This window comes from Pseudomonas sp. PAGU 2196 (assembly GCF_022179005.1).
Classification (GTDB): domain Bacteria; phylum Pseudomonadota; class Gammaproteobacteria; order Pseudomonadales; family Pseudomonadaceae; genus Aquipseudomonas; species Aquipseudomonas kermanshahensis.
Map to the genome: position 1 here is coordinate 524087 of NZ_BNTL01000011.1, position 56633 is coordinate 580719.

The 56633-nt window shown below is 63.3% G+C and carries 51 protein-coding genes and 3 pseudogenes; 31 read left to right on the forward strand and 23 right to left on the reverse strand.

The genetic code is table 11. The features are described 5' to 3' along the window. Nucleotides 1-345 precede the first annotated feature (345 nt). The 15 genes from paaF (at nucleotide 346) to paaZ (ending at nucleotide 15778) form a co-directional block, all read left to right on the forward strand. Nucleotides 346-1119, forward strand: coding sequence for a 2,3-dehydroadipyl-CoA hydratase PaaF (gene paaF, locus MFF34_RS12640; protein WP_027593250.1), 774 nt, complete (start codon nucleotides 346-348; stop codon nucleotides 1117-1119). A 35-nt stretch (nucleotides 1120-1154) separates the two neighbouring features. Then, a complete protein-coding gene (paaG, locus tag MFF34_RS12645; protein WP_027593249.1) occupies nucleotides 1155-1946 on the forward strand; it encodes a 2-(1,2-epoxy-1,2-dihydrophenyl)acetyl-CoA isomerase PaaG in 792 nt (263 codons plus the stop codon). 2 nt (nucleotides 1947-1948) lie between these two features. Further along, nucleotides 1949-3466 carry a 3-hydroxyacyl-CoA dehydrogenase PaaH gene (gene paaH, locus MFF34_RS12650; protein WP_238214294.1) on the forward strand — a complete coding sequence of 506 codons (1518 nt, stop codon included), beginning with the start codon at nucleotides 1949-1951 and terminating at the stop codon, nucleotides 3464-3466. Next, nucleotides 3459-3899 (forward strand): hydroxyphenylacetyl-CoA thioesterase PaaI, encoded by a 441-nt coding sequence (gene paaI, locus MFF34_RS12655; RefSeq protein WP_027593247.1) that lies wholly within the window; start codon nucleotides 3459-3461, stop codon nucleotides 3897-3899. Before paaH ends, paaI begins: the two co-directional genes overlap by 8 nt. Continuing rightward, the gene (gene pcaF, locus MFF34_RS12660) at nucleotides 3892-5112 is read left to right on the forward strand and encodes a 3-oxoadipyl-CoA thiolase (RefSeq protein ID WP_238214296.1); all 1221 of its coding nucleotides are present in this window, start codon (nucleotides 3892-3894) and stop codon (nucleotides 5110-5112) included. Before paaI ends, pcaF begins: the two co-directional genes overlap by 8 nt. A gap of 111 nt (nucleotides 5113-5223) precedes the next feature. Then, on the forward strand, nucleotides 5224-6543 hold the full coding sequence (gene paaK / locus MFF34_RS12665) for a phenylacetate--CoA ligase PaaK (RefSeq protein ID WP_027593245.1): 1320 nt from the start codon (nucleotides 5224-5226) through the stop codon (nucleotides 6541-6543). Between the two features lie 228 nt (nucleotides 6544-6771). Next, entirely contained in the window at nucleotides 6772-7761 is a 990-nt protein-coding gene (gene paaA, locus MFF34_RS12670; protein WP_238214298.1) for a 1,2-phenylacetyl-CoA epoxidase subunit PaaA, read from the forward strand. 25 nt (nucleotides 7762-7786) lie between these two features. Beyond that, nucleotides 7787-8068 carry a 1,2-phenylacetyl-CoA epoxidase subunit PaaB gene (paaB, locus tag MFF34_RS12675; protein WP_004374528.1) on the forward strand — a complete coding sequence of 94 codons (282 nt, stop codon included), beginning with the start codon at nucleotides 7787-7789 and terminating at the stop codon, nucleotides 8066-8068. 8 nt (nucleotides 8069-8076) lie between these two features. Continuing rightward, a complete protein-coding gene (paaC, locus tag MFF34_RS12680) occupies nucleotides 8077-8835 on the forward strand; it encodes a 1,2-phenylacetyl-CoA epoxidase subunit PaaC (RefSeq protein WP_238214313.1) in 759 nt (252 codons plus the stop codon). Next, nucleotides 8822-9355: a 1,2-phenylacetyl-CoA epoxidase subunit PaaD gene (gene paaD, locus MFF34_RS12685; protein WP_186681526.1), complete on the forward strand. Its 534-nt coding sequence runs from the start codon at nucleotides 8822-8824 to the stop codon at nucleotides 9353-9355. Before paaC ends, paaD begins: the two co-directional genes overlap by 14 nt. A 15-nt stretch (nucleotides 9356-9370) precedes the next feature. After that, on the forward strand, nucleotides 9371-10447 hold the full coding sequence (gene paaE / locus MFF34_RS12690; RefSeq protein WP_027593241.1) for a 1,2-phenylacetyl-CoA epoxidase subunit PaaE: 1077 nt from the start codon (nucleotides 9371-9373) through the stop codon (nucleotides 10445-10447). Nucleotides 10448-10552: 105 nt separating this feature from the next. Beyond that, the gene (locus MFF34_RS12695; protein WP_027593240.1) at nucleotides 10553-10861 is read left to right on the forward strand and encodes a DUF485 domain-containing protein; all 309 of its coding nucleotides are present in this window, start codon (nucleotides 10553-10555) and stop codon (nucleotides 10859-10861) included. After that, on the forward strand, nucleotides 10858-12420 hold the full coding sequence (locus MFF34_RS12700; protein WP_099429343.1) for a cation acetate symporter: 1563 nt from the start codon (nucleotides 10858-10860) through the stop codon (nucleotides 12418-12420). Before MFF34_RS12695 ends, MFF34_RS12700 begins: the two co-directional genes overlap by 4 nt. Nucleotides 12421-12452: 32 nt before the next feature. Beyond that, nucleotides 12453-13685 (forward strand): OprD family porin, encoded by a 1233-nt coding sequence (locus tag MFF34_RS12705; RefSeq protein WP_099429344.1) that lies wholly within the window; start codon nucleotides 12453-12455, stop codon nucleotides 13683-13685. 38 nt (nucleotides 13686-13723) lie between these two features. Further along, on the forward strand, nucleotides 13724-15778 hold the full coding sequence (gene paaZ / locus MFF34_RS12710) for a phenylacetic acid degradation bifunctional protein PaaZ (protein WP_238214314.1): 2055 nt from the start codon (nucleotides 13724-13726) through the stop codon (nucleotides 15776-15778). 54 nt (nucleotides 15779-15832) lie between these two features. On the opposite strand, the gene MFF34_RS12715 is transcribed toward paaZ, so the two are convergent. From MFF34_RS12715 to MFF34_RS12725, 3 genes and pseudogenes are all read right to left on the reverse strand, one after another. Next, the gene (locus MFF34_RS12715) at nucleotides 15833-16102 is read right to left on the reverse strand and encodes a DUF6555 family protein (protein ID WP_027593236.1); all 270 of its coding nucleotides are present in this window, start codon (nucleotides 16100-16102) and stop codon (nucleotides 15833-15835) included. A gap of 90 nt (nucleotides 16103-16192) precedes the next feature. Next, nucleotides 16193-16348, reverse strand: a pseudogene (locus MFF34_RS12720) (general stress protein); the annotation flags it as partial. 193 nt (nucleotides 16349-16541) lie between these two features. Beyond that, nucleotides 16542-17093, reverse strand: coding sequence for an ATP-dependent Clp protease proteolytic subunit (locus tag MFF34_RS12725; protein WP_027593234.1), 552 nt, complete (start codon nucleotides 17091-17093; stop codon nucleotides 16542-16544). 215 nt (nucleotides 17094-17308) lie between these two features. Here MFF34_RS12725 and MFF34_RS12730 point away from each other — a divergent pair, with 215 nt between their 5' ends. The 4 genes from MFF34_RS12730 to MFF34_RS12745 are packed head-to-tail and all read left to right on the forward strand — an operon-like array spanning nucleotide 17309 to nucleotide 21154. Then, nucleotides 17309-18226, forward strand: coding sequence for a DUF72 domain-containing protein (locus MFF34_RS12730; RefSeq protein WP_238214315.1), 918 nt, complete (start codon nucleotides 17309-17311; stop codon nucleotides 18224-18226). Beyond that, on the forward strand, nucleotides 18223-19008 hold the full coding sequence (locus MFF34_RS12735; RefSeq protein ID WP_027593232.1) for an endonuclease/exonuclease/phosphatase family protein: 786 nt from the start codon (nucleotides 18223-18225) through the stop codon (nucleotides 19006-19008). The genes MFF34_RS12730 and MFF34_RS12735 overlap by 4 nt, the downstream gene beginning before the upstream one ends. After that, a complete protein-coding gene (gene clsB, locus MFF34_RS12740) occupies nucleotides 19005-20207 on the forward strand; it encodes a cardiolipin synthase ClsB (RefSeq protein ID WP_238214316.1) in 1203 nt (400 codons plus the stop codon). Before MFF34_RS12735 ends, clsB begins: the two co-directional genes overlap by 4 nt. Then, entirely contained in the window at nucleotides 20207-21154 is a 948-nt protein-coding gene (locus tag MFF34_RS12745) for a lysylphosphatidylglycerol synthase domain-containing protein (RefSeq protein ID WP_238214317.1), read from the forward strand. The genes clsB and MFF34_RS12745 overlap by 1 nt, the downstream gene beginning before the upstream one ends. 149 nt (nucleotides 21155-21303) lie before the next feature. Here MFF34_RS12745 and MFF34_RS12750 read toward each other — a convergent pair whose 3' ends face one another. Further along, the gene (locus tag MFF34_RS12750; protein WP_238214318.1) at nucleotides 21304-21765 is read right to left on the reverse strand and encodes a phosphotransferase system, HPr-related protein; all 462 of its coding nucleotides are present in this window, start codon (nucleotides 21763-21765) and stop codon (nucleotides 21304-21306) included. Nucleotides 21766-21829: 64 nt separating this feature from the next. Further along, nucleotides 21830-22531: a FadR/GntR family transcriptional regulator gene (locus MFF34_RS12755; RefSeq protein ID WP_238214319.1), complete on the reverse strand. Its 702-nt coding sequence runs from the start codon at nucleotides 22529-22531 to the stop codon at nucleotides 21830-21832. Between the two features lie 97 nt (nucleotides 22532-22628). On the opposite strand from MFF34_RS12755, the gene MFF34_RS12760 reads away from it, so the two are divergent. Beyond that, on the forward strand, nucleotides 22629-23372 hold the full coding sequence (locus MFF34_RS12760; protein ID WP_099429352.1) for a FadR/GntR family transcriptional regulator: 744 nt from the start codon (nucleotides 22629-22631) through the stop codon (nucleotides 23370-23372). Here MFF34_RS12760 and MFF34_RS12765 read toward each other — a convergent pair. From MFF34_RS12765 to MFF34_RS12800, 8 genes are all read right to left on the reverse strand, one after another. Beyond that, nucleotides 23360-25171, reverse strand: coding sequence for a glycosyl hydrolase family 28 protein (locus MFF34_RS12765; RefSeq protein ID WP_238214320.1), 1812 nt, complete (start codon nucleotides 25169-25171; stop codon nucleotides 23360-23362). The two genes, MFF34_RS12760 and MFF34_RS12765, sit on opposite strands and share 13 nt — an antisense overlap. Before the next feature lie 143 nt (nucleotides 25172-25314). Next, nucleotides 25315-26088 (reverse strand): ABC transporter ATP-binding protein, encoded by a 774-nt coding sequence (locus MFF34_RS12770; protein ID WP_027593225.1) that lies wholly within the window; start codon nucleotides 26086-26088, stop codon nucleotides 25315-25317. A 10-nt stretch (nucleotides 26089-26098) separates the two neighbouring features. After that, nucleotides 26099-26938, reverse strand: a complete 840-nt coding sequence (locus MFF34_RS12775; protein ID WP_099429354.1) for an ABC transporter ATP-binding protein — start codon at nucleotides 26936-26938, stop codon at nucleotides 26099-26101. An 11-nt stretch (nucleotides 26939-26949) separates the two neighbouring features. After that, the gene (locus MFF34_RS12780; protein WP_033694009.1) at nucleotides 26950-27867 is read right to left on the reverse strand and encodes an ABC transporter permease; all 918 of its coding nucleotides are present in this window, start codon (nucleotides 27865-27867) and stop codon (nucleotides 26950-26952) included. A gap of 62 nt (nucleotides 27868-27929) precedes the next feature. Next, nucleotides 27930-29540 carry an ABC transporter substrate-binding protein gene (locus MFF34_RS12785; protein ID WP_027593222.1) on the reverse strand — a complete coding sequence of 537 codons (1611 nt, stop codon included), beginning with the start codon at nucleotides 29538-29540 and terminating at the stop codon, nucleotides 27930-27932. A 54-nt stretch (nucleotides 29541-29594) separates the two neighbouring features. Beyond that, nucleotides 29595-30632: an ABC transporter permease gene (locus tag MFF34_RS12790; protein ID WP_027593221.1), complete on the reverse strand. Its 1038-nt coding sequence runs from the start codon at nucleotides 30630-30632 to the stop codon at nucleotides 29595-29597. Nucleotides 30633-30698: 66 nt separating this feature from the next. Next, a complete protein-coding gene (locus MFF34_RS12795) occupies nucleotides 30699-32309 on the reverse strand; it encodes an ABC transporter substrate-binding protein (RefSeq protein WP_238214321.1) in 1611 nt (536 codons plus the stop codon). A 69-nt stretch (nucleotides 32310-32378) separates the two neighbouring features. Beyond that, nucleotides 32379-33533 carry a mandelate racemase family protein gene (locus MFF34_RS12800; protein ID WP_238214325.1) on the reverse strand — a complete coding sequence of 385 codons (1155 nt, stop codon included), beginning with the start codon at nucleotides 33531-33533 and terminating at the stop codon, nucleotides 32379-32381. A gap of 360 nt (nucleotides 33534-33893) precedes the next feature. Between MFF34_RS12800 and MFF34_RS12805 the strand changes: the two genes are divergently transcribed. Continuing rightward, a complete protein-coding gene (locus tag MFF34_RS12805; protein ID WP_027593218.1) occupies nucleotides 33894-34619 on the forward strand; it encodes an oligogalacturonate-specific porin KdgM family protein in 726 nt (241 codons plus the stop codon). A gap of 84 nt (nucleotides 34620-34703) precedes the next feature. After that, entirely contained in the window at nucleotides 34704-35534 is an 831-nt protein-coding gene (locus MFF34_RS12810; protein ID WP_238214327.1) for an NAD(P)-dependent oxidoreductase, read from the forward strand. Between the two features lie 53 nt (nucleotides 35535-35587). Here the strand turns inward: MFF34_RS12810 and MFF34_RS12815 are convergent, their stop codons facing one another. Beyond that, nucleotides 35588-36505 carry a LysR family transcriptional regulator gene (locus MFF34_RS12815; RefSeq protein WP_027593216.1) on the reverse strand — a complete coding sequence of 306 codons (918 nt, stop codon included), beginning with the start codon at nucleotides 36503-36505 and terminating at the stop codon, nucleotides 35588-35590. A 107-nt stretch (nucleotides 36506-36612) separates the two neighbouring features. Between MFF34_RS12815 and araD1 the strand changes: the two genes are divergently transcribed. From araD1 to MFF34_RS12860, 9 genes and pseudogenes are all read left to right on the forward strand, one after another. Further along, nucleotides 36613-37611, forward strand: coding sequence for an AraD1 family protein (gene araD1 / locus MFF34_RS12820; protein ID WP_085272838.1), 999 nt, complete (start codon nucleotides 36613-36615; stop codon nucleotides 37609-37611). A 64-nt stretch (nucleotides 37612-37675) separates the two neighbouring features. After that, entirely contained in the window at nucleotides 37676-38992 is a 1317-nt protein-coding gene (locus tag MFF34_RS12825) for an MFS transporter (protein WP_374707395.1), read from the forward strand. A gap of 27 nt (nucleotides 38993-39019) precedes the next feature. Continuing rightward, on the forward strand, nucleotides 39020-40573 hold the full coding sequence (locus MFF34_RS12830; protein ID WP_238214331.1) for a UxaA family hydrolase: 1554 nt from the start codon (nucleotides 39020-39022) through the stop codon (nucleotides 40571-40573). A 44-nt stretch (nucleotides 40574-40617) separates the two neighbouring features. Beyond that, nucleotides 40618-42197 (forward strand): annotated as a pseudogene (locus MFF34_RS12835) (aldehyde dehydrogenase (NADP(+))). Nucleotides 42198-42310: 113 nt separating this feature from the next. Continuing rightward, nucleotides 42311-44803: a DNA ligase D gene (ligD, locus tag MFF34_RS12840; protein ID WP_238214333.1), complete on the forward strand. Its 2493-nt coding sequence runs from the start codon at nucleotides 42311-42313 to the stop codon at nucleotides 44801-44803. Continuing rightward, on the forward strand, nucleotides 44803-45846 hold the full coding sequence (locus tag MFF34_RS12845) for an acyl-CoA dehydrogenase family protein (RefSeq protein WP_238214335.1): 1044 nt from the start codon (nucleotides 44803-44805) through the stop codon (nucleotides 45844-45846). Before ligD ends, MFF34_RS12845 begins: the two co-directional genes overlap by 1 nt. Next, nucleotides 45843-46592 (forward strand): PIG-L deacetylase family protein, encoded by a 750-nt coding sequence (locus MFF34_RS12850; RefSeq protein ID WP_238214338.1) that lies wholly within the window; start codon nucleotides 45843-45845, stop codon nucleotides 46590-46592. Before MFF34_RS12845 ends, MFF34_RS12850 begins: the two co-directional genes overlap by 4 nt. A gap of 11 nt (nucleotides 46593-46603) precedes the next feature. Further along, nucleotides 46604-47203: a bifunctional 2-polyprenyl-6-hydroxyphenol methylase/3-demethylubiquinol 3-O-methyltransferase UbiG gene (locus MFF34_RS12855; protein WP_238214340.1), complete on the forward strand. Its 600-nt coding sequence runs from the start codon at nucleotides 46604-46606 to the stop codon at nucleotides 47201-47203. Then, nucleotides 47200-47862, forward strand: coding sequence for a glycosyltransferase family 2 protein (locus tag MFF34_RS12860; protein ID WP_238214342.1), 663 nt, complete (start codon nucleotides 47200-47202; stop codon nucleotides 47860-47862). The genes MFF34_RS12855 and MFF34_RS12860 overlap by 4 nt, the downstream gene beginning before the upstream one ends. 58 nt (nucleotides 47863-47920) lie before the next feature. On the opposite strand, the gene MFF34_RS12865 is transcribed toward MFF34_RS12860, so the two are convergent. The 9 genes and pseudogenes from MFF34_RS12865 to MFF34_RS12905 form a co-directional block, all read right to left on the reverse strand. Beyond that, on the reverse strand, nucleotides 47921-48763 hold the full coding sequence (locus tag MFF34_RS12865) for a Ku protein (protein WP_099429364.1): 843 nt from the start codon (nucleotides 48761-48763) through the stop codon (nucleotides 47921-47923). Between the two features lie 111 nt (nucleotides 48764-48874). Further along, nucleotides 48875-49456, reverse strand: coding sequence for a nucleosidase (locus MFF34_RS12870; RefSeq protein WP_027593205.1), 582 nt, complete (start codon nucleotides 49454-49456; stop codon nucleotides 48875-48877). 46 nt (nucleotides 49457-49502) lie between these two features. Next, nucleotides 49503-50654, reverse strand: a complete 1152-nt coding sequence (locus MFF34_RS12875) for a carboxylate-amine ligase (protein ID WP_238214345.1) — start codon at nucleotides 50652-50654, stop codon at nucleotides 49503-49505. 6 nt (nucleotides 50655-50660) lie between these two features. After that, nucleotides 50661-51614: a class I SAM-dependent methyltransferase gene (locus MFF34_RS12880; RefSeq protein ID WP_238214346.1), complete on the reverse strand. Its 954-nt coding sequence runs from the start codon at nucleotides 51612-51614 to the stop codon at nucleotides 50661-50663. Next, complete coding sequence (locus MFF34_RS12885) at nucleotides 51614-52948, reverse strand: iron-containing redox enzyme family protein (protein ID WP_238214348.1); 1335 nt, start codon at nucleotides 52946-52948, stop codon at nucleotides 51614-51616. The genes MFF34_RS12880 and MFF34_RS12885 overlap by 1 nt, the downstream gene beginning before the upstream one ends. Before the next feature lie 67 nt (nucleotides 52949-53015). Beyond that, nucleotides 53016-53135: pseudogene (locus MFF34_RS12890) on the reverse strand (general stress protein); the annotation flags it as partial. Nucleotides 53136-53358: 223 nt separating this feature from the next. Further along, the gene (locus tag MFF34_RS12895; RefSeq protein ID WP_238214350.1) at nucleotides 53359-54642 is read right to left on the reverse strand and encodes an NTP/NDP exchange transporter; all 1284 of its coding nucleotides are present in this window, start codon (nucleotides 54640-54642) and stop codon (nucleotides 53359-53361) included. A gap of 4 nt (nucleotides 54643-54646) precedes the next feature. After that, nucleotides 54647-55555 (reverse strand): aldo/keto reductase, encoded by a 909-nt coding sequence (locus tag MFF34_RS12900; protein ID WP_238214352.1) that lies wholly within the window; start codon nucleotides 55553-55555, stop codon nucleotides 54647-54649. A gap of 88 nt (nucleotides 55556-55643) precedes the next feature. After that, on the reverse strand, nucleotides 55644-56525 hold the full coding sequence (locus tag MFF34_RS12905) for a Dyp-type peroxidase (protein WP_238214354.1): 882 nt from the start codon (nucleotides 56523-56525) through the stop codon (nucleotides 55644-55646). Nucleotides 56526-56633 lie beyond the last annotated feature (108 nt).

A 56633-nucleotide genomic window follows, 5' to 3' on the forward strand; every position in this document is an offset into this window, starting at 1 on the left:
CTGAAATGATTTGAAATGTGACGAATCCTTGTATCACAAAAATGTTGCGCGTCAATTGTGCGAATGCCTGTATCGCTTTGTTGTCAGCCATATTTGCATCCTTTTTTTGCAGAAAAAGCCCTATTTATCTGCGAATGAATCGTTAAATCACTTTTTTGAATAGCTCATCTTTCGCGCAGAAATCACCACAAAGAGATACGTGAAATGCTTTTTGATGTTGATTTGGTGTATCGCATAAGGCATATACTGTCCGCACCTGAACGTGGCACAGCCCACGTCCCTGCAAACAATTCCAAGAAATGCCGGCCAATCGATGTGCCGTGCGAGCAGCCAGAGGAACCCGATATGCCTCGTTATCTCGATGCGCAAGCGCCGGAGCACGGCGTCCGGCTCATCACCCTGCAACGGCCAGAAGCGCTGAATGCCCTGTGCACAGCGTTGCTGGCCGAGCTGGCCAGCGAGCTGGATGCCGCCGAGCGTGATGATCAGACCCATGCCGTGGTGATTACCGGCAGCCGCAAGGCGTTCGCCGCCGGCGCCGACATTGGCGAGATGGCCGAGCGCGACCTGGTCGGCATCCTCAATGACCCTCGTGTTGCGTGTTGGCAACGGATAGCCGCGTTTTCCAAGCCGCTGATCGCCGCCGTTAACGGCTACGCCCTGGGCGGTGGCTGCGAGCTGATGATGTGCGCCGACATCGTCATTGCGGGCAGCGACGCCCGTTTCGGCCAGCCGGAGATCAACCTCGGCATCATCCCCGGCGCTGGCGGCACCCAGCGCCTGCTGCGCGCGGTCGGCAAGCCGCTGGCCATGCACATGGTGTTGACCGGTGAAGCCATCAGCGCCCAGCACGCCTTGCAAGCCGGCCTGATCAGCGAAATCACCCAGCCGGAACTCGCCGTGGAGCGCGCCGTGCAAGTGGCCCGCATTATCGCGGCCAAGGCGCCGCTGGCAGTGCGCCTGGCCAAGGAAGCCTTGCTCAAGGCCGGCGATACCGACCTTGCCAGTGGCCTGCGCTTCGAGCGCCACGCGTTCACCCTGCTCGCCGGCACCGCCGACCGCAATGAGGGTATTCGCGCCTTCCAGGAAAAACGCCAGGCCCGGTTCAAAGGCTGCTGAGCACCTCCCCATTCGACTGACCAAGCGAGTCTGCCATGACGTTCGAACACATCCTGTTTTCCATCGAGGACGGCGTTGCCCTCCTGTCGCTGAACCGCCCGGAGCAACTGAACAGTTTCAACACGCCCATGCACCTGGAAGTGCGCGAAGCCTTGAAGCAAGTACGCCAAAGCAAAGATGCACGGGTGTTGCTACTGACTGGCGAAGGCCGCGGCTTCTGTGCAGGCCAGGACCTGTCTGATCGCAATGTCGCGCCAGGCGCCGACATGCCGGACCTGGGTGAGTCCATCGATAAGTTCTACAACCCACTGGTGCGCACCCTGCGCGATTTGCCGCTGCCGGTCATCTGCGCCGTCAACGGCGTGGCTGCAGGCGCCGGAGCCAATATTCCGCTGGCCTGTGACCTGGTACTGGCCGCCCGTTCGGCCAGCTTCATCCAGGCCTTCTGCAAGATCGGCCTGGTGCCGGATTCTGGCGGCACCTGGCTGCTGCCACGGCTAGTCGGCATGGCGCGGGCCAAGGCGTTGGCGATGCTGGGCGAACGCCTTACGGCCGAACAGGCCCAGCAGTGGGGGTTGATCCATCGCGTGGTCGACGATGCCGCGTTGCGCGACGAGGCCCTCACCCTCGCCCGCCACCTCGCCACGCAGCCCACTTACGGCCTGGCCCTGATCAAGCGCAGCCTGAATGCCAGTTTCGATAACGGCTTCGACCAGCAACTGGAACTGGAGCGCGACCTGCAGCGCTTGGCTGGCCGCAGCGAAGACTACCGCGAAGGCGTAAGCGCTTTCATGAACAAGCGCACGCCTGCGTTCAAGGGGCGTTGAGCATGAGCGCACTCGACCGCAATAGCCAAGTGGCAGTGATCGGTGCAGGCGCCATGGGCGCAGGTATCGCCCAAGTGGCCGCGCAAGCCGGCCACCCGGTCAAACTCTACGACAACCGCCCCGGCGCCGCCGCCCAGGCAGTGGCGGGTATCGATCGTCAGCTCGCCCGCTTGGTAGAAAAAGGCAAGTTGCCTGCGGGCGAGCGGGAAGCGATCGTCGCCCGCCTGTGCCCAGCCGACACCCTCGACACCCTGGCCGATGCCCGCCTGGTGATCGAAGCCATCGTTGAAAACCTGTCAGTGAAGCAGGCCTTGTTGCACGAGCTTGAAGCGCTGTGCGCAGACGACTGCATCCTGGCCAGCAACACCTCGTCACTCTCGATCACCAGCCTGGCCGCTGGCTTGAAGCGCCCACAGCAAGTGGTGGGCATGCATTTCTTCAACCCGGCACCGTTGATGGCCCTGGTCGAGGTCGTTTCGGGGTTGGCTACCGACCCTGCCGTGGCTGCCTGCCTTTACGACACCGCCAAAGCCTGGGGCAAACAGCCGGTGCATGCCCGCTCGACGCCGGGCTTTATTGTCAACCGTGTAGCCCGGCCGTTCTACGCCGAGAGCCTGCGCCTGTTGCAGGAAGGTGCAGCCGATTGCGCCAGCCTGGATGCGCTGTTGCGTGACGCCGGCGGCTTTCGCATGGGGGCCTTCGAGCTCACCGACCTGATCGGCCATGACGTCAACTATGCCGTCACCTGTTCGGTGTTCGAGGCGTTTTATGGCGATTTCCGCTTCCAGCCTTCGCTCGTGCAAAAGGAGTTGGTGGATGCCGGGCGCCTTGGCCGCAAAACTGGCCAAGGTTTCTATAGCTACGCCGAAGGCGCCGAGCGCCCGCAACCTACAGCGCTGCAAAGCACGGCGCAGGTTGAATCCTGCGTTATCGAGGGGCACCTGGGCGTCATGCAGCCCTTGGTCGAGCGTTTGCGCGACAGCGGCATCGCCGTGACCGAGCGCGCCGGCAGTGGCGTGATCCAGGTCGGCGATGCCACGTTGGCGCTTTCCGACGGCCGCCTGGCCACGCAGCGTGCCCGCGAAGAAGGCCTGCGCAACCTGGTACTGGTCGATCTGGCCCTGGACTACAGCACGGCTTCCCGCATTGCGATCAGTTGGTCTGCCGACACCACCCGTGAGGCCCGCGACCAGGCCGTTGGCTTGTTAACCCGCGCCGGCCTGAAAGTGACCGCAGTCGCCGACCTGCCTGGCCTGGTCGTGCTGCGTACGGTGGCGATGCTGGCCAACGAAGCCGCCGATGCCGTGTTGCAAGGTGTTGGCTCGGCAGCCGATATCGACCTGGCCATGCGCGCCGGCGTGAACTACCCCTGCGGCCCGCTGGCCTGGGCCTCGCGCATCGGCATAAGCCAGACCTTGCGTGTACTCGACAACCTGCAGCGCAGCTACGGCGAAAGCCGCTATCGCCCTTCCCTGCTATTGCGCCGCTGCGAAGCCCAAGGAGGCAATCTGCATGACTGAAATCGAGCTGGCACAAGCCTGTGCCGATGCCATGTTTTCCCGCGATCACGCCACCCAAGGGCTCGGCATCAGCCTGCTCGAAGCCGGCCCTGGCCAGGCGCGCCTGCGCATGCCGGTGCGCGCCGACATGATCCAGGGCCACGGCACCTGCCACGGTGGCTTCCTGTTCGCCCTGGCGGATTCCGCCTTCGCCTTTGCCTGCAACAGTTACGACCAGGCCACCGTGGCCCTGGGTTGCAGCATCGACTACCTGGCGCCGGCACTGCGCGACGACGTGCTGACCGCCACGGCCAGCGAAGTCAGCCGCAAAGGCCGTACCGGCCTGTATGACGTTCGCATCGAGAACCAGCGCGGTGAGCTGGTGGCGATGTTCCATGGCAAATCCTACAAAGTACGCGGCACGGTGCTCGCGCAGGAGACACAAGATGACTGAACACACCCTGGCCGATGCGCTGATCATCGACGCCGTGCGCACGCCGATCGGCCGCTACGCCGGCGCCTTGAGCGGCGTGCGCCCCGACGACCTGGCCGCCATCCCGCTCAAGGCCCTGATCGCCCGCCACCCGGAGTTGGATTGGGCGGCAGTGGACGACGTAATCCTCGGTTGCGCCAACCAAGCCGGTGAGGACAACCGCAACGTTGCCCGCATGGCCAGCCTGCTGGCGGGCCTGCCGATCGAGGTGCCGGGCACCACCCTCAACCGCTTGTGCGGCTCTGGCATGGACGCCATTGGCAACGCGGCCCGTGCCCTGCGCTGCGGTGAAGCCGGGCTGATGCTAGCCGGCGGCGTGGAGTCGATGTCGCGCGCGCCGTTCGTCATGGGCAAATCGGAGCAAGCCTTTGGGCGCGCCGCCGAACTGTTCGATACCACCATCGGCTGGCGCTTCGTCAACCCGTTGATGAAGGCCGAACATGGCACCGACTCGATGCCTGAGACGGCTGAGAACGTCGCTGCCCGTTTCGGTATCTCCCGTGAAGACCAGGACGCCTTCGCCCTGCGCAGCCAGCACAAGGCTGCCGCCGCCCAGGCCCGAGGCCGCCTGGCACAGGAAATCGTGCCGGTCGAAATCCCCCAGCGCAAAGGCCCGGGCAAGCGCGTCGAGCACGACGAACACCCGCGTGGCGACACCACGCTGGAGCAGTTGGCCAAGCTCGGCACGCCGTTCCGTGAGGGTGGCAGTGTCACCGCTGGCAATGCCTCTGGCGTCAACGACGGTGCCTGTGCACTGCTGCTGGCGAGCACCGCAGCGGCCCGGCGCCATGGCCTTAAAGCCCGCGGGCGCATTGTCGGCATGGCTGTGGCCGGGGTCGAGCCGCGCATCATGGGCATCGGCCCGGTGCCGGCTACCCGCAAGGTGCTCGAACTCACCGGGCTGTCGCTGGCCGACATGGATGTCATCGAGCTAAACGAGGCCTTCGCTGCCCAAGGCCTGGCGGTATTGCGCGAGCTTGGCCTGGCCGACGACGACAAGCGGGTCAACCGGAACGGCGGCGCGATTGCCCTGGGGCATCCGCTGGGCATGAGTGGCGCGCGCCTGGTCACCACCGCACTGCACGAACTGGAAGAAACCGCCGGACGCTACGCGTTGTGCACCATGTGCATAGGCGTTGGCCAAGGCATCGCCATGGTCATCGAGCGCCTCTGACCAACGGCTTGTTACCGAACACAGCGCAGCCGGTTATGCTGCGCCCATGACACTCACCGCCCGGCTGCGAACCCGCGCCGGTCGGCGTACAAGAACAATTCGAGTGAAGCCATGAACATGTACCATGATGCCGATCGTGCCCTGCTTGACCCTATGGAAACCGCCAGCGTCGACGCCCTGCGCCAGCACCAGTTGGAGCGCCTGCGCTGGAGCCTGAAACACGCCTACGACAACGTGCCGCTGTACCGCAAGCGCTTCGACGAATGCGGCGCGCACCCCGATGATCTCAAGTCGCTCGACGACCTGGCCAAGTTCCCCTTCACCGGCAAGAACGACCTGCGCGACAACTACCCGTACGGCATGTTTGCCGTGCCCCAGGAAGAGGTCGTGCGCCTGCATGCCTCCAGCGGCACAACGGGCAAGCCGACCGTGGTTGGTTATACCCAGAACGACATCGACACCTGGGCCAATGTGGTCGCCCGCTCGATCCGCGCCGGCGGCGGGCGCAAAGGCGACAAAGTGCACGTTTCGTACGGTTATGGCCTGTTTACCGGCGGGCTCGGCGCGCATTACGGCGCCGAACGGCTGGGATGCACGGTCATCCCCATGTCCGGTGGCCAGACCGAGAAGCAGGTGCAACTGATCCGCGACTTCCAGCCCGACATCATCATGGTCACGCCGTCTTACATGCTCAACCTGGCCGACGAGATCGAGCGCCAGGGCATCGACCCGCACGACCTCAAGCTGCGCCTGGGCATCTTCGGGGCCGAGCCCTGGACCGACGAGCTGCGGCGCTCCATCGAGCAGCGCCTGGGCATCCAGGCCCTCGACATCTATGGCCTGTCGGAGATCATGGGGCCCGGTGTGGCAATGGAGTGCATCGAAACCAAAGATGGCCCGACCATCTGGGAAGACCACTTCTACCCCGAAATCATCGACCCGGTTACCGGCGAGGTGCTGCCGGACGGGCAATTGGGCGAGCTGGTATTTACCTCGCTAAGCAAGGAGGCGCTGCCGATGGTGCGCTACCGAACCCGTGACCTGACCCGCCTGCTGCCAGGCACCGCGCGGCCGATGCGGCGGATCGGCAAGATCACCGGGCGCAGTGACGACATGCTGATCATTCGTGGGGTCAACGTGTTCCCGACCCAGATTGAGGAGCAGGTACTCAAAATAAAACAGCTTTCAGAGATGTACGAGATCCATCTGTATCGCAATGGCAACCTGGACAGTGTCGAGGTGCACGTGGAGCTGCGTGGCGAATGCCAGGCGATGGACGAGGGCCAGCGCAAGCTGCTGATCGGTGAACTGACCAAGCAGATCAAGACCTACATCGGCATCAGCACCCAGGTGCGACTGCAGCCCTGCGGCACGCTCAAGCGTTCTGAAGGCAAGGCATGCCATGTCTTCGACAAACGGTTGGCCAGCTGACTTATCTGCTGCCTTTTTACGGCCCCGGCTCAGTCCGGGGCTTTTTTTTGCCGGCCCTTTCGCAGCGCAAGGCTGCTCCTACAGGTGGTGCGCGCCCTTGTAGGAGCAGCCTTGTGCTGCGAAAGGTCCGCAAAGCGATACACAAATCTTATTCGATACATATAAAACTGTTTGACGTTATGTTTTGTATCGCTTACAAATGACTCATGCCTTAGCAGGAGTCGGAACATGTACGCACAGCTAGTCGAAACCGGCGTCAAACGCGTCAAGTCCCTGGACGAAATGTCGCCCGAAGAGCGTGACTTCCAGGAAAAGATCGATGCCGAGATCAAGATCGAAGCCAAGAACTGGATGCCCGAGGCCTACCGCCAAACCCTGATCCGGCAGATCTCCCAGCACGCCCACTCGGAAATCGTCGGCATGCTGCCCGAAGGCAACTGGGTCACCCGCGCCCCGAGCCTGAAACGCAAGCTGCAACTGATGGCCAAGATCCAGGACGAAGCCGGCCACGGCCTGTACCTGTACAGCGCCATGGAAACCCTCGGCGCCGACCGCGACGAAGAGATCGCCAAGCTGCACAGCGGCAAGGCCAAGTACTCGAGCATCTTCAACTACCCGACCCTGAGCTGGGCCGACATGGGCGCCGTTGGCTGGCTGGTCGATGGCGCTGCGATCGTCAACCAGGTGGTGCTGCAGCGCACCTCCTACGGCCCCTACTCCCGCGCCATGATCCGCATCTGCAAGGAAGAGAGCTTCCACCAGCGCCAGGGCTACGAGCTGCTGCTGACCATGATGCGCCACGGCACCCAGGTTCAGAAGGACATGGTTCAGGACGCCATCAACCGCCTGTGGTGGCCGTCGTTGATGATGTTTGGCCCCAGTGACGAGCACTCCCCCAACAGCGCCCAGTCGATGGCCTGGAAGATCAAGCGCCAGACCAACGATGAGCTGCGCCAGCGCTTCATCGACCAGACCGTGCCACAGCTCGAGCTGCTCGGCTGCACCGCGCCCGACCCGCACCTGAAGTGGAACGAAGCCCGCGGCCACTACGATTCCGGCGACATCCAGTGGGACGAGTTCTACGAAGTCATCAAGGGCAACGGCCCCTGCAACTTGGAACGTGTCGCCACCCGGCGCAAGGCCATCGAGGACGGCGCCTGGGTACGCGAGGCCGCCGTGGCCTATGCGCGCAAGCAACAGAACAAGAACGCCGCCTGAGCGGCGATTGATGCGGAGATCGAAAATGTCTGTCTGGACCCTCTACGAAGTGTTCGTGCGCAGCAAGCACGGCCTGAACCACAAGCATGTCGGCAGCGTGCATGCCGCCGACGCCGCCATGGCCATCGAGAATGCCCGTGAGCTGTACACCCGCCGCAGCGAAGGCGTGAGCCTGTGGGTGGTGCCATCGGCACTGATTACCGCCTCCTCCCCTGACGAGAAAGACCCGCTGTTCGCCCCCTCGGACGACAAGGTCTACCGCCATGCCAGCTTTTACGAGCTGCCCGACGAAGTCGGACACATGTGAGGTGGGCCATGCATAACGAAGCGCTTATCCCCTATTTGCTGCTCCTGGGCGACAGTGCCCTGGTGCAGGGCCAGCGGCTCTGTGAATGGTGCGGCCACGCCCCAGCCATCGAGGAAGAACTGGCCTTGATGAACGTCGGCCTCGACCTGGTCGGCCAAGCCCGCAACTGGCTGGACTACGCCGCCGAATTGCTCGACGACGGCCGTGACGCCGATGCCCTTGCCTACCGCCGTGACGAACGCGCCTACCGCAACCTGCTGCTGGTCGAACAACCCAATGGCGACTTCGCCGTGACCATGACCAAGCAGTTTTTCTACGACGCCTGGCACTTCGCGGTGCTGCAGGGCATGGCTGCGTCCCGCGATGAGCGTATCGCCGGCATTGCTGCCAAGGCACTCAAGGAGGTCACCTACCACCTGCGTCGCTCCGGCGAGTGGGTGCAACGCCTGGGCGGCGGCACCGACGAAAGCCGTCGGCGCATGCTAGACGCCATCCCAGCGCTGTGGCGCTTCACCGTTGAACTGACCGCGGGTAGCGACAGCGAAGTTCAGCTGGCCGAAGCCGGCATCGCTGCCGAACCGGCCGCCGTCGGCGCGGCCTGGCTCAAGCAGGTAAGCGCGATTTTCGACTCGGTCGAGCTGCCGCTGCCCAAGGCCGCCAGTTATTTCTACCTGGACGGCCGCAAAGGCCTGCACACCGAGCACCTGGGGCTGTTGCTGGCCGAAATGCAGTTCCTGCCACGGGCCTACCCCGATGCGACCTGGTGAGCTGATCGCCAGCGACCTCGGCGCCCGTGCCGCCCGAGGCGACGACCTGGCCCGGGCCTGGGCGGTGCTGGAGCAGGTCATGGACCCGGAAGTGCCGGTGGTGAGCGTGGTTGACCTGGGCATTGTCCGCGACCTGGGCTGGCGCGCCGGCCACCTGCACCTGGTTGTCACGCCAACCTATTCCGGTTGCCCGGCGACCGAGGTGATCGAGGCCGATATCCGTGACGCGCTGCAACAGGCCGGTTTTGCTGCCCCCGCACTGGAGCGGCGCTTGACCCCGGCCTGGAGCACCGACTGGATCAGCGACCTGGGCCGCCAACGCTTGCGCGCCTATGGCATAGCGCCGCCCGAAGGCAGCACCAGCAAGCGCAGCCTGCTCGGTGAGGCGCCCCAAGTGTGCTGCCCGCAGTGTGGCAGCGCGCATACCGAACTGCTCAGCCAGTTCGGCTCCACGGCTTGCAAGGCGCTGTACCGCTGCCGCGAGTGCCTGGAGCCATTCGACTATTTCAAATGCATTTGAGCCGTGGAGAACACCATGAGCCAGTTTCACAGCCTGACCATCAAGCAAGTACGCAACGAAACCCGCGACGCCGTGTCCATCGTCTTTGACGTACCTGAGCACCTGCAGACGCAATTCCGCTTCACCCAGGGCCAGTACCTGGTCATGCGTACCCAGCTGGATGACGAAGAAGTGCGTCGTTCCTATTCGATCTGCAGCGCCGTGCAGGACGGCGAGCTGCGTGTGGCTGTCAAACGCGTGCCAGGCGGGCGTTTTTCGGCCTTTGCCAATGAAGTGCTCAAGGCTGGCCAGCAACTGGAGGTGATGCCGCCGTCGGGCAGCTTCTTCGTGCCGCTCGACCCCGCCCGCGAAGGCCACTACCTGGGCGTTGCCGCCGGCAGCGGCATTACGCCGATCCTGTCGATCATCGCCACCACCCTGGCCACTGAGCCGCACAGCCGTTTCACCCTGCTCTACGGCAACCGCTCAAGCTCCGGTGCGCTGTTCCGCGACAAGCTCGAAGACCTGAAAAACCGTTACCTGGACCGCCTGAACCTGATTTTCGTGTTCAGTCGCGAGCAGCAGGACGTCGACCTGTACAACGGCCGGATCGATGCCGACAAGTGCGGTCAACTGTTCTCCCGTTGGCTGGACGTCGCCACGCTGGACGCTGCGTTCATTTGCGGCCCCCAGGCCATGACTGAAACCGTGCGTGACAGCCTGCAGGCCAACGGCATGGCCAAGGACCGCATCCACTTCGAACTGTTCGCCGCCGCAGGCAGCGAAGCGCGCCGCGAAGCCCGTGAAGCTGCGCGCCAGGTGGATTCGGCGCTCAGTCATATCACCGTGATCAGCGATGGCCGGGCGCTGAGCTTCGACCTGCCGCGCAACAGCCAGAACGTGCTGGACGCCGGCAACGCCATCGGCGCCGAACTGCCGTACTCGTGCAAGGCCGGCGTGTGCTCGACCTGCAAGTGCCGGGTGATCGAAGGCGAGGTCGAGATGGACAGCAACCATGCGCTGGAAGACTACGAAGTGGCGGCGGGGTATGTGCTGTCGTGCCAGACCTACCCGGTGAGCGACAAAGTGGTGCTCGACTTCGACCAGCTCTGATACCTGGCCTGTGTGGGAGCGGGCTCGCCCGCGAAGAGGCCCTAAGCACCACCGCAACACCTGTGTGACCTCAAAAACAACTACAACACCAAGAGATCGCTTGCCATGACCCCCGAACGCATAGAAAGCATCGCCAACCACCCCGACTTCCAGCACCTGGTCCGGCGCAAACGTCGCCTCAATGGCACCCTGACCCTGGCCATGCTGGTGATCTACTACGGCTTCGTCCTGTTGGTGGCGTTCTCCCCCAGCACCCTCGGCCAATCGCTCAGCGGTGGCGTGACCACCGTTGGCATGCTGGTGGGCGTGCTCATGGTGCTGCTGTCGTTCGCCCTCACCGGCATCTACGTGCACCGCGCCAACAACGTGCTCGACCCTCTGAACGACAAGGTCAAGCAGGAGTGCGCGCAATGAACTGGACTGCCATCTCGATGTTCATGGTGTTCGTCTGCTTCACCTTGCTGGTAACCCGCTGGGCCGCACTGCGGACCCGCTCGGCGAGTGACTTCTACACTGCGGGCGGCGGCCTGACCGGCATGCAGAACGGCTTGGCGATCGCCGGCGACATGATCAGCGCCGCGTCGTTCCTGGGCATCTCGGCCATGATGTTCATGAACGGCTACGACGGCTTGCTCTACGCCCTGGGTGTACTGGCCGGCTGGCCAATCATCCTGTTCCTGATCGCCGAACGCCTGCGCAACCTGGGCAAGTACACGTTTGCCGACGTCGTTTCCTACCGCCTGGCGCAAACCCCAGTCCGCCTGACCTCGGCATTCGGCACCTTGGTCGTCGCGCTGATGTACCTGGTGGCCCAGATGGTCGGGGCTGGCAAGCTGATCGAGCTGCTGTTCGGCATCAGCTACCTGTACGCGGTGATGCTGGTCGGGGTGTTGATGGTTGCCTACGTGACCTTCGGCGGCATGCTGGCAACCACCTGGGTGCAGATCATCAAGGCCGTGATGCTGCTGTCCGGCACCAGCTTCATGGCGTTCATGGTGCTCAAGCACTTTGGCTTCAGCACCGAAGCGATGTTTGCCAGCGCCGTGGCCGTGCATGCCAAGGGCCAGGCGATCATGGCGCCGGGTGGCTTGCTGTCGAACCCGATCGATGCGATTTCCCTGGGCCTGGGCATGATGTTCGGCACTGCCGGCCTGCCGCATATCCTGATGCGTTTCTTCACCGTCAGCGATGCCAAGGAAGCGCGCAAGAGTGTGTTCTACGCCACGGGTTTCATCGGCTACTTCTACTTGCTGCTGATCGTCATCGGCTTTGGTGCCATCGTCATGGTCGGCACCGAGCCGTCCTACCGCGATGCGGCAGGCGCGATCATCGGCGGCGGCAACATGGTCGCGGTGCACTTGGCCCAGGCAGTCGGTGGCAACCTGTTCCTGGGTTTCATCTCTGCCGTGGCCTTCGCCACCATTCTTGCGGTAGTGGCGGGCCTTGCGTTGTCCGGCGCTTCGGCGGTTTCCCACGACCTCTATGCCTGCGTGGTACGCAAAGGCCAGGCCACTGAACAGGAAGAAATGCGTGTCTCGCGTATCGCCACCCTGGTGATCGGCTTGCTGGCAGTGGTGCTGGGGCTGGTGTTCGAGTCGCAAAACATCGCCTTCCTCTCCGGCCTGGTACTGGCCGTGGCTGCATCGGTCAACTTCCCGGTGCTGCTGCTCTCGATGTTCTGGAAGGGCCTGACCACCCGTGGTGCCGTGTGCGGCAGCATGGCCGGTTTGCTCTCGGCCGTGGTGCTGGTGGTACTCGGCCCGGCAGTGTGGGTCAACGTGCTGCACAACGAACAGGCGCTGTTCCCTTACAGCAACCCGGCGCTGTTCTCGATGAGCCTGGCGTTTTTCGGCGCCTGGGTGTTCTCGGTCACCGACACCTCCGCGCGTGCCAGCGAGGAGCGTGGTCGCTACCTGGCGCAGTTCATTCGCTCCATGACCGGTATCGGCGCTGCCGGCGCCAGCAAGCACTGACTTCGAGAACAACCATGTCGGGTACAACAACAATGAACCGCACTCGCTTCTCTTCTGCCGCTTGGCTTGCCACGCTCGCCCTGCCCTTGCCGGCCATGGCCGACTTCGTCAGCGACAGCCATGCACGCCTGGAACTGCGCAACCACTACATCAACCGCGACTTCCGCCAGAGCAATGCCCCGCAGGCCAAGGCCGAGGAATGGGGCCAAGGCTTTACCGCCCGCGTGGAGTCCGGCTTCACCGAAGGCCCGGTGGGCTTCGGCGTGGACGCCATGGGCCAGCTGGGTCTCAAGCTCGATTCCAGCCGCGACCGCCGCAACACCGGCTTGCTGCCCTTTGGCCCGAACAGCCACGAGCCTGTCGATGACTACAGCGAGCTGGGCCTGACCGGTAAAGCACGGGTCTCCAAGAGCACCCTGCGCCTGGGCACCCTGCAGCCGATCCTGCCGGTGGTGGTGTACAACGACACCCGTCTGTTGTCTTCCACGTTCCAAGGCGGCCTGCTGAACAGCCAGGAGCTCAATGGCCTCACCGTCAACGCCGGGCGCCTCACCAAGGCCAACCTGCGCGATTCGTCCGGCCGCGATGACATGGGCTACGGCGCAGCTAGCAGCGACCACCTGGATTTCGGCGGCGGCAGCTATGCCATCACCCCACAGACCAGCGTCAGCTATTACTACGCCAAGCTCGAAGACATCTACCGCCAGCAGTTCGTCGGCCTGGTCGATACCCGCCCACTGGGCGAAGGCCTGAGCCTGCGCAGCGACCTGCGCTATTTCGACAGCCGTAACGACGGCGCCGAACGTGCCGGCAACATCGACAACCGTAACTTCAACGCCATGTTCACCCTCGGCGTCAGGGCGCATAAGTTCACCGCCACTTGGCAACAGATGTCCGGCGACAGCGCCTTCCCCTTCGTCAACGGTGGCGACCCGTTCACCGTCAACCTGGTGACCTACAACACCTTCACCCGCGCCGGGCTCGATTCCTGGCAGGTGCGCTACGACTACGACTTCGTCGCCATGGGCATCCCGGGCCTGAGTTTCATGACCCGCTACACCGACGGCCGCCACGCCGAGACCGCCACGGTCAGCAACGGCCGTGAGCGCGAACGCGACACCGACCTCACCTACGTCATCCAGAGCGGCCCGTTCAAAGACGTCAGCCTGCGCTGGCGCAACGTCACCTTCCGTTCCGGCAATGGCCTGACCAATGCCGTGGACGAGAACCGCCTGATCATCGGCTACACCTTGGCGCTGTGGTAACAGCGCCCTTCCCCCATTAGAACAGCATGGAGAACAGCATGCCTGACGCCCCAACCCTGCAAAGCTTCATTGCCGGTCGCTGGATCGGCCAGCACGGCGCCCAGGCCCTGCGCAGCGCCTTGAACGGTCACGTTCTGGCCTACAGCCATGAAGAGCGCCCGGATTTCGCCGAAGCCGTGGACTTCGCCCGCGCCCGTGGCCTGGCCGCCCTCATGGCCATGGACTTCCAACAGCGCGCCGCCCGCCTCAAGGCCCTGGCCTTGTACCTGGCCGAGCGCAAAGAGCAGCTGTACGCCTTGTCCCACCACAGTGGCGCCACCCGCGCCGACAGCTGGATCGACATCGAAGGCGGTAACGCCACACTGTTCGCCTATGCCGGCATCGGCAGCCGCGAACTGCCCTCCGGCAACCTGGTGCACGAAGGCCCTGCAATACCGCTGGGCAAGCAAGGCCACTTTGCCGGCAGCCATATTCTGGTGCCGCGTGCCGGGGTCGCCGTGCACATCAACGCGTTCAACTTCCCGATCTGGGGCATGCTCGAGAAGTTCGCCCCGACCTTCCTGGCCGGCATGCCGTGCATCGTCAAGCCCGCTACCTCGACCAGCTACCTGACTGAAGCCGTGGTGCGCCTGATGAACGCGTCGGGCCTGTTGCCCGACGGCAGCTTGCAGTTGGTGATCGGCAGCACCGGCGACTTGCTCGACCGCTTACAGGGCCAGGATATAGTGACCTTTACCGGCTCCGCCGATACCGCCGCCAAACTGCGCATGACGCCGAACCTGATCCGCAACTCGGTACCGTTCACCGCCGAAGCGGATTCGCTGAACTGCGCGATTCTCGGCCCGGACGTGACCCCGGACAGCGAAGAGTTTGACCTGTACATCAAGGAGGTGGTCCGCGAAATGACCACCAAGGCCGGGCAAAAATGCACCGCCATCCGCCGCGCCATCGTCCCGGCCAAGCATATCGATGCCGTCGCTACCCGCTTACGCGAGCGCCTGAGCAAGGTGGTGGTGGGTGACCCTTCAGTGGAAGGCGTGCGCATGGGCGCCCTGGCCTCGCATGACCAGCAGCGCGACGTTGGCGAGCGTGTACGCAGCCTGCTGCAGAGCTGCGACCAGCTGTTCGGCGCCAGCGACGGTTTCGCGCCGCGTGGTGAGGGTGTTGCCGAGGGCGCGTTCTTTGCGCCGACCCTGCTCCAGGCCCGCGACCCGCATGCTGAAGGTGGTGCGCACGATATCGAAGCGTTCGGCCCGGTCAGCACGCTGATGGCCTACGATGACCTTGACGAAGCCCTGGCCCTGGCTGCCCGTGGCAAGGGCAGCCTGGTGGCGACCCTGGTCACTGCCGACCGCGCCGTTGCCGCCAAAGCCATCCCGGTGGCGGCTGCCTGGCACGGCCGCCTGCTGGTGCTGGACCGCGAAGCCGCGCTGGAGTCCACTGGGCATGGCTCGCCGCTGCCGCAACTCAAGCATGGCGGCCCCGGCCGCGCGGGCGGTGGTGAAGAGTTGGGCGGGCTGCGCGCGGTCAAGCACTACCTGCAGCGTGCGGCCGTACAAGGCTCACCGAGCATGCTCACGGCGGTAACGGGCGAGTACGTGCGCGGCGCAGAAGTGATCGAGAGCGAAGTCCACCCGTTCCGTCGCTACTTCCAGGACTTGCGTATCGGCGAGTCGCTGTTAACCCACCGCCGTACGGTGACCGAGGCAGACCTAGTCAACTTCGGCTGCTTGTCGGGTGACCACTTCTACATGCACTTCGACGAGATCGCCGCCAAGGAATCGCAGTTTGGCAAGCGTATCGCCCATGGCTACTTCGTGCTGTCGGCAGCGGCAGGCCTGTTTGTATCCCCTGGCGCCGGCCCGGTGCTGGCCAACTACGGCCTGGATACCCTGCGCTTCATCAACCCGGTAGGCATTGGCGATACGATCCAGGCGCGCCTGACCTGCAAGCGCAAGATCGACCAGGGCAAGGCCAGCCCGTTGGGGCAGCCGCAAGGTGTGGTGGCGTGGGACGTTGAGGTTACCAACCAGCTGGGTGAGCTGGTGGCCAGCTATGACATTCTGACCTTGGTATTGAAGAAGGTTGACTGAGTAGCCAACTTGCCAAACGATGGGCTGCCTCGCAGCCCATCGCTCATTCATTCATCAACCCACCACGGCCGGGTCACCCACCGATTGATTGGGCTTGCTCCCGGAAATACGCCAGCTCACGGCGGTAATCCCATACCGCTCGGCCATCGGCCTGCTGACTTTCTTGATCTTTTCCCGCCCGAATTTCGGAATGATGCCGATGCCCGCATCACAGCTGGCCCAATGCCAGGCCTCGGCATTGTCCAACCGTTCCAGGCGGATGATGAAACTGCGCGGTTGGCCATGCAGTTGGTAGTCGATGATGTACAGCTGTGGACCAGGCATCGCAGGGGCCTCCTCTTCTCCATGGATGACCTTTTGATTGATCTGGGCAGTGCCAGAAAATTCAAAAAATTTGCCAACCTAGATCAATCGCTACGGTCGCCGTCCGCCGCCATGGCTGTTCTGGCCACCCTTGCGGCCGGCTTCAGCGGCGCGTTCCCGGTCATTGGCGAAGTTGCCACCCGACACCTTGCCGCCTTTGTGCCCGGCCCGGGAGGCTTTTTCCCGGTCGTTGGCGAAATTGCCCGAGTTGGTTTCCTTGGTGCCGCCGCGCTGGCTGGTACGTTCTTGATCACGCGCCATGTGGTATCTCCTTGCGATGGAAAGGCTGCTGGGCCGTACCTTGATTCCGAGCCAGCAAACACGGGCAATGCTCAATCGAATTGCACACAGCTGACGGGTGGCGCCAAACGCCCTCAGGCCAAATGCTTGCGTGGCGGCATTAGGCATGCACGCTCCACTGGGTGGAATCAGACTCGATCGGCAGTTCGTCGATGGCATGGATCAGCCCGCTCTCCAGTGCCTCCTCGGGCCCCAGTATCCGCGGGTAGGCCATCAGGTAACGGGGCACGTCCAGCACTTCTGCACTGCCTTCGGTTCGCTCTGCCACGATTTGAGCGTACAGCCGCAGGTCGTAATCCAAGCTCATGGCGTATTCGGCCATCCTGGCGTGGTCGACCGACCCGTGAAGCGTCCAATGGAAGGGGTGAAACAAGAACTTGCTGAACGCGCAGGCGGTGCGATGCTCGCCCGCCAGAAACAGGATGTTGCCCATCGATTCCACCGTCCCCAGGTTGTGGGTATGCAGCGGAATCGGTAGCGCCCGCAGGAAGTTGTACAAGGTAAACCCGTAGCTGCACTCCCCGCCCATGGTCGCGATGTTCAGTTGCAGCAGCTGTGCGCCCTGCTGCATGGCGCGCGAACAGGTGTTGATCAGGTTGCCGCAGGTGGATGAGTTGATCGGCCCGGTGAAATGGATGATGTGTCTGGCCATGTTTGCCTCCAGGGTTGGCGGTTCATGCCGGTGAATGGCCAATCCGTCATGGGGTGTAGTCGTCTTTTGCACCCGCTATGCGGTGGAGACGCCAACCGCGGCAAAGTTCAACTCTGCGTGCATTCCCCGTTGGTCAACCGTGCTGAACCTCACGGCCGCGCATCAGTCGCACTTTCAGAGCGACCTCTCAAAAAGCTGGCAATGAGGAAGGCAGCGTGAGCGAGATCCGTATTGGTATATCAGGTTGGCGCTATGGCCCTTGGCGCAAGGATTTCTACCCCAAAGGGCTGCGCCAGGACAGTGAACTCGCGTTCGCCTCGCGGGCAGTCAACAGCATCGAGATCAATGGCTCGTTCTATAGCCTGCAGACGCCCGAACGTTATCGGGGGTGGCGTGAGGAAACGCCGGACGGTTTTGTATTCTCGGTAAAGGGGCCGCGCTACATCACCCATGTACGGCGGCTCAAGGACATCGAAGCGCCGGTGGCCAATTTCTTTGCTTCCGGGCCTTTGTTGCTGGGCGACAAACTGGGCCCGTTTCTGTGGCAGTTCCCACCCAACATGAAGTTCGACGAAGCACGCTTTGCGCGGTTTCTGGCGCTGCTGCCGCGTAACCGAAAAGCGGCGCGCGAATGCGCACAAGGGTGTGACGAGCGGCTCAAGGGCAATGGCGGCACTGACATCAAAGGCAACGCACGCTTGCGCCACGCCGTGGAAATCCGCCACGAGAGCTTTCTTTGCGAAGCCTTCGTGAAGTTGTTGCGCAAACACCGCGTGGCGCTGGTCGTGGCCGACAGTGCAGGGAAATGGCCCTATGTCGAAGATGTAACGGCCGATTTCGTCTACATGCGCCTGCACGGTGATGTCGAGCTCTACAGCAGTGGCTACACGGCGCAGGCCTTGCGCCGCTGGAAACAGCGCATTCTGCGCTGGAGCCAAGGCAGCCAGGCAGACGACGCACACACCGTGCTACCCGGCGCACCGCCCAAGCGGGCCACGCGTGATATCTACTGCTACTTCGACAACGACCAGAAGGTCCATGCGCCCTATGATGCCCGGCGCCTTCTGGAGAAGTTGAAGCTGGACTATGACCTGCTCACCGAACCCGGTGTCGAGCCGGAGGTTGAGCTGTGAACAAGACCTTGCCCACACCGCGCTGCATTATCGACAACGTCACCACGGTGCAAAGGCTGACCGTGCTGACCCTCAACGTGCACAAGGGCTTCACCGCCTTCAACCGGCGGTTCATCCTGCCTGAGCTGCGCGATGCGGTGCGCGCCACCGGCGCCGACTTGGTGTTTCTTCAGGAGGTGCACGGCAGCCACCAGCAGCATGCCGAGCGCCACGCAGCTTGGCCGGAAACGCCGCAGTACGAGTTTCTGGCCGACAGCATGTGGCCGCAGTTCGCCTATGGCCGCAACGCCGTGTACCCCCATGGCGACCACGGCAATGCCTTGCTGTCTAAATTCCCCATCAGCCAGTTCGACAACCGGGATGTTTCCATCGACGGCAATGAGCAGCGTGGTCTGCTCCATTGCCGCCTGGAGGTGCCTGGGCATAAAGAGGTGCATGCAGTGTGCGTGCACTTGGGCCTGCGGGAATCACACCGCCAGCGCCAGGTGCGCCTGTTGCTGGAGCTGCTCGACAGCTTGCCGCCCGATGCGCCGGTGATCATTGCCGGCGATTTCAATGACTGGCGCCTGAAAGCGGATGTGGCGCTGTCCGAACACCTGGTCGAAGCCTTTGGCGAGCGTTTCGGCACCCCGGCGCGCAGTTTTCCGGCGCGCTTGCCGCTGCTGCGGCTTGACCGCATCTACCTGCGCAATGCCATGCCGAGCAAGGCGCAGGTGCTGTCGAAATACCCATGGTCGCACCTTTCCGACCATGCCCCCCTCACTGCGGAGATCAGCCTATGAACCGACCTTGGCTAGAGGGCAACAGCGTGCAGCTGTTGATCAATGGCGAAGAGTATTACCCGCGCGTGTTTGAAGCGATGGCCCAGGCGCAGGAGGAAATTTTGCTGGAGACGTTCATCATCTTCGATGACAAGGTCGGCCAGCAGTTGCAGCAGGTGTTGATAGACGCCGCGCAGCGCGGCGTGCGCGTCGAAGTGGCGGTCGATGGTTACGGCACTGCCGACCTGCCCGACACCTTCATCTCGGCCATGACCGAAGCCGGCGTCAACTTTCATGCCTTCGATCCACAGCCCCGGCTGGTGGGCATGCGCACCAACCTGTTCCGCCGCCTGCACCGCAAGATCGTGGTCATCGATGGGCAGCGCGCGTTCATCGGCGGTATCAACTACAGTGCCGATCACCTGGGCGACTACGGCCCCATGGCCAAGCAGGACTATGCCGTGGAGGTTACCGGCCCGGTGGTCGCGCAGGTGCATGCCACCAGCCGTCGCCTGATGTCCCCTGTGCTGCAGCCACCCAGTGAGGTGCGGCCTGTCACCGAGCCCACCGGGGCTATCACTGCCCTGCTGGTCGAGCGCGACAATGGCCAGCGCAGAACAGCCATCGAAGCCCAGTACCTGCAAGCCTTCCGCGCTGCCCGGCAGCGTATCGTGGTGGCCAATGCCTATTTCTTTCCGGGTTACCGGTTGCTGCGGGAGCTGCGCAATGCGGCGCGGCGTGGGGTGGACGTGACCTTGATCTTGCAAGGCCAGCCAGACATGCGCTGGGTGCGGGCCTTGTCGCGGTTGCTGTACAACTACCTGCTGCGTGACGGTGTGCACATTCATGAATACTGCCGCCGGCCTTTGCATGGCAAGGTTGCGCTGGTCGATGACCAGTGGGCCACTGTCGGCTCGAGCAATCTCGACCCCTTGAGCCTGTCGTTGAACCTTGAAGCCAACCTGTTCATCCGCGATCACGGCTTCAACCAACAGTTGCACCAGCACCTGCAGTCGCTGGCCAGCGAACAGTGCAAGGCCGTCACCCTGGAACGCATGGTGCGCGGTTACTGGTGGCGGGCGCCGCTGATTTTCCTGTGCTTCCACGCCATACGTCACTTTCCGCGCATTGCCGGCTGGTTCCCGGCGCACCGCCAGCGCCTGCGCTCGGTGCAGCCGGAGGTGGAAGCCCACGGCGATATGCATGAGGGCCAGACGTGATGGCGGGTAAACGTTGGCAAATCTGGGCCAAGCGCCTGTTCACCTTGCTCTTCCTTTTGTTGATTCCAGCCTTGCTGTTCATGCTGGCGCGCAACCTGGACTGGAACGAGGTGCGCCAGTCGCTGCTGGCCTACAAGCCTGGCACCTTGGCGATCGGGTTGGCGGTTGCGCTGTTCAGCTACCTGACGTTTGCCTGCTACGACCTGCTGGCGCGTGCCTATACAGGCCACAACCTGCCTGCCAGGCAGGTGTTGCCGGTGGCTTTCGTCTGTTATGCGTTCAACCTCAACTTCACCACCTGGGTGGGCGGCGTCGCGTTGCGTTATCGGCTGTACGGCCGGCTAGGTCTGGATACCGCGACCATCACCCGCATCCTGACCCTTGGCTTACTCACCAACTGGATGGGCTACATGTTGTTGGCGGGTACGGTATTCGCCCTGCGCCTGGTAGACCTGCCGGACAGCTGGGCAGTCGGGGCAACGGGGTTGCAACTGATCGGTTTTGGCTTGCTGGCAATCGCCATCGGCTACTTGCTGGCCTGCGGCTTTGCGAAAAAACGCACCTGGCAATGGCGTGAGCACGAAGTCACCTTGCCTGGCTGGCGTCTGGCGCTGGCCCAGGTTGCCCTTGGCGCCAGCAACTGGGCGTTGATGGCCCTGCTGATCTTCTGGCTGCTGCCTGGGGAAGCCTTCTACCCGTCGATCCTCGGGATACTGCTGATCAGTTGCGTAGCGGGCGTGGTTGCGCACATCCCGGCCGGGCTCGGCGTGCTTGAGACGGTGTTTCTGGCATTGCTGCATGGCCAGATGCAACAGGGCACGCTGGTAGCGGCGTTGCTGGGGTATCGCACGCTGTATTACCTGCTGCCGCTGCTGCTGGCAGTGATCACGTACCTGATTCTGGAGAAACGGGCCAAGGCGATGCGCCAGCGTGATAATCCGGCCTAGCGCTCTACAGGGCCTCGGCCCGGGAAACTGGGGCTGCTGCGCAGCCCATCGCAGCGGTTCGGCGCCCCGACAAGCCAGCTCCTACAAGGAATCTCGCTCCCTGTAGGAGCTGGCTTGCCGGCGATGGGCCGCGCAGCGGCCCCGATCAATTAGGACTTATCTTCCTCATCAACCACATCATCGGTCCATGGCTCACCGTCCAATGGCGCCGAACGCGCCAGTTCAGCCTCATCCAGCCCAAAACCACCGCCAATCTCGTTAGCATTGACCTGCCGCAGCGACTGGTCTGCCGGCCCTTCGCCGTCACCGTCCTCATACGGGTCGCGGGCACCGGTCTCGTCCAGCAAGGTATCCGGGCTCATGTCGTCATAAGTGACGTTGTCTTCGTGCAGGCTGTCGCTCAACGCTTCGCCACCCGTCATGCCGCTTTCGGCGACGCGCTGTGGCGGAAACTCGTGCTCATCTTCACGGGCAGGTTGTTCGTCGCCCACCCGCCCTTCGCGTTCATCGTGACGGTCACTGAAGTCCAGCTCATGGACACTGCCCATGCGGTCTTCGGTGTCGTCGATTTCGGTAGGTGTGTAAGGCTTGGGTTCATCGGGGCGAGACATGTGCGTACTCCGTCAGTGGGCTATACACGGTCGACTGCGCCCACCACGGGAAAATTCAGAGTTTTTACGCCGGGGGCTGGGCCGCTTGTTGCGCACGGTGCAGTTCATTGGTCAGGTGCAGCCGCATCGCTGCCCGGGCGGCATCGGCGTCCTGGTGCGCAAGTGCAGCATGAATCTGCTCGCGCTCACGCACCTGTTGTGCGCGTTGCTGTTGGGTAACGTTGCTCTGCGGGCCACGCATCAGGGTATCGGTCAGGTGGCGCATGGCATCGATAAAGAAGCTGTTGCCGGTGCACAGGGCAATTTGCAGGTGAAACTCGAATACGATACGCGTGCTGTCCTGGTGCAACGGCCCCACGGCATTGGCTTCGCCCAGGGCGTCGGCAATGGCCTGCAACTGGCTTAACGTAGCACGCTGCGCAGCAAGCGCGGCGCACTCCACCTCCAGGCTCAGGCGCAATTCGATGAGCGCCACCGCATCGAGGGCGCTGCCCTTCTCGTGCTGGCTGTCCTGAAAGTCGCCTGGCCGGGTTGTGTCGACCACGAACGTGCCGATGCCTCGGCGGGTCTCGACCAGGCCCTCTGCCTGCAGCCGCGACATCGCTTCGCGAACCACGGTACGGCTGACCTTGCGCGCCTCGGTAAAGGCTTGTTCGGTCGGCAACTTGGTGCCTGCCGGTAGCTCGCCGGCCAGTATGCTACGCGACAGTTCAAGCACCAGTTGCTGGGCCAGGCTGACACGTCGTTCAGGGTTGACACGCTCCATCAGAGGATCCATTCAAAAACCAGACGATGAACGATTGTAACCGCAGTTTTACGTCAAAACGCACTATAATGCCCGCTGATCTCACAAGAGCACGATGATGTCTGACCTCACGGCTATTGCCCGAATCAAACCTCGCCGCCTGGCCGAATCGTTGGTCGAACGCTTTGCCCAACGCATGCGTGACGGCACCCTCAAACGCGGCGACAAACTGCCTACCGAAACGCAGATCATGGCCGCCGAAAGTGTCAGTCGCTCGGTGGTGCGTGATGCCTTGTCGCGCATGCAGGCGGCAGGCCTGGTCGAGACCCAGCATGGCGTCGGCACCTTCGTCCTCGACATGCCGGCACCCGAAGGCTTCAACGTCGGGCCCGCCACCATTGTGCTGTTGTCAGACGTCCTCGACCTGCTGGAGTTCCGCCTAAGCCTGGAAGTCCAGGCTGCAGGCATGGCCGCCGAACGGGCCACGCCGCAGGCCATCGACGAGCTGGAACAAGCATTGCACGCGTTGCTGCAAGGCCCGGAAAAGTCGGGCAGTACCACCAACGCCGACTTCCAGTTCCACCTGAAGATCGCCAAAGCGGCCGGCAACCCCTACCTCATCGACATCATGAAACACCTGGGCACCAAGCTGATCCCACGCACCCGGATGAACTCCGCCTATACCGGGCAGAGCAACCGCAGCACCTACCTGGCGGGGATCAACGCCGAACACCAGCAAATCTTCGACGCCATCGTCAGCAAGCAGGTCGATGCGGCGCGTGCGGCCATGTTCCTGCATTTGAGCAATAGCCGCATGCGCCTGCGCGAGGCGCAGAAACACCAGGCGGTCTACAGCGAGTGAGCCGCTTCAGGCGCCGGTTGCACATCCTCGAAGACCAACCCGTCGCTGGCACTGACCTGCCACGGGTTGGCGCTGCCGGTTTCGCTGAAGTGGACCGTGTCGAACCGTGAGCCCTTCAAGCCATCGATCTTGGCCTTGGCCGGCCCGCTGAAACGCACGCGCTCGAAGGACAGGCCTTGGTGATAAGCGCCGTGCAGGCTGTCGCCCTTGACCTCGATAGCCGCCAGTTGGGCATTCTCGACCGTGACATTGCTAACCCGCACATCGCGGAACTGGCCGGCGATGGTCGACTTCTTGTAGTCCAGCTTGGCGTTCGGGTCGTTGTAGTCGAGGGTGAAGATGAACGCCTGCTTGACCGTATTGCGCATCGCCGAATCGCGGAACACCACGTTACGCGCGCCACCGCCCATGAAGTTGGTGCTCTTCATGCGTAAGCCGGTATCGGTGCCGTCAGAAACGTTATCTTCGGCCAGGATGTTCTGGATCCACGCCCCCGTGTGGCTGCCGGCCACGACCATGCCGTGGCCCTTGCGGAAGTAGTTGTTGAAGATCCACGCGTCTTCTTGGGGCTTTTGCTTGACCGCATCGGCGCCGGTGCCGGCTGCGAAGTTGACGCAGTCATCGCCGGTATCGAAGAAGTTGTTGAACACCAATGCGCCGCGGCTGTTGGCGAATTCGATGCCATCGCCGTTGTTGGCGTCGTAGGTCTTGTGCGTGGTGTTGGCCAGCACCACGTTCTCGGTCTCCAGGTTCATGATGCCGTGATAAGCCGGGTTGAGCACCGTGAAGCCGCCGTAGAACACGTTCTTGACGTTGCGCAAGGTGACCAGCGACGAGCGCATTTGGCCATAGGCGTCCTTGACGTTCATGCCTTCGGCCACGGCGCGAGCGACCTGGGCCTTGGCCAGCACGCCGTCCTGCAGGTAGCGGGTGTTGTCGCTCGGCAGGTAGAACGGCAGCGGTTGGCCACGTTCATCGACGATGTCGGCGTTGCGCTTCCAGCCATTGCCATCAATGACCCCCTTGCCGACGATGCGTATGTTCTCGAATGCCTGGTGCGCACGCGGGTCACGCGGCAAGGCGTTGATCAGCGAGGCCGGGCGTACGGTGGTGGAGTACGGGTACTGGATATAGCCATCGCGGGGGTAGTCTTCGGCGCGCTCGGACCCGAGCAGGGTCGCGCCCTCGGCGATTTCCAGGGTCATGTTGCTTTTGAGGTACAGCGAGCCGCTTTTGTAGGTACCTGCTGGCAGCAGCACTTTGCAGCCGACGGTACAGGCGTCGATGGCCTTCTGGATGGCGGCGGTATCGAGGGTCTGGCCGTCGCCCTTGGCGCCATAGTGGCGCACGTCGAACAGTGCCGGCACGGCGGTAGTACGTTGGACGATTACCGGGCTGTCGGCCGATTCCTTGCCGGCGTGGTCCACCGAACGCACGGTGAAGCGGTATTCAGTGTCGGGGGCCAGGCCAACTGCGGTGTAGCTGTGGATGGCGATACGGTGGTGGAAATTGCGCGTGTCCTGCTCGTAGAAGCGGTCGATATAGGGTTTGGCCGGGGACACGTGCCCGTTGTTGGCGTTGCTGCCACCGAGCAGCTTGCCATTGGCGTAGACGTGGTAATCGGCGATGTCGGCAAGGTCGGCGGGTTTCTCCCAGACCAGGATTATCTGCTGGTCGTCGTAGGCCAGCGTCGGGACCAGCACTTTGCTCGGTGCTTCGAGTGCCCAAAGGGGTGAACTGAAGCCGAGTGCCAGGACAGTCAGCAGTGATCGGGTGGTCGCGGTGTTTGCATGCGGCATGGGGTTATCTTCCTTGTTATAGCGCTATGCACAGTCGTTGCAGGAGCAGCCTTGTGCTGCGAAGAGGCCATCCCAGCCAAAGAAAAGCGGTGGCTAATACCGGCCTCTTCGCAGCGCAAGGCTGCTCCTACACAAAGCGTGTATCAGCTGACGTTACGTACTGATTCAGCACTGAAATCGCGGCTGGCCTGCACCAGCATGCGGGTGTAGTCGTGGCTGGCCAGGTCCTGGCTCAAGGCTTGGCTGTCCAGGCGCTCGACAATCCGCCCCTGTTGCATCACCGCGACCTTGTCGCACAAATGGCTGACCACACCCAGGTCGTGGGTCACCATCAGGTAGGTGAGTTTCTCGCGCTGACGCAGGTCCGCCAGCAGGTTGAGAATCTCTGCCTGCACCGACACATCGAGCGCCGACGTCGGCTCGTCCAGCAGCAACACCCGGGGTTCGAGAATCAGCGCCCGGGCAATCGCCACGCGCTGGCGTTGCCCGCCTGACAGCTGGTGCGGGTAGCGGTAACGGAAGCTGTCGTTCAAGCCGACCTTGACCAGGATGTCGTTGATGCGGTCATCGCGCTCGCCCAGGCCATGAATGGTCAATGGCTCGCGCAACGCGGTGTCGATGGTGTGCCGCGGGTGCAGCGAACCGTAAGGGTCCTGGAACACCATCTGCACCTTGCGAAAGTGCTCCTTGGGCAGCTTGTGCTGCAGCGGGACGCCGGCAATGCTCAGCGCCCCGCTCCAGTGCCGGTACTGCCCAGCCAGGCAGCGCAAGACCGTGGTCTTGCCCGAGCCCGACTCGCCTACCAGGCCGAACGACTCGCCGTCTTCGACCGTCAGGTCGACATCGTGCAGCACCTGGTTGCAGGCGGCGCCCACACCAAAACTCAGGTTCAGCGATTGTGCTTGGATCATGCTCATGTCAGTTCCCTCAGCAGGTGAGCCACAGCGGGTCGCGTTGCAGGACCGGCAGGCGTGGGCGGCGGTTGTCCATGCTCGGCAAGGCCGCCAGCAGGCCACGGGTATAGGGGTGTTCGGCATATTGCAGGTCGCAGGCGGCCAGCGACTCGACCACCCGCCCGGCATACATCACCAGCACCCGGTCGCAGTAGTTGCGCACCAAGTTGAGGTCGTGGCTGACGAAAATCAGCCCCATCTGCTGTTCCACCACCAGTTCTTCGAGCACATTGAGCACCTGCTGGCGTACCGACACATCCAACGCCGAGGTCGGCTCATCCGCGATGATCACCTCCGGGTTGGTGATGACCATCATGGCGATCATGATGCGCTGGCCCATGCCGCCGCTGACTTCATGCGGGTACAGGTTGTAGACCCGCTTGGGGTCACGGATATGGACCTTTTCCAGCATCAGCAAGACCCGTTCGCGGGCCTCGCTGCGGCTGGCCTTGTGGTGCGCCAGGTAGGCCTCGGCAATCTGATCGCCCACCTTGACCACCGGGTTGAGCGAGTACTTGGGGTCTTGCATGATCATCGAAATGCGCTGGCCGCGAATCTTCTGCATGGCCTTTTCGCTGGCACTGAGCAAGTCGACATCGCCGAACTGCAGGGCCTTGGCAGTGATCTGCGTGCTATTGGGGTGCAGCTTGAGCAGGCTGCGCCCGACGGTGGACTTGCCCGAACCGGACTCGCCAACGATGGCGAGCTTCTCGCGGCCCAAGGTGAACGACACATCGCGTACCGCGTGCATTTCTTTCTTGCCATTGACGAAGCGCACATTGAGCGAATCGACAGTGAGTTTGAGCGTCGACATAAAGCCTCCAGTTACTCGCTACGCGGGTCGAGAATGTCCCGCAGGCCATCGCCCAACAGGTTGAACGCCAGGCTCACCAGCATGATCGCGGCCCCCGGTACAGCCACCAGCCACCAGCATTCGAGCATGTAGCGTCGGCCGGTGGAGATCATCGCGCCCCACTCCGGCAACGGCGCCTGCGCGCCCAGGCCAAGAAAGCCCAATGCAGCCGCGGTGAGGATGATGCCGGCCATGTTCATGGTCAGGCGGATGATCACTGACGACAGGCACATCGGCACAATGTGGCGCAGGATGATCCGCGTCGACGACGCGCCCTGCAGCTCGACCGCAACGACGAAGTCAGCCTTGCGCAGCGACAGCGTTTCGGCCCGCGCCAGGCGAGCGATCGGCGGCCATGAGGTCAGCGCGATGGCGACCACGGCATGCTCCAGGCCAGGGCCGAGCGCAGCGATGAACGCCAGCGCCAGCACCAGGCTTGGGAACGAGATGAAGATATCGGTGATGCGCATGAACACGGTGTCGACGACGCCACCGAAATACCCCGACACCGTGCCGATGAACAACCCGATCGGGCCGACGATCACGGTCACCAGGGTAATGATGTACAGGGTGATACGTGAGCCATACACCAGCCGGCTGAAGATGTCGCGGCCGTACTCGTCGGTGCCGAACCAGTGCGCGGCACCGGGTGCCTGCAGGGCGTTGGCGAGGTTTTGCACGACCGGGTCATGGGTGGCGATCCACGGCGCGAAGGCGGCGACCACCACCAGCAGCAAGGCCACCAGCAGGCCAGCCAGGGTCATCGGGTTGCGCAGCAGGTGGCGCAGCACCCGCAGGCTGCTTTTGTACAGCGCATCGACACTGGACGCAGGTGTGTTGTCGGCCTGCGGCTTGTCGCTTGAAACGGTAGAAGACAGGTTGGCAATCATCGGCATGTTCTCGATGTGAAATCATGGCCACCTGGGGCGCCCGCAGACGCCCTCGGCAGTGTTCAGCGTTGCTTGTAGACGCCCAGGTAACGGGTCGCCTCGGCGTCATCGCCGGTGAAGCCCTTGACGTCCACTGCACTGACGGCGGTGTCGGTCATCTGCGAGATCATCATGATCGGGCCGACCTGTTGGTCGTAACGCTGCTGTGCCTGGTGGTACAGGTTCAGGCGCTTGCCGGCGTCACGCTCGACCCCAGCCTGGTCGATCAGCGCATTCAGCTGTTGGTCGAAGAACGACGCGCGCCAGCCCTGGAAGTTGGGCAGCCCGGCGGCATCACTGTTGTCGGGGTTGTAGACGAAGGTGCGCAGGCTGAAGTACGGGTGCGGGTAGCGTTCGGCCCCACGGGCCACGATCATTTCGAAGTTGCGCGCACGCATGGCGCCGTACACCTGGTTGCCGGTGCCGGTGACGATGCTGGCCTTGATGCCGCCTTCGGCCAGGGTCGATTGCATGCGCGCGGCAATGTCGATGAAGGGCGGTTCGGACAGCGTCCGCAGGGTGGTGCTGAAGCCTTGCGGGTAGCCGGCTTCGCTCAGCAACGCCTTGGCTTTGGCCACGTCGAGCCGGTAGCCAGGGTCTGGCAGGCGCGCGTCCAGGCCCAGTTGCATCGGCTGCTGGTTGAGCATGCCGTAATGCGGCATGACCTGTTCGTCGATGCCTTTGTAATCAATCAGGTAACGCACGGCTTCACGTACCTTCGGGTTGGCGAACTCAGGCTGCTTCATGCTCATCGCCACGTAGTACATGGTGCCGCGCTGCAAGGGCTGCACCTGCAACTGGTCAGAGCGCTCGACGGCTTTGATATCCGGTGCGGCCATGCCGTAGGCGAGGTCCAGGTCACCGCGTTCGAGCATCAGGCGCAGCGATTGCGACTCGGTCATGTGCCGCACCAGCACCCGCTTCATTTTCGCCGGGCCAGCCCAGTAGCCGTCAAAACGGTTCATCACCAACGCATCGTTGGCACTCCACTTGGCCAGCGTGAACGGGCCGCTACCCGCTTCATGGGTGACTAGCCAGGCGGCGCCGAGGTCGCCGTTTTTCTCGTGCTTCAGCACTTCGAGGCGGTCGACGATGACCGCACTGGGCGAAGTCGCCAGCGAGTCGATCAACAGCAACGGGTCGGTCGGTTGTGGCAAGTCGACCACCAGGGTTTGCGCATCGGTGGCGCGGATCAGCGCCTGGATGTTGTCGACGTTGTAGCCGTAGGCCTTCCAGGTGGTGGCCAGGCCGAAGTTGAGCTTCATCACCCGGTACAGCGACCAGGCCACGTCCTCGGCGGTCAGCGGGTTGCCGGAATGGAATTTGACGTCGTTGCGCAAATGGAAGGTGATCTGCTTGCCGTCTTCGCTGATGTCCCAGCGTTCGGCCAGCTGTGGCAGGTGTTTTTCCGGGTTGCCCTGGTCGCGCTTGACCAAGGTGTCGTACAGGTTGGCGTTGACCCCGGAGGCATCCAGGCCCGGCGCATTGGCCGGGTCGATGGAAAACAGGTTGACCATGCTCATGCCGACGATCAACTGGTCGGCAGGGGTCTTGGCCTGCACGGCGGCCATCGGCGCCAGGGCCAGGATTGCACCCAGCAGGCTCATGTGCAGCGGGGGAAGTGCAGTCTTCATGTGGGCGTCCTTCTTTTTATAGTTATGCAATGTGTTCACGCAGCCCTTGGGGGCTTAGCGGGTCCTTGGGTCGAACACCTTGTACAGGGCATCGCTGATCAGGTTGAGGGCAACGAAAATCAGGCCGATCACCAGCACGCAGCCCATCACTGCGTTCATGTCACCGAGCATCAGGCTGCTGGTGAGGTATTGGCCAAAGCCCGGCCAGGCGAACACCGTCTCGATCAGCACCGCGCCTTCGAGCAGCGAGCCGTAGGCCAGCGCCACCACGGTCAGCAGTTGCACGAGGATGTTGCGAAACGCATGACCCCACACCACCTGGCGCCGCGACAGGCCCTTGACCCGCGCCGTGATGATGTATTCCTGCGACAACTGCTCGAGCATGAAGCTGCGCGTCATGCGGCTGATATAGGCCACCGAGTTCAAGCCCAGGATCAGCCCCGGCAAGATGATGTGGCGCAAGGCACTGCTGAACGCCTCCCAGTCACGCGCCAGGGCGGTGTCGATCAGCAGCAGGCCGGTCACGTCCGGGACCATGCCGTCGTAGGCGAGGTCGATACGCCCTGCCCCGCCCGCCCAGCCGAGCCAGGCGTAGAACACCAGTAGGCCCATCATGCCCACCCAGAAAATCGGCGTGGAGTAACCGAACAAAGTGATCACCCGGGCCACATGGTCGCCCAGCTTGCCCTGGTTGCTGGCGGCAACCACACCCAGCGGCAGGCCGATGAGGATGCCGAACAGGATCGCCAGCGTGGCCAGCTCGATGGTCGCCGGGAACACCCGCTTGATGTCTTCCAGCACCGGGTGGCCGGTGAGCAGCGCATTGCCAAAATCACCGTGCAGCAAATCGTTGAGGTACAGCCCGAACTGGGTCCAGATCGGCTTGTCCAGGCCCATCGCCTGGTAGACCTGATCATAGGTGGAGCTGTCGGCGTCCGGCCCGACCACGGCCAGCACCGGGTCCAGCGGCATCACCCGACCAATGAAGAACGTCAGCGCCAACAGGCCGAGCAAGGTCACCAGGACCGTGCTGGCCCGTCGGGCAGTGGCAGACACGCGCGTGCCCAGCACAGAGGCAGTCGAAAGCAACATAACAGGCTCCTGAAAAAGCGTTCAGCAAACACCGAGGCGTTAGGGGCGCGGGCGCCCCCGTCCCGCTCATCGCGACTTGTAGACGTCTTTGTAACGGGTGGTGGCCGCGCTGTGGGCCTGATAGTTCTGCACGTCGTGGTACAGCACCACGGTGTCGGTCATCTGCGACACCGGCAGAATCGCGCCCACCTGGGCGTCCAGGGACGTCTGGATCTGCTGGTACTGGGCCAACTGCCGCGCCTTGTCCGGTTCGACTTCGGCCTGTTCGATGAGGGTGTTCAACTCAGGGCTGTAGAACGACGTGCGCCAGCCCTGGAAGTTGCTCAGCTTGGCTTCGTCACGGTTGTCCGGGTTGTACACCAGGGTGCGCAAACTGGAATGCGGATGCCGCTCGGCACCGCCGCCGCCGCGGCCCACCAGGATGTCGAAACTGCGTTCGCGCATGGCGCCGTAGATCTGGTTGCCGGTGCCGGTGACGATGGTGGCCTGGATGCCGGCCTGGGCCAGGGTGGCCTGCAGGCTGGAGGCAATGTTGATGAACGGGGGCTCGGTGAGCACGCGGATGGTGGTCTTGAAACCATTGGGGTAACCGGCTTCTGCCAGCAGTTTTTTCGCTTCGGCCACGTTCAGGCTATAGCCAGGGTCGTCCAGGCGTGCCGGCAGGCCTAGTGGCAGCGGGCGCTGATTGAGCTGGCCGTAATGCGGCATGACGGTCTGGTTGATGCCCTGGTAGTCGATCAGCGAACGCACGGCCTTGCGCACGCGGGCGTCGTCGTAGGGTTTTTGTTTGACGCTCAGCGCCACGTAGTAGAGCGTGCCGCGCTGCACGGTCTCGGTGCGCACGTTGTCGGACTTCTCCAGCGCTTCGATGTCCGGGGCGGACATGCCCTTGGCCAGGTCCAGGTCGCCGCGCTCCACCATCAGCCGCAACGACTGCGATTCGGTCATGTTGCGCATGACAATGCGCTTGAGCTTGGCCGGGCCACCCCAATAGCCGTCGAAATGGCTCATCAGGATCACGTCGTTGGCACGCCAGTCGTTGAGGATGAACGGGCCGCTGCCAGCGGCATGGGTGGTCAGCCAGGCGGCGCCCATGTCGTCGCCCTTCTGGTGCTGCTGAACGACCTTGCGGTCGAGGATGAACGCGCTGGGCGAGGTCGCCAGGGTGTTCAGCACCAATAGCGGGTCGGTCGGCCGCGGCAGTTCGAGGACAAAGGTGTGCTCATCGCTGGCACGCATGTACTGGGCGACGTTGCCCGCCGTGAAGCCGTAGGCCTTCCAGGTCGAGGCCAGGGCCAGGTTGAGCTTGAGGATGCGCTGCAGTGACCAGGCGACGTCCTCGGCGCTGAACGCGTTGCCGGACTGGAACTTCACGCCTTCGCGCAACTTGAAGGTGAGGGTCTTGCGGTCATCGCTGACCTGCCAGCTTTGCGCCAGCGCCGGCACCAGTTGGTCCGGTTGCTGCGCGTCCTGCACCAGCAGCATGTCGTACAGGTTGGCGTTGACCTCGGAAACGTCCAGCCCGGTGGCACCGGCTGGGTCGAGGGACAACAGGTTGATCATGCTCATGCCGACGATCAACTGGTCGGCCGGCGTCTTGGCGAAAGCAGCAGGTACCGAGGTCATTGCCAGCGATGCAGCAAGGACCCCTGCCCAGAATGTGGGGAGAACGCTCATGTGAGATTGCCTTTTTATAGTTATTGGACTCTCGGGCGGCACGCGAGGGCGCGTGCCGCCATGCACGAATCAGTAGCGTTGCAGCGTGTGGGTCTCGACGTAGTCGAAATCGATCTCTTCACCCAGGCCCGGCAGGTCCGACAGGTGCACGAAGCCATCCTTGTCCATCGGGTCGACCAGGCGCTTGAGGTAGGCCGGTACCTCGTCGTATTCGAGGAACGGGTGCAGCAGGCCGCGCTCGTACCAGGTGCAGTTCTTGATCGCCCCGACCACGGCCAGGTTGGCTGCGCCGTTGCCGTGGATCTCGCAATCCATGCCAAATGACTCGGCCATGTGCGCCACCTTCAGGCATGGGGCGATGCCACCGACCCCGGCAACCCCAGCACGCAGGATGTCACACACATCGTTCTTGACCCAGCTGGCCCGGCTCAGGTGCTTGCCACCCAGGCTTTCCGGGCCCAGTACCGGGATGTCCAACTGGCTGGACAGCCAGGCATAGGATTCGGCGGAGTCTTCCATCATCGGCTCTTCGAACCAGGCGAAGTCGAGCTTTTCCAGGGCACGGCCGATGGTCAGGGCGTCGGTGCGGCTGTACCAGTGGTAGCCGTCGATCATCAGGGCGATGTCCGGGCCGACTGCCTCGCGCACCGCGGCGCAGGCCTTGATATCCATGCTCACGCTGGGCGCGAACGACACAGGCGGCATCCAGGTGTGCAGCTTGATCGCTTTATAGCCGCGCTTGACCAGGGTTTCGGCAAAGCGCCCGTATTCCTCAGGGGTCGACAGGCCACCTTCAAGCTCGTCGCCACACATGGTCGAGCCATACGCAGGCACTTTGTCGCGGTAGCCACCAATCAACTTGTGCACCGGCACATTGAGCTTGCGCCCGGCCCAGTCCCACAAGGCCTGCTCGACCAACGCCAGGGCGCGATCGGTCAACTGGCTGGCACTGCCGCGCTGCCAGTGGGCGAGGTCGTGCCAGATCTTCTCGCGGTCGAAGGCGTTTGCGCCGACCAGTACCTTGCGCACGAAACCGTCGAGCACGTAGGGGCGGATCAGTTCAGGGGCACCCAGTGCATAGCCTTCGTTACCGCATTCGGTGGTGATGCGCAGCAGCGCCATCTTGGCCTGGGTTACGTCACCGGGGTGGGCATGGCCGGCGCTGTCGACAGCGCGGCGCGTGGGGTAGGAAAAAACCTGGACGTTTACAGCAGTGATGATCATGGACGTCTGAGCCTTCTTATTGGATTTGTGGCGGGTGAGTCACGCTCTGGAGGTCATCCTACGTCATCATACAACTTTTGAAAAGCACCCCTTAAAAACTTTCAAAAATGGCTTTGACGTCTGCTTTTTTACCTCTTTTGGGATGCCTATCGCATTCCAATGGTTGCACTAAAGCCTCTATATCAGGCATTTCAAAGGCTAACGGAAAGGTCATCCGACAACCACTGAAGAAATCGTAGACAACCTAAATGTTGTACGATAACTTTGCCGCATCTGATCGCGGCGCCCTGCCCCTTACCGCATCCGATCGTGACCACCCGCTTCAAAACGACCTCAACAAAAACAAGAAAAGAAGATCGAATGAACACCACACTCCGCAATCTCATTGCTGTCAGTACACTCGGCCTGTCGTTTTATGCCTGCGCAGACTCGGCCAGCATCAACTACCGCCACGGCTACACCGAAGACGACAGCATCCATTCCGACCGGATCAAGCTGAACTACCGGATGGACACTGGCCTGGGCTTCGCCGCCGAGATCAAGTACAAGACCGCCGGCGACCGCGAGGACGTGGCGTACGACAACATGGTCAACAACGGCCATGAGTTCACCGTGGACTACAACTACAAGCTGAGTCCCAAGTCGACCCTCACTCCCGCGTTCCAGATGGACAGCTCCAAGGACGCCACCACCTACAAGTTCGGCTTGAAGTACAACTACAAGATCAGCGACACCTGGTACGTCGCCACCCGTGTGCGGCACGACGCGCGCAACCTCGACCGCGACCAGATCGACCACTCCAAGGCAGACCGCGCCAAGGACAACCAGAACACCACTCGGCTCGAAGGCTGGCTCGGCTACACCCCGAAAGGGCCGTGGGCCTTCGAGTACCAGTACATTTATTTCGACACCGACTACATCCGCTACGACAACAAGAAGAGCGACTACGAGCAGAACCTGATCGTCAAGTACAAGCTCAACAAGCAGTGGGCGCCGTTCATGGAAGTGGGTGACATCAAGGTCAACGCCTACACCGACGACCGCCAGGCCCGCTGGCGCCTGGGCATCCAGTACAACTTCATGTAATGCCGCGCTGCCGGGTGCCTGCCAGGTGGCCCGGCGTTGTCGCCCAACTACCCCCCAACCACCTCTCACGCCAAGGCGCTCGCCATGACCACACCCTCCTCGCCCCCCCAGGGCAAACCGTTCAACCGCCTGCTGCTGACCGGCGCCGCCGGCGGTCTCGGGCAGATCCTGCGCGAAGCCCTGCAGGCGCACGCCAACGTTGTACGGGCTTCCGATATCAGTGCGATGGCGCCCGCAGCGGGCGCCCATGAAGAAGTGATCAGTTGCAACCTTGCGGACAAGGCCGGTGTACTGGCGCTTGCCCAAGGCGTGGATGCCATCGTCCACTTGGGTGGGATTTCCACGGAGCGTGCGTTCGAAGAAATTCTCGACGCCAATATCCGCGGCACTTTTCATATCTATGAAGCCGCACGCAAGCACGGGATCCCACGGGTGGTGTTCGCCAGCTCCAACCACGTCACTGGGTTTTATCCGCAAGACGAGCAGGTGGATGCGCAGTCTGTGCGTCGCCCAGACTGTTATTACGGGTTGTCGAAATCGTACGGTGAAGACCTCGCCACCTTCTATTTCCACCGTTACGGCATCGAGACCGTGAGCCTGCGCATCGGCTCGTCATTCCCAGAACCGCGCAACATGCGCATGCTCTCGACCTGGCTGAGCTATGCAGACCTTTCACACCTGGTAGAACGGGCTTTGCTCGCTGAAAACGTTGGCCACACCGTGGTGTATGGCGTGTCGGCCAACCGCGAGCTGTGGTGGGACAACCGCTACGCGGCGCACCTGGGCTTCAATCCGCAGGACAGCTCGGAGCGCTTTCGCGCAAAACTCGAGCAACAGCCAAAACCTGCCACTGACGATGCCAGCGCGCACCTGCAAGGTGGCGCCTTCACCGTCGCTGGCCCATTCGGCGACTGACCCCGCGCTCTGCCACCCTTTAAAGCCCCTTGCACCCGAGCGGTGCAGCGGGCTCATGCCATTAGAATGCTCACCAGCATCTGCGCAGGCCGGCTCAACTCCACGCCCTTGCGCGTGACCACTTCGTACGGCTCGCTGCGCGACTTGAGCTGCAGCGGCAGGCGCACCAGCATGCCATGGTCCAGTGCGACCTTGGCCACATCCCACGGCATCACAGCGAGCAAGCCCGGGTCCTGCAGCAGCATCGACAAAGTAGTGAAGGTCGATGACGTTTCAATCGGGTATTGCGGAAAGCTCAGGCCCGCTTCGCGGAATTCGCGCTCCAACGTCAGGCGCATGGGCATGTTGACCGGGAATACCACCCAACGTGAACTGGCCAGCTGCGCAAGGCTCAAGGTCTCGCTGCCGGCCAGGGCGTGTGCAGGGTTGGCTACCAGCACCAATTGCTCCTGGTGTTTCGGCACACTGTCGTAGGCGGCGGGCCGCGGGCTGACACTGGTCCGGCAGATCACCACGTCCAGGCGGCCCTGGTCGAGCAGGTTGAGCAGGCGGTCGCTGGTGTCCTCAACTACCGACACCGACAGGTCTGGCTGGCTTTCACGCAAGCGCGCCAACCCCTCCACCAATATCGGCACCGCCCCCATGATCGTGCCGACCGACAAACGCCCCCCATGGCCCTGCAGAATACCCAGCATCTCTTCACGCAGGTGTGCCAGGTCGTTACTGATCAGGCGCGCGTAGCGCAGCACGCAACGGCCCAGGTCATTGGCCTCGAGGCCCTTGCTGGTGCGCTCGAACAGCACCGCGCCCAGGGTCGATTCAATCTCGTTGAGGGCTTTTGTCGCCCCCGGTTGGGTGATCGACATGGCCTCGGCCGCTTTATGAATCGAGCCCAGCTCATCCAGGCTGATCAATAACCGCAACTGGCGCAGGCGAAGGCGCGAGGCCATGGAACTCAGGGGTGGCAGCATAGGGGATCACTTAAAGTTATCACGGGGTCAGCAGGTCTCATTAGGCAGCAACGGCGGGGAAAATTAAAGTGACCTGCATCTTCAACAAGAACAACACAGGAACCCGCATGCGCCTGATCCAATTTGAAACCGCACCCGGCCAACGCCACGTCGGCGTGGTCGAAGGCGACCTGATCCAGGTCGTGCGTGATACCCACTCCATGCGTGAGCTGGCCTTGGCCGCGATCCGCAACCACACCAGCCTGGCCGCAGAAGTGCTCGAACGCGGCCTGGACAGCACGCAACACAGTTACCGCCAGGCCCTGAGCGACTGCCGCGTACTGCCCCCGCTGGACCACGAAGACCCAGCCCATTGCCTGATCAGCGGCACCGGCCTGACCCACCTGGGCAGTGCTGCCACCCGCGACAAGATGCACCAGCAAAAAATCGACGATGCGGCGGCGCTGACCGACACCGCGCGGATCTTCCAGTGGGGCATCGAAGGCGGCCGCCCTGCACCGGGCACCGCGGGCGTACAACCGGAGTGGTTCTACAAGGGCGACGGCTCCATTGTGGTCCGCCCTGGCCAGGCCTTGCAGCGCCCGGCCTTTGCCGAAGATGCCGGTGAAGAGCCCGAGCTGGCCGGCCTGTATGTGATCGGCGATGATGGCCAGCCCTACCGCCTGGGTTTTGCCATCGGCAACGAGTTTTCCGACCATGTGATGGAACGACGCAACTACCTGTACCTGGCTCACTCCAAATTGCGCAGTTGCGCCTTTGGCCCTGAACTGCGGGTCGGTGAGCTGCCGCGCCACCTCGATGGCATCAGCCGGATTCGTCGCGGCGACCAGGTGATCTGGGAAAAGGCCTTCCTCAGCGGTGAGGACAACATGTGCCACTCGCTGGACAACCTGGAGTATCACCACTTCAAGTACGCCCAGTTCCTGCGCCCAGGCGATGTGCACGTGCACTTCTTCGGCACGGCGACCTTGTCGTTCGCCGATCAGATCAAGCCCGCCGAGGGTGATGTGTTCGAGATCAGCCTGCCTGATTTCGGCGCCCCCTTGTGCAATGGCATTGCCGGGACGCCTTCGGCCATCTCACCTGGCGAGGTGAAGACGCTCTGAACCGACGGCGGCGCAGGGCCGCGCCGCCGCGGCATTTCATAACAATCACAACAGTGAGATGAGCATGAAACACACCCTTTACCCGGCGGCCACAGCCGCCACGGCCAGCACAGACACCGCCAAGCCGACCACCGTGCGCTGGCGGATCTTCCTGATCCTGCTGTTGCTGGCAGCGATCAACTACATCGACCGGGCGTCGCTGTCGGTGGCCCTGCCCTTGATTTCTGCCGAGTTCGAACTCACCCCAGCACTTGAAGGGTTGATCCTCAGCGCGTTCTTCTGGTCCTATGCCCTGATGCAGATCCCGGCCGGTGTGCTGCTCGACCGCTTCCAGGTGCGCAACATCATTGGTGTCGCCACCATCGGCTGGGGCGCCTTCCAGGCGCTGGGCGGCTTTGCCCACAATTGGATCACCCTGCTGGTCACCCGCATTGGCCTGGGCGTGGCCGAGTCGCCTATCATGCCGGCGGGCGCCAAACTCAACGGCGCTTGGTTGACCCCCAACGAACGTGGCCGCGGCGCCACCCTGGTCGACGGCGGCGCGCCGCTGGGCACAGCGTTTGGCGCGATCATCATCGCCGGGTTGATCACCTGGTTCGACTCCTGGCGCATCGCCTTCATCATCGCCGGTGTCGGCACCGTGGCTGCAGGCATCTGGGCCTGGTGGTACATCCGCAACCACCCCAGCGAACACCCGCAGGTCAACGCCGCCGAACTGGCCTACATCACCCAAGCCAACGACGCCGCGACCCAGGCCAACGGCAACCGCAAGGCGGTACTCAAAGAGCTGCTGAAAAGCCGCTCGGTGCTGTGCATGTTCGCCGGCTACGCCTGCTATAACAGCGTGTTCTATGGCCTGCTGACCTGGATGCCAAGCTACCTGCACCAAGCCCACAACCTGGACATCAAGGCCATGGGTGGCGCGACCTTCCTGATCTTCATGTGCGGTTTTGTCGGCGAGCTGGTGGGCGGCTGGATCTCGGACAAGTGGAAAGCCAATGGCGGCCAGCCGAACACGGTCATGCGCAGCATGTTCGCAGGCTCCGCTGCCGTCGCCGCGCTGTGCATCTTGCTGGTGGCCTACACCCCCGATGCTGCACGGGTGATCGCCCTGCTGTGCGTGGCGCTGTTCTTCATCCGCTGGTGCGGCATGTACTGGTGCCTGCCGGCCATTCTCGGCGGTAAATCCAAAGCCGGCGTTCTGGGCGGCAGCATGAACTTCTGCGGCAACATGGTCGGCGTGCTGGTACCGATCCTGATCGGCCTGATCGTGCAGTTCACCGGTTCGTACTTCTTGGCCCTGATCTTCTTCGTGGTCATGGCCTTCGGCCTGATGCTGTTCTCTGGCCTGATCGACTATCGCGAGCGCGGGCTGGCCTGAGCCACGCGCCCTATTGAGGTAACTGTCATGCAACTCATTACAACAACAGGCAGTGAACGCGCTGCCCACGCCGTGATCCGTCTCAACCCGCTCGACGACGTGCTCATCGCCCGCCAGGCCCTGCCCGAAGGGTTGCTGCTGGACGAGGGTATCACCGTTCGCCAGCCAATCCCTGCCGGGCACAAGGTGGCGGCGCGCGACATTGCGGCCGGCCAGCCGCTGCGCCGCTACGGGCAGATCATCGGCTTCGCCAGCCAGGCCATCACCGCAGGCGAGCATGTGCACGTGCATAACCTGGCAATGGGTGACTTTGCCCGCGACTACGCCTTTGGCGTCGATGCCCGTGGCGTGCAGGCGCCCAGCGACGATACCTTCAGGGGTATCGTCCGGGCCGATGGCCGGGTCGCCACGCGCAACTATGTCGGCATCCTCACCTCGGTGAACTGCTCGGCCACCGTGGCCCGGGCAATCGCCGACCATTTTCGCCGTGACATTCACCCCGAAGCGTTGGCGCCGTGCCCGAACGTTGACGGCGTGGTGGCCCTGACCCACGGCGTCGGTTGCGCCGTCGACCCCTCTGGCGAGGCCTTGGCCATGCTGCGCCGGACCTTGGGCGGCTATGCCGTGCATGCCAACTTCGCCTCGGTGCTGCTGATCGGCCTGGGTTGCGAAACCAACCAGATCCCTGAGCTGCTCGCCGCCCAAGGGTTGCAAAGCAGCCATACCCTGCGCACCTTCACCATCCAGGGCACCGGTGGCACCAGCAAGACCATCGCCAGCGGCATTGCCCAGGTCAAGGCGTTGCTCGCCGAAGCCAACCAGGTCGAGCGCCAGCCAGTCAGCGTGCGCCACCTCACCGTGGGCCTGCAATGCGGGGGCTCGGACGGCTACTCGGGCATCACCGCCAACCCTGCGCTGGGCAATGCCGTGGACCGGCTGGTAGCCGCAGGCGGTACCGCGATCCTGTCGGAAACCCCCGAAATCTACGGTGCCGAGCACTTGCTGACGCGCCGCGCCGTAAGCCAGCAGGTTGGTGAAAAGCTGATCGCCCGCATCCAGTGGTGGGAAGCCTATTGCCAGCGCATGGGCGCCGAGCTGAACAACAACCCCTCTGCCGGGAACAAGGCCGGTGGCTTGACCACCATCCTGGAAAAATCACTGGGTGCGGTCGCCAAGGCCGGCTCCAGTGACCTGGTGGATGTGTACGAATACGCAGAGCCGGTGCGCGCCCATGGCCTGGTGTTCATGGACACCCCCGGTTATGACCCGATCTCGGCCACTGGCCAAGTCGCCGGGGGTGCCAACTTGATCGCCTTCACCACCGGCCGCGGTTCCGCCTACGGCTGTGCGCCCTCGCCGTCCATCAAGCTGGCGACCAACACGCGGCTGTGGGAAACCCAGGAAGACGACATGGACGTCAACTGCGGCGGCATTGCCGACGGCAGCATGACCATCGAAGAGCGCGGCGAGCACATCTACCAGATGATGCTGCGCATCGCCTCGGGGGAGCGCAGCAAGAGCGAACAGCATGGCTACGGGCAGAACGAGTTCGTGCCGTGGCAGATCGGCGCCATTACCTGACTGCTTGCCTTGATGTACCTGCCTTAACGTTTATCGGAGCCCTCATGACCCAGATCCTTGGTCACAATTACATCGGCGGCCAGCGCTCGGCGCAAGGCAATACGCTGCTCAAGAGCCTGGATGCCAGCACTGGCGAAGCGCTGCCCGGCGCATTCAGCCAAGCCACCGAAGCTGAAGTGGATGCGGCCGCAACGGCTGCTGCCGCGGCCTTCCCGGCCTACCGCAACCTGCCGGCCGAGCAACGTGCAGTGTTTCTGGAGGCGATTGCCGACGAACTCGATGCACTGGGTGACGCCTTCATCGCCACGGTATGCCGGGAAACGGCCCTGCCCGCCGGCCGAATCCAGGGGGAACGTGCCCGCACCAGCGGCCAGATGCGCCTGTTCGCCACGGTGCTGCGCCGGGGTGATTTTTACGGCGCCCGCATTGACCGCGCGCAGGCGCAGCGCCAGCCGCTGCCGCGCCCGGACATACGCCAGTACCGTATCGGGGTGGGCCCGGTTGCCGTGTTCGGGGCCAGCAACTTCCCGCTGGCGTTCTCGACCGCAGGCGGCGATACCGCATCGGCCCTGGCCGCCGGTTGCCCGGTGGTGTTCAAGGCGCACAGCGGCCACATGGCCACCGCTGAAGGTGTAGCGGATGCCATCTTGCGTGCCGCGGCGCGCAGTGGCATGCCGGCGGGCGTCTTCAACATGGTCTATGGTGCGGGCGTCGGCGAGTGGCTGGTCAAGCACCCGGCCATCCAGGCGGTCGGTTTCACCGGCTCGCTCAAGGGCGGTAACGCGCTGATGCGCATGGCTGCGGAGCGGGCGCAGCCGATCCCGGTGTTTGCTGAGATGTCCAGCATCAACCCGGTGATCCTGCTGCCTGAAGCGCTGGCTCAGCGAGGCGCTGCACTGGCCCGCGAGCTCGCCGCGTCCGTGACCCTGGGCTGTGGCCAGTTCTGCACCAACCCAGGCTTGGTGCTGGGCATGCGCTCTGCTGCATTCAGCCATTTTGTCGAGCACCTGCAAGCACATATGGCCGAGCAAGGCGCCCAGACCATGCTCAACGCCGGCACCCTGGCCAGCTACCGCCAGGGGCTGCAGCACTTGCACGCGCACCCCGGCATCACCCACTTGGCCGGCGCCGAGCAAGGCGAGCGGCAGGCGCAGCCGCAACTGTTCAAGGCCGATGTCAGCCTGCTGCTGAACGGCGACCCGCTGCTGCAGGAAGAAGTGTTTGGGCCCGCGACCCTGGTCATTGAAGTTGCAGATCAGGCGCAACTGAGCGCCGCCGTGCACGCCCTGCGCGGGCAACTGACCGCCACGATCATTGGCGAAGCAGCAGAACTGACAGGCTTCAGCTGGTTGAGTGAATTGCTCCAGGACAAGGTCGGCCGCGTGTTGTTCAACGGCTACCCCACCGGCGTCGAGGTGTGCGATGCGATGGTCCACGGCGGCCCATACCCTGCCACCTCGGACGCCCGCGGACCTCGGTTGGGTCGCTGGCGATCGATCGCTTCCTGCGGCCAGTGTGCTTCCAGAACTACCCTGATGCGATGCTGCCCCTTGCGTTGCAGAACGCCAATCCGCTGGGTATCTGGCGCCTTGTCGATGGTGAGGGCAGCCGTTCAAGCTGCTAGATGGCCTTGTGCCCCCGTCGAGCCGTCAGGCGCTCGGCGGGGGGAAATTTTGAACTCCCCTCACCGCACCCTCTCCCACCTGAAGAGCCCCCGCGATTCTTCAGGACCCCGCCATGGCCAAGCCCCTGCAGGAATACCAGCGCAAGCGTGACTTCAATGCCACGCCCGAGCCGAGCGGTAAACGTGGCCGGGGCCGGAAGCCCCATGCCCTGCAGTTCTGCATCCAGAAGCACGACGCCAGCCACCTGCACTACGACTTCCGCCTGGAGCTCGACGGCACGCTCAAGAGCTGGGCCATCCCCAAGGGCCCGTCGCTGGACCCGAAGGTGCGGCGCTTGGCCGTGCATGTGGAGGATCACCCGTTGGACTACGCCGATTTCGAGGGCAATATCCCCGAAGGCCATTACGGCGCGGGCGATGTGATCGTCTGGGACCGTGGCATTTGGGAGCCTGAAGGTGATGCGCAGCAGGCCTACGCCAAGGGCAAACTGCGCTTTCGCCTGCAAGGCGAGAAGCTCAATGGTGTCTGGAACCTGTTCCGCACCCACCTGGCGGGCAAGAAAGAACAATGGATGCTGGTCAAGTCGCACGATGGCGAAGCCCGTAGCGAGGCCGATTACAGCATCGTCGAGGCCCAGCCCGACAGCGTGCTCAGCGAGCGCACCCTGGTCCCCAGGCGTAGCAAGCCTGCCGAAAAAGCGGCGCCGCGTACCCGCAAACGCAAGGCAGGCGCACAGAACGCCCCCTTACCTGACACGCTGCAACCGCAACTGGCCACCTTGGTCGACTCGCCGCCCGCTGGCGACTGGCTGTACGAGGTCAAGTTCGATGGCTACCGGATTCTTGCGCGCATCGACGGCGATGACGTGCGTTTTTTTACCCGCAATGGCCACGACTGGAGCGCCAAGCTGCCCCATCAGCGAGATGCACTGCGCACGCTGGGCCTCGACGCGGCCTGGTTGGACGGCGAGATGGTGATTAATGACGAACACGGCGTGGCCGACTTCCAGGCCCTGCAGAACGCCTTTGACGTGGAGGACGATCAGCACATCCTCTACTACCTGTTCGACCTGCCCTTCCTGGGCGGCGAGGACCTACGCCAGTTACCGCTGCAAGCGCGGCGCAAAACCCTGCAGCAGTTGCTTGAACAGGCCGACTCGCAGTGGTTGAGATTTTCCGAAGGTTTCGATCAGCCGGTCGACTCCCTGCTCGACAGCGCCTGCCGCATGAACCTGGAAGGCCTGATCGGCAAACGCGCCGACAGCCCTTACACCGGGCGCCGCAGCGCCGACTGGGTCAAGCTCAAGTGCCAGCAACGCCAGGAGTTCGTGATTGTCGGCTACACCGACCCCAAGGGCAGCCGCAGCGCTTTTGGCGCCTTGCTGCTGGCCGTGCACGACGACAGCGGCGCGCTGCGCTATGCCGGCAAAGTCGGTACAGGGTTCAGTGCTGCCACCCTGGAAACCATTCATGCGCGACTCAAACCGTTGGAAACCCCCAAGCCGATGCTGAGCAAGCCGCCGACCGGCGCCGAAGCCCGGGGCGTGCACTGGCTCAAGCCGACGTTGCTGGCCGAAGTCGCCTACGCACAGATGACCCGAGACGGCGTGGTGCGCCATGCGGTGTTCCACGGCCTGCGTGATGACAAACTCGCGACCGCGATCGACCTGGAGCACGCCATGCCTGGCAAGTCCGTGGCTAAAACCAAGGCTCAGCACAAGCCCGAGGCGTTGGGCGAACTGCGCCTGACCCACCCTGACCGCGTCATCGACGCCACCCGCGCCACCACCAAACGCCAAGTCGCCGAATACTATGCGCAGGTGAGCGAATGGATCCTGCCCCAGCTTAAAAACCGCCCCGTGGCGCTGGTACGCGCGCCCGATGGCCTCGGTGGCGAGTTGTTCTTCCAGAAAAACGCTGGCCAACTGCACATCCCCAACGTGGTCAGCTACGACAAGAAACAGGCCGGCCAGGCCGCCATGGTCATCAACCGCGCCGATACCCTGCTGGGCGCGGTGCAGATGAACATGCTCGAACTGCACACCTGGAACGCCACCGACAAGGACTTCGACAAACCGGACCGCTTCGTGCTCGACCTAGACCCGGACCCGGCGCTGCCCTGGAAGGCCATGCTGGAGGCCACGCAGCTGACCTTGACCCTGCTCGACGAACTTGGCCTGAAGGTGTTTCTGAAGACCAGTGGTGGCAAGGGCATTCACATTGTTGTGCCGCTGACCCGAAAAGCGGGCTGGGACGAGGTGAAGGACTTCAGCCATGCGATCGTCGACTACCTGGCCAACCTGTTCCCCGATCGCCTCAGCGCAGTATCGGGGCCGAAAAACCGAGTCGGGCGCATTTTCATCGACTATCTGCGCAATGGCAAAGGCGCCACCACCGCCTGTGCCTACTCCTTGCGTGCGCGGGAGGGCCTGCCGGTGTCCGTGCCGATCTGGCGTGAAGAGCTGGCCCAGCTCAAGGGTGCCAACCAATGGCACATCGGCAACCTGCACGAGCGCCTGGCCGAGGTGGACGACCCCTGGGCCGACATGGGCAAGACCCGTCAATCGATCACTGCGCGCATGCGCAAACAGCTAGGGCTGGGCTGATGAGCATCATTCAGGACTTTGATTTGAACACCCTCGACCGCCTGTTGCGCACCTTCACCGAAAGGCCGCAGGCGCTGAACCTCGATACCCAACTGCCAGCGCTGATGCAGGCGCTGCAGGCCGACCACCTTGACCTGCTGCCCCTGCCCGGCCAGGGCAACACGCTGCGCCGCTGGCAGAGCCTGGCCCGCATTGCCGGCTGTGACATGGCTTTGGCCAAGCTCTACGAAGGCCACACCGATGCCTTGGCGATCTTGGCCGAATGTGGCGCCGCGCACCATGCGCAGGACGGCATCTGGGGTGTATGGGCGGCGGAGCCGCCAGATGCCCGCGCACGTATCGTCGAGCGCCAGGGCGAGCAGGTGCGGCTTTCGGGCCGCAAGGCGTGGTGCTCGGGCGCCTTGCAAATTGACCGCGCCCTGATCACGGCATGGGGCGAAGACGACCAACCGCAGCTGGTGGCCATAGAACTGTCCCACCCTAGCCAAGGCTTGCGTATTGAACAGTGGCAGGCTGTCGGCATGGCCATTACCGCGAGCGTCGAGGTCGAGTTTAACCATACGCCTGGTATCGCCATCGGCCGGCCCGGGCAGTACCTCTCCAGACCCGGCTTTTGGCACGGTGGCGGGGGTATCGCGGCGTGCTGGTACGGCGGCGCCGAGGCCCTGGCGGACTACCTGCGCGAACACTGTCGCAACCCGCGACCAGACCCGCACGCCGACGCGCACTTGGGGGCTGTGGACGCCGCCTTGTGCGGTGCCAGGGCGGCACTGCGCGAGTGTGCGGGCTGGATCGACCGCCAGCCGGGCGCAGACGCCCGTTTCGAAGTGCGGCGTACCCGCGCACAGGTCGAGCAGGCCGTCGAGCACGTGATCCATCACGTGGGGCGCGCCTTGGGCGCCTCGCCGTTTTGCCGCAGCAGCCACTTTGCCCGGTTGAGTGCCGACTTGCCGGTGTTCCTGCGCCAGAGCCACGCCGAGCGTGACCTGGCCGCCCTCGGACAGCAGCTGGCTACCCTGCCGGCAGGAGCCTGGCAACTATGAATTTGATCGAGTCGAGTAGCGGTACCCCCTGGTCGGCCTGGCAGCACGCCGCGCACCTGGCCAGGGCCACCTGGATCGACCCAGGGCAACTGTGCCCGCCTGGCCGCCGGCTTGTACTGATCGCCCCGCACCCGGATGACGAAATACTAATGGCGGGTGGTTTGCTGGCAGGCTTTCATGGGCGCGAGGACGACCTGGTGTTGGTCTCCGCTACCGATGGCGAGGGCAGCCATCCAGGCTCCAGCCACTGGACCGAGCACCGCTTGCGCAGGCAGCGGCCGCTGGAGAGCCGCCACGCCCTGCAACAGCTCGAACTTGACCTCAACCGGCTGGACTGGCGCAGGTTGCACCTCAAGGACGGCGCGCTGCCGCGCGACGAGGCCTTTCTGGTCAACCACCTGAGCCAGTTGCTCAAGCCTGACGACGTGCTGATGGCGACCTGGCGCAACGACGGCCACTGCGACCACGAGGCGGTGGGCAGGGCCGCCGCGCAAGCGGCAATGGCGCGCAAGGTGCAACTGGTGGAGGTGCCGGTCTGGGCCTGGCACTGGGCGCAACCGGACGACCCTCGCCTGCCCTGGCCACGGGCTCATCGCGTGCAGCTGGATGAAACCCGCCTGGCCCGCAAGCGCAAGGCCTTGGCCGCGCACACCAGCCAACTCGAGCCAGATGAAGGCCAACCGCCCGTGCTGCCAGCGAACTTGCAGGAGTGCCTGCTACAGCCTTTCGAATTGGTGTTCTTGTAAAGGGAGTTGACATGAGCCTTGACGCGCAGTATTTCGCCGACCTGTACGCCAGCAGCGAAGACCCTTGGGCCTTTCGCACCCGCTGGTACGAAAAGCGCAAACGCGAGCTGGTCATGGCCAGCCTGCCCAGCCAATGCTATGAGCGCGTGTTCGAGCCTGCGTGCGCCAATGGCGAGCTGAGCGCTCTGCTGGCCGAGCGGTGTGCCGACCTGTTGTGCCAGGACTTGAACCCAACTGCCGTCGGCCTGGCGCGGGAACGCTTGGCCGGGGTCAGCCACGCCTCGGTCGAACTCGGCAGGCTTCCGGGTGATTGGCCCGGTGGGCGCTTTGACCTGATCGTGCTGAGTGAGCTGGGTTACTACCTTGATCCCACCGATTGGTTGCAAGTGATCGAACAGTCAGCCGCCAGCCTCAGCGACGACGGCGGTCTGCTGGCCTGCCACTGGAAACACCCGATCGCGGGCTGCCCCCAGGACGGGCGTGAAGTGCATCGCATGCTGGGCAAGCATCTGCCGCTGTACCCCGTCTATCGCCATGAAGAAGCGGACTTTCTGCTCGAGTACTGGTCTTGCCAGCCCAGCGTGGTCGACCTTGACGAGACCTGCCCATGATTGCCGTGGTCATACCCGCCCACAACGAAGCGCGCCGCCTGGGTCGTTGCCTCAAGTCCGTACGGGCGGCTGCACGCCAGGCTGAGTTGGCGGGCTATCGGGTCGAAATACTGGTGGTGCTGGACCGCTGCAGCGATGGTAGTGCGGCGGTTGCCAGGCGGCACCAGGTGCAGACACTGGAAGTGCACGCAGGCAATGTTGGCATGGCGCGCAGTGCCGGCGCGGCACAGATGATCGAACAGGGCGCCAGCTGGCTGGCCTGTACCGATGCCGACAGCCAGGTGCCGCCGCATTGGTTGCTGTCGCAACTGGCGTGTGGTGCGGACGTGGTCTGTGGCACCGTGCATGTGGAGCGCTGGCAGCCCTGGCAGAAAGCCGCGTTGCGCCGGTTGTACCTGAGCCATTACCAGGCGCGAGAGGGGCACCGGCATATCCACGGCGCCAACCTTGGGGTCAGTGCGCAGGCGTATTTGCGTATCGGGGGGTTCCAGCCGTTGCCGGCCCATGAAGACGTACAACTGGTGCGCGACCTGGAGGCGCACGGTGCGCAGATTTCCTGGACGGCACGGCACAGCGTGGCGACCAGCAGCCGACGCGACAGCCGCGCCCGGGAAGGGTTTGGGGATTTTCTGGCAGGCCTTGAAGCAGCCCCCTCCTGAATCGCAGGCTTATAGAGATCCTTTGTGAGAGTGGGCTGCCGATACATAGATGGAAAGATCAAGAAGCCTTCCGGGTCCGCTTGGCAGGCTTCTTCTTGCCAGTAGCCCCACCCTTGCCCCCCAAACTGCGCTTGAGCAACTCGGTAAGGTCGATGATGTCGGCACTTTTCTCCGCACTGCCGCCCTCGCCCTTCTCGACCACGCTGATCTTGCCTTTACTGGCCTTCTCTTCCACCAGGTCCATGATCGTCTGGCGGAACGCATCGTGGTATTCATCCGGCTGCCACGGCCCGCTCATGTCCTCCACCAGCCGCTTGGCCATGTCCAGTTCACGCTTGTCTACCTTGGTGTCGGTCACGCTCTTGTCCAGTTCCAGCGTCTCCAGCCCTCGCACTTCCTCTGGCCAGCGCAAGGTGATCATCACCAGTGCATCGTCCAGCGGGCGCAGCAGCGTCAGGTGCTGACGGGTATGTAACACCACCGTGGCCAAGGCCACCTTGCCGGTACTCGCCAGGGTTTCGCGCAGCAGCGCGTAAACCTTGCCGCCACGGCGGTCGGGGGCCAGGTAATACGGGGTATCGAAATGCTGAAGGGGGATTTCGCCGGCATCGACGAACGAGAAAATATCTATGGTCTGGGTGGCTTCAGGCCGGGCTGTGCGGATCTCCTCCTCGCTGATCACCACATAGCGGCCTTTTTCATACTCCACACCTTTGACGATGTGCTCCTTGTCGATTTCCTTGCCTGTAACCTTGTTGACCCGCTTGTACCCGACCGGCTCCATGCTGCGTTTGTCGAGCCAGTCGAAATCCACCCGCTCGGTGCGCACCGCGGTATTGAGCGAGACAGGGATGTGCACCAGCCCAAAGCTGATCGCGCCTTTCCAGATTGCCCTAGCCATCGTTAATCACCTCCCGCCAGGCCCCGCGTCTATCGGGGCTTCTACTGGAAGTGACTGCGGCGCGCCGGGAAGGTTTAGTCAGGCTGCCCTGCGGCGGGCAGCGCCGCTTTTTTAGCTGAACAACACACGCTTGAAGGCTTCGGCGGCCAGGTGCACCTGCACCGACCAGTCGTCTGCCGCGTCGCTGCCGGCATCGTCTGAAATGTACTTGAGGCAGACGAACGGAATGCCTTCGTCACGGGCGATCAGGGCCAGCACATAGGCTTCCATATCGACGATGTCGTAAGGTGCCTCGCCGTGACTGACTTCGAAACTGTCACCACTGCCGCAGGTACCCAGGGCGAGCCCGGGGATTTCCTCGCCGTGTTCCAGCAGCACCGGGATGTCAGACAGCGGCGTCTCGTAGCGGGCGAAGCCCAATGGCGTGACGTCCATGTCGCGCTGCACGAAACGGGTACAGCACACCACCTCGCCCTTGCCATAGCGTTGGCTGCCGGCAGAGCCCAGATTGACGATCAACTTGGGCTTGCGCTGGGCAATGGCCTTGGTCAGGGCGATGGCGGCATTGACCTTGCCGATGCCGGTGAACACGGTGTTCACATCGGCAAACACAGTGCCCGCCTCTGCCTCGAGGGCGAAGACAAAAAGCGTGTCGGTCGGGGTGATCTGGGGAAATTGCTTGATCAGCATCATGGCGCAGGACGTTCCGAGTGGCTGCAAAGGGCGCGGCCATTTTCGGTCAACCCTGTCTAATTGCAACCCCAGCCGTTGGCAATGCAGCGTGTCCTTGCGTCACCACCTGCTCGACCACGGCCTGTAAAGCGTGTGCTGCGCTTTGACCATCGGCGTAAGCGCGCTCGAAGCAGTGCAATTGCCGGTCCGCGCTGGTGCCCTCGCGCAGAATGCCCTGGGCATGCTGGAAGGCGCGTTCGGCGTCGACAGTGTCGACCGGAAACTGGCCCTGCAACTGCCCAAGCCAGCCTTGCGCCGTGACCGGCTGCTGCGCATCGGCACCGATGAATTGGCCATGGCGCCCATAGCGCATGGCTCGCCAGTAGTTTTCCTGTGCGACCCAGCGCAGCTCGCGGTTGAAGGGGCTACGTTCATGCCTTGGCTGCAGGCTGTGCTCGACCAAGTGGCGAAACACGCCGGCAATGCTCAATGCGTCCTCAAGGCGAGGGCAACCATCGCAGATACGCAACTCGACTGTTGGAAAGCGCTGCGAAGGCCTGATCGCCCACCAGAAATCGCCCTTTTCTGCCAATGAGCCGGTGCGCTGCAGCAAGGCTCGGTAGCGCTCGTAGGCGGGCCAATCAGCTAGTGGCTCTGGCAGCCCCATGTGCGGCCATTCGCCACAAATGACCCGCCGGTAGCTCATGTAGCCGGTCGCCTGGCCCAGCCATAAGGGTGACGATGTGCTGAGCACCAGCAGCAACGGCAACCAGGGCACCAGGCGATTGATCAGTTGCATGCGATCGCAGTCAGCCGGTACGCCTACGTGCACGTGCAAACCGTTGAGCAGGCTGCGCCGTGCCACATGCCGGTAGTCGTCGAACAGCTGGCGGTAGTGTGCCGAGGCTGCCGGCTTATGCCGTAACCAAGGTGCATTGGGGTGGCTGGCTGCGCCATACAGGCCCATACCCTGCGCCGCCAGCACGTCGGTCAGCCGCTGCCGCGCATGCACGAAGAATTCCCGTGCCTGGTACAGGTTCGAAAACACCGGCGAGGCGACTTCTATCTGGCTGCGGAACATCTCCTGCACAAAGTACGGCCCCACTGCCTCTCGGCAGTGCCTTGCCAGGGTGGGCGCAGGCATCGCTGGGACTTTGCCGGTGGCAAGGTCCACCAACAAATACTCCTCTTCGATGCCGAACGTGCAAGGCCGCGGCATAGGCCTTCAGCCGTTGCGAGTGACAGTGAGCGCTACGGCGGCAATGCGCTCCACCTGTTCATAGCCGGGCTCAGCCAGTTGCTCGCCGAACACATCGGGGTCGATTTCCCGGTAGCCCCAAGACCACTCCGGGCCCGCCAGGCGTAAACGAACAGTGTCAAGCAAGGCATCGCGCCCTTGTACGATCGCCACCCCGGTGTAGAGCAACAACGTGCCCCGCGCACTCAAGCGCTCCAGCGCCTGCTCGACGATACGCAGCGACAGCGCTTCACCCAGCGCCCCACCGCCGTGGCGGTAGGTGCGCGCGCTGAGGTCCAGCATGTAGGGAGGATTGGCGACGATCAGGTCAAAACCGCCGGTTGTGCCATCGAGCAGGTCACTGGCGGCCACCGACACGTTGTTGATCCCCGCCAAGGCGGCATTGATGGCGGTGTAGCGTAGCGCAAGCGGATTGATGTCCACTGCATTGACCTGCGCGTGCTGGGCGGCGCGCGCGATGATCAAGGCGCCCACGCCGGAACCGCAACCGATGTCGACCGCATGCTCCACCCGAGCCAAGCGGTGTTGCAGGTGATCGTGGATGACCTGGGCAAAGCGATAACTGTCGGGACCGAAGAACACTGCGTCACTGGCGTGGGTCGGGTAAGCCGAATGGACCAGCAGCAGGTCGTCCAGGCTTGACCAGCGCACCGTGCTGGCCATCAGCTCGCCGCGTCGCGTCAGCACCTGCGCGCACTCCAGCTGGTGTAGTAGGTCAGCAGGCATCAGCGAAGGCGCGAAGGGGCGGCTCCAGCCGAATACGTCGCGCACGTTCGTCGAATGCCTGGCGCCATCGCGGGCATTGTTGCGGGCATGGGTGGCCGGGCTGACGCAGGTGAAGCGGTAGCCGTCGGCTCGCAGGCGCTTGCCTAGTTGCAGCAAGGCCTCATCTGCCTGGCCTTGAGCCGAGTCGAGCACCATCAATGGCATCCCTCTTGAATCAGGCCGGTTGCGCGGGCGAAGGCTTGAGTAGCCTGCAAACCTTCCGGCAACGCGTGACGGTTACCGGACATCCGCTCCATAAGGGTAGCAAGCCCTTCTGGGGCGATGCTGGCGATCGGTACTTCGCTCAAAGCTGAAGGTGTATCCCAACTGCCAGGCACGACGCGGCGGGTCGTGGCCTGCCAATCGTCAGCGATCCAGTCATGCCATAACTGCTTCTCGTACGCTGTGAATACCCCAAACATGGCCGCCGTTGGCCCTTCAATCAGCTTCCACCAGCGGCTGCTCGCCGGGTCCTCGCCGCGGCGAATCCAGCCCTGGGCCTGCAGGGCACTCACAAAGGCCGGGATGGCCCCAGGCTCGGCTAGCCATTGATTGATGGTGCGTTGCTGCAAACGGCAATGATCGGAGTGCATGAACTGACCATACTGGCGCTTGCACTCCAAGGCCGCGAACAGCTGCGCTTGAAGGTCAAACTGGCTGACCAGGGTGGCAGCCGCGATGCCCAGGTCGTTCAGGCGGTAACCCCGCCGCACCCGCTGATAGAACGCCTGTGGGTCTTCTGCGGGGCACAGTTGGTGCAACGCCTGGATAGACAACTGCGCGTGGCCACTGGCAGCGTTGTCGATGGTCACGTGCAGCTGGAAGTAGTGGCCATCGATACCCAACTCCGCCAGCTCGTAAGTGGTGATCAGCAAATGCAGCGGCGGTTGTTCGTAGCCAAGGTTGTAGCCCAGCACTTCGGGCAGAAATTCGTCGCAGTTCTGCCCCAAGGCCAGTTGCACGGCGCCTTGCAGATAACGGTCGTCATCCCGTGGCGGCAGTTCCAGGCAGCCGAGGCGGCTGAGCAGCCGTTGGTAGATCAACACATGGTTACAGCGCGGGTCGCCATTGCCCAGCTCTTCCAGGTAGGTGCGGATCAGCCCGTGGTAACGCGGGTCTTGCCAATGCTGCAGTGTGCCGTGCAACCAGGCCCCGTCCACGGCCTTGGTCGGCGCAATTTGCTGGAGGAACCACAACGCATGGGCGCGGTTGCTGAAAAACTGGCGTGGCCCACCTTGATGGCGCTGCTGGAGGTATTCGGCATAGGCCTTGGCCACCTCAGCGGCATGCTGGGCGCTCCAGGCAGGCAGCTGTGAAGGGGTGGCGGGCAGGTCGTCGGGGGACTGCTCGACGCGGGCGATCTGTTCATTAAGCCACGCAGCGCTGGTGGCGTCGTGGCCTTGCAATAGGGTCTGGTACCGGTGCTGCAGGCTATGGCTTGCGGTCATAGACCTTTCATGAGTAACGGTCTTGCAGGTCATCACCGTCATGCCGTGCGCCTCTGAATGCAGTGCCAGGTCGCCCTGGCACTGCGGATCCCTCGGTTACAAACGACGGTTACGAACGACCGCCTTTGCGGCTGGTGTCGTGAGGCATGTTGCCCCCCGAAGACTGGCCGCCTTTACGCCCGGCTTCGGACGCTTTTTCACGGTCGTTGGCGAAGTTGCCTGGGTTCTTGCTGCCGCCTTGGCTGCCTTCCTTGCCTTGGGTGCCGGTGCGGCTGTTCTCTTTGTTAGCCATGGTCTTCAAGCCTCGTATGACTTCAGGATGCACGGCACTGGGCCGTACATAGCTTCGGAGTTCGGCGATATCGAGGGATTCGTTTTATTGCCGCACGTTCGGACCGGTGGCGTTAAATAAGGGAAGGTTACGTATTTGGTGCGCCAAGCGACCGCCCGCCTCACTCGGCATCGGGTGCATCGAGCCGCGCCTGGCGGCGACCCAGCCAGGCGCCGGTGCCGGCCCAGCCCAACGCGATCGCCGCGCCAATCAGCATCGCCAACTGCGGGTGCTCCGCGATCACATCCAGTGCCCGCTTGAGCCAGCCGCTGAGGGCGTCACCGCCTCGGTAGACCACGGTGTCGATGAAGTTCTTGGCTTTGTACTTGTCTTCTGCCGACAAAACGGTGAAGAGCATCTCCCGTCCCGGCCGGACCAGCGCATATTCACCGGCCCGGCGCACCACCATCACCACCACGAAGGCGGCGAACACCGGGGCCACTGCCAGCCAGACAAAGCCTGCGGCCATGATCAACGGCACCGCCACCAGCAATACGCCCACGCCCATCCTTTTCGCCAGGCGCCCGGTCAGAAACACCTGCGTGAGTATCGCCAAGGCCTGGACCACGGTGTCGATCAGGCCGAACACCTGGGTTTGCCGGGTGCGGTCGGCGAAGGTCTCGCTGACGATACGCGCCTGTTCGAAGTATAGGAACGTGCTGACACTGGCCAGCAGCACCACGAACAGCGCGATGCCCAACAGGTAAGGAGCGCGCAGCACGGCAGTAGCCCCCGCGAACGGGTTGCCACCCAACGGCTTGGACGTCGAGCGCTGCAGATGGGCCGGCAGCGGATGACGGTCTCGCCAGCGCTGCAAAAACAAGGCAGCGCCGGTGCTGCCTAGCAAACATAGCCCGGCCAGTACTAACAGGCCTGCATGCCCCAGCGGGCCCACCAGCAAGGTACCCAGGATCGGCCCGCAGAGGCCGCCCAGGCTGGCACCTGATGCCAACAGGCCAAACAACCGTTTGCCTTGTTCAGTGGCAAACAGGTCGGCAAGCACGCTCCAGGCCAGCGAAATGGTCAGCAAGTTGAACACCGACAGCCAGATATAGAACGCGCGCGCAGTCCATACATCGTCCGGGGCCCGGGCAAACAGCACCGCGAACAGCAACAGGTTGCTGGTGAAGAACCCGTAGGTCCAGGGCAGGATTTGCCGCCGCCGCACCTTGGATGCCAGCCAGCCGAACAGCGGCAGGCACGCCAGGGTGGCGACGAAGGTGCCGGTGAACAGCCACTGCAGGTTATCCACGCCACCGGCCACACCCATGGTCTCGCGCACCGGGCGCAGCATGAAGTAGCCGGTGAACAGCAAGTAGAACAACAACAGGCCGGCAACCACCGCCGGCCCTTCGCCGGGTTGTATGTTCAGCCCGTGGTCCAGACGCCGCCGCCAGCCTTGCATGGTGTCAGCCGAACTGTTCGATCAGCGCCTGTTGCTGCGCCTGGCTGAGCAATGGCGTATGCCCGGCCTTGAGCTGGTCGAGCTGGCGATCAGGGCGGCTGGTGGCGGGAATGACTGTGGTCACTGCCGGGTGGCTGATGGCGAACTTCAGAAACAGCTGTGCCCAGCTGCCGATGCCCACTTCCGACGCCCAGCCTGGCAACGGTTGGTCCTTGACCCGGGCAAACAATCGGCCGTCATCGAACGCCCGGTTGATCAGCACCGCGACGCCCTTGTCTTGGCACAATGGCAGCAGCTCACGCGCGGCCTGTGGGGCGTTGACCGAGTAGTTGATCTGAATGAAGTCGAGCGGTTCGCTACGTACGATCCTGGCCACTTCATCCTGGCCGCTGTTCAGGTAATGGGTGATGCCGACGTAGCGGGTCTTGCCCTGCTGCTTGAGTTCACGGGCGTAGGGCAGTTGGGTCTGCCAATCGCGCAGGTTGTGGATCTGCAGCAAGTCGACTTTGTCGGTGCGCAAGCTGCGCAGGCTGCCTTGCCACTGCGCTTGTGCGTCGGCCTGGCTGTCGGCGGCAATCTTGGTGGCTAGAAAGCACTGCTTGTGCCAGCCGCCCTCTTCCAGCAACTGGCCCAGAATGCTGTCGGCCCCCCCGTAGTTGGGCGAGGTGTCGATGACCCTGCCGCCACCTTCGAAGAAGGCCCTGAGCACCGCGCCGAGCTGTTGGTACTGAGGCGAGCCGGCCTCGACCTCGAAACTGCCAGAGGTACCGGCACCGATGACCGGCAAGGCCTCGCCGGTGGAAGGGATAGCGCGCGTCAGCAGGCCACTCGCCGCCCCTGCGTGCAGCCAAGGGCTTGCGGCCAGCAACCCCAAGGCTGCACCGGCGCGTAGAACATCACGACGTGCATACATGGAAAAGCCCCCGTCATGAACCGGAAACTTTCAAGGCTAGCCGCTCTACCCCGCCTCGGCGAGTGATTCTGTATCTGGATGTTAGCGATCAGGCCTGCAACAGCAGGCGCAGGTCCAGGCCGGTTTCACCCATCGGCGGGCACCAGTAATAACCACCGGTCAGTGGCCGGCTGAAGCGGTAGAGGCCGTCGATGATGCCGTCTTCCAGGCCGCTCATGCGCCGCAGTTGCACTTCGAAGGCATCGAAGCTGTGGCCCAGCGCCACGAAGGCAAGGCCAGCACCACGGGCGTCAGCCCAGGCGACCGAGCGACGGACCATGAACGCCTCAGGTTCGAAGCTTTCCTGGGCGGTGCGTTTGACGTGCGCGGACGCCGGGGCGTCGTCGAGCTCTTCGTTGTCGCTCAGGCGGCGGCCGATGATGTTGTCCTGGTCCGCTTGGGGCAGCGACTTGAAGTACTCCAAGTCATGCTTCCACAGTTGGAACGCGGCAAAGCTGGAACCGTTGAGGCCAGGGGGTGCGTTGTCAACGATGGCGGCTTGCACGGCCTCTTCGTCCACCGGGTTCTCGGTGCCGTCTTCATAGCCGGTCAGGTCGTGGCCACCCCGGTGCAAAAAGCCATCGACGCTGTCTGCCAGGCGCAACGCCGGGGCCAGCGCGTGTTCCAGGGCCTGGGCACGCAGCAGCAGGTCGCCACGCTCGTTACCCCGCAGCCACAGCCACAGGGCGTGCTGGGTGCTGGGGTTCTCCACGGCGGCGTCCAGCAGCGGGAAGGCACGCAAACCCGGCACGTCACGGCCCAGGGCCTTGGCCAGGGTCGCGCCGACGCCGAGGATCAACTGTTGGCCGTCGACCTGCGGCAGCAAGGCGTCGAGTGCGGCGGGCAGCGCTTCGGGCGAGTGCAACGTGAAGAACAGGTGGCGGGCATGGGCCGGCACCGGCGTGGCAAGCAGACCTTGCTGAAACGGCATGACAGGCTAATCCTCGGTAAAAGCGCGCATGCTACTGCGCCGGGACGCCCATCGCAACGCGGCATGCAGACGCTGCAGACGGTGGGCACGGTAACAAAAGGTTACCAA

Excerpts from the sequence above, each read along its gene's own strand:
- ligD (WP_238214333.1), top strand. The coding sequence starts at position 42,311 with ATGGCCAAGCCCCTGCAGGAATACCAGCGCAAGCGTGACTTCAATGCC.
- MFF34_RS12895 (WP_238214350.1), bottom strand. The coding sequence starts at position 54,642 with ATGCAAGGCTGGCGGCGGCGTCTGGACCACGGGCTGAACATACAACCC.
- MFF34_RS12845 (WP_238214335.1), top strand. The coding sequence starts at position 44,803 with ATGAGCATCATTCAGGACTTTGATTTGAACACCCTCGACCGCCTGTTG.
- MFF34_RS12715 (WP_027593236.1), bottom strand. The coding sequence starts at position 16,102 with ATGCCTGGTCCACAGCTGTACATCATCGACTACCAACTGCATGGCCAA.
- pcaF (WP_238214296.1), top strand. The coding sequence starts at position 3,892 with ATGACTGAACACACCCTGGCCGATGCGCTGATCATCGACGCCGTGCGC.
- MFF34_RS12885 (WP_238214348.1), bottom strand. The coding sequence starts at position 52,948 with ATGACGGTGATGACCTGCAAGACCGTTACTCATGAAAGGTCTATGACC.
- MFF34_RS12695 (WP_027593240.1), top strand. The coding sequence starts at position 10,553 with ATGACCCCCGAACGCATAGAAAGCATCGCCAACCACCCCGACTTCCAG.
- MFF34_RS12775 (WP_099429354.1), bottom strand. The coding sequence starts at position 26,938 with ATGTCGACGCTCAAACTCACTGTCGATTCGCTCAATGTGCGCTTCGTC.
- MFF34_RS12880 (WP_238214346.1), bottom strand. The coding sequence starts at position 51,614 with ATGGTGCTCGACTCGGCTCAAGGCCAGGCAGATGAGGCCTTGCTGCAA.
- paaC (WP_238214313.1), top strand. The coding sequence starts at position 8,077 with ATGCATAACGAAGCGCTTATCCCCTATTTGCTGCTCCTGGGCGACAGT.
- MFF34_RS12790 (WP_027593221.1), bottom strand. The coding sequence starts at position 30,632 with ATGTTGCTTTCGACTGCCTCTGTGCTGGGCACGCGCGTGTCTGCCACT.
- paaF (WP_027593250.1), top strand. The coding sequence starts at position 346 with ATGCCTCGTTATCTCGATGCGCAAGCGCCGGAGCACGGCGTCCGGCTC.
- araD1 (WP_085272838.1), top strand. The coding sequence starts at position 36,613 with ATGCGCCTGATCCAATTTGAAACCGCACCCGGCCAACGCCACGTCGGC.
- MFF34_RS12865 (WP_099429364.1), bottom strand. The coding sequence starts at position 48,763 with ATGGCTAGGGCAATCTGGAAAGGCGCGATCAGCTTTGGGCTGGTGCAC.
- paaB (WP_004374528.1), top strand. The coding sequence starts at position 7,787 with ATGTCTGTCTGGACCCTCTACGAAGTGTTCGTGCGCAGCAAGCACGGC.
- MFF34_RS12755 (WP_238214319.1), bottom strand. The coding sequence starts at position 22,531 with ATGGAGCGTGTCAACCCTGAACGACGTGTCAGCCTGGCCCAGCAACTG.
- paaI (WP_027593247.1), top strand. The coding sequence starts at position 3,459 with ATGACTGAAATCGAGCTGGCACAAGCCTGTGCCGATGCCATGTTTTCC.
- MFF34_RS12800 (WP_238214325.1), bottom strand. The coding sequence starts at position 33,533 with ATGATCATCACTGCTGTAAACGTCCAGGTTTTTTCCTACCCCACGCGC.
- MFF34_RS12745 (WP_238214317.1), top strand. The coding sequence starts at position 20,207 with ATGGCGGGTAAACGTTGGCAAATCTGGGCCAAGCGCCTGTTCACCTTG.
- paaG (WP_027593249.1), top strand. The coding sequence starts at position 1,155 with ATGACGTTCGAACACATCCTGTTTTCCATCGAGGACGGCGTTGCCCTC.
- MFF34_RS12815 (WP_027593216.1), bottom strand. The coding sequence starts at position 36,505 with ATGCTGCCACCCCTGAGTTCCATGGCCTCGCGCCTTCGCCTGCGCCAG.
- MFF34_RS12830 (WP_238214331.1), top strand. The coding sequence starts at position 39,020 with ATGCAACTCATTACAACAACAGGCAGTGAACGCGCTGCCCACGCCGTG.
- paaE (WP_027593241.1), top strand. The coding sequence starts at position 9,371 with ATGAGCCAGTTTCACAGCCTGACCATCAAGCAAGTACGCAACGAAACC.
- MFF34_RS12805 (WP_027593218.1), top strand. The coding sequence starts at position 33,894 with ATGAACACCACACTCCGCAATCTCATTGCTGTCAGTACACTCGGCCTG.
- MFF34_RS12700 (WP_099429343.1), top strand. The coding sequence starts at position 10,858 with ATGAACTGGACTGCCATCTCGATGTTCATGGTGTTCGTCTGCTTCACC.
- paaH (WP_238214294.1), top strand. The coding sequence starts at position 1,949 with ATGAGCGCACTCGACCGCAATAGCCAAGTGGCAGTGATCGGTGCAGGC.
- MFF34_RS12855 (WP_238214340.1), top strand. The coding sequence starts at position 46,604 with ATGAGCCTTGACGCGCAGTATTTCGCCGACCTGTACGCCAGCAGCGAA.
- clsB (WP_238214316.1), top strand. The coding sequence starts at position 19,005 with ATGAACCGACCTTGGCTAGAGGGCAACAGCGTGCAGCTGTTGATCAAT.
- paaZ (WP_238214314.1), top strand. The coding sequence starts at position 13,724 with ATGCCTGACGCCCCAACCCTGCAAAGCTTCATTGCCGGTCGCTGGATC.
- MFF34_RS12905 (WP_238214354.1), bottom strand. The coding sequence starts at position 56,525 with ATGCCGTTTCAGCAAGGTCTGCTTGCCACGCCGGTGCCGGCCCATGCC.
- MFF34_RS12810 (WP_238214327.1), top strand. The coding sequence starts at position 34,704 with ATGACCACACCCTCCTCGCCCCCCCAGGGCAAACCGTTCAACCGCCTG.
- MFF34_RS12780 (WP_033694009.1), bottom strand. The coding sequence starts at position 27,867 with ATGATTGCCAACCTGTCTTCTACCGTTTCAAGCGACAAGCCGCAGGCC.
- MFF34_RS12900 (WP_238214352.1), bottom strand. The coding sequence starts at position 55,555 with ATGTATGCACGTCGTGATGTTCTACGCGCCGGTGCAGCCTTGGGGTTG.
- MFF34_RS12860 (WP_238214342.1), top strand. The coding sequence starts at position 47,200 with ATGATTGCCGTGGTCATACCCGCCCACAACGAAGCGCGCCGCCTGGGT.
- paaK (WP_027593245.1), top strand. The coding sequence starts at position 5,224 with ATGAACATGTACCATGATGCCGATCGTGCCCTGCTTGACCCTATGGAA.
- MFF34_RS12770 (WP_027593225.1), bottom strand. The coding sequence starts at position 26,088 with ATGAGCATGATCCAAGCACAATCGCTGAACCTGAGTTTTGGTGTGGGC.
- MFF34_RS12785 (WP_027593222.1), bottom strand. The coding sequence starts at position 29,540 with ATGAAGACTGCACTTCCCCCGCTGCACATGAGCCTGCTGGGTGCAATC.
- MFF34_RS12870 (WP_027593205.1), bottom strand. The coding sequence starts at position 49,456 with ATGATGCTGATCAAGCAATTTCCCCAGATCACCCCGACCGACACGCTT.
- MFF34_RS12795 (WP_238214321.1), bottom strand. The coding sequence starts at position 32,309 with ATGAGCGTTCTCCCCACATTCTGGGCAGGGGTCCTTGCTGCATCGCTG.
- MFF34_RS12765 (WP_238214320.1), bottom strand. The coding sequence starts at position 25,171 with ATGCCGCATGCAAACACCGCGACCACCCGATCACTGCTGACTGTCCTG.
- MFF34_RS12705 (WP_099429344.1), top strand. The coding sequence starts at position 12,453 with ATGAACCGCACTCGCTTCTCTTCTGCCGCTTGGCTTGCCACGCTCGCC.
- paaD (WP_186681526.1), top strand. The coding sequence starts at position 8,822 with ATGCGACCTGGTGAGCTGATCGCCAGCGACCTCGGCGCCCGTGCCGCC.
- MFF34_RS12750 (WP_238214318.1), bottom strand. The coding sequence starts at position 21,765 with ATGTCTCGCCCCGATGAACCCAAGCCTTACACACCTACCGAAATCGAC.
- paaA (WP_238214298.1), top strand. The coding sequence starts at position 6,772 with ATGTACGCACAGCTAGTCGAAACCGGCGTCAAACGCGTCAAGTCCCTG.
- MFF34_RS12850 (WP_238214338.1), top strand. The coding sequence starts at position 45,843 with ATGAATTTGATCGAGTCGAGTAGCGGTACCCCCTGGTCGGCCTGGCAG.
- MFF34_RS12825 (WP_374707395.1), top strand. The coding sequence starts at position 37,676 with ATGAAACACACCCTTTACCCGGCGGCCACAGCCGCCACGGCCAGCACA.
- MFF34_RS12725 (WP_027593234.1), bottom strand. The coding sequence starts at position 17,093 with ATGGCCAGACACATCATCCATTTCACCGGGCCGATCAACTCATCCACC.
- MFF34_RS12875 (WP_238214345.1), bottom strand. The coding sequence starts at position 50,654 with ATGCCGCGGCCTTGCACGTTCGGCATCGAAGAGGAGTATTTGTTGGTG.
- MFF34_RS12760 (WP_099429352.1), top strand. The coding sequence starts at position 22,629 with ATGTCTGACCTCACGGCTATTGCCCGAATCAAACCTCGCCGCCTGGCC.